At 44.5% G+C, this 57,671-nt stretch carries 41 protein-coding genes (2 of these 41 cut by a window edge); 18 read left to right on the top strand and 23 right to left on the bottom strand.

The genetic code is table 11. The features are described 5' to 3' along the window. The 9 genes from RJD38_RS00390 to RJD38_RS00350 form a co-directional block, all read right to left on the bottom strand. Positions 1–275, bottom strand: the 5' portion of a protein-coding gene (locus RJD38_RS00390; RefSeq protein WP_005594896.1) for a YajD family HNH nuclease. 70 nt of this gene lie to the left of the window's left edge; only the first 275 of its 345 coding nucleotides appear in the window; the start codon lies at positions 273–275; the stop codon falls past the left edge of the window. Positions 276–531: 256 nt separating this feature from the next. Continuing rightward, positions 532–1,473: a Dyp-type peroxidase gene (locus tag RJD38_RS00385; RefSeq protein WP_005594898.1), complete on the bottom strand. Its 942-nt coding sequence runs from the start codon at positions 1,471–1,473 to the stop codon at positions 532–534. Between the two features lie 286 nt (positions 1,474–1,759). Beyond that, on the bottom strand, positions 1,760–3,022 hold the full coding sequence (locus tag RJD38_RS00380; RefSeq protein ID WP_065545221.1) for a hypothetical protein: 1,263 nt from the start codon (positions 3,020–3,022) through the stop codon (positions 1,760–1,762). A gap of 101 nt (positions 3,023–3,123) precedes the next feature. Beyond that, entirely contained in the window at positions 3,124–4,056 is a 933-nt protein-coding gene (locus RJD38_RS00375) for an alpha/beta hydrolase (protein ID WP_005594902.1), read from the bottom strand. A gap of 9 nt (positions 4,057–4,065) precedes the next feature. Beyond that, a complete protein-coding gene (locus RJD38_RS00370) occupies positions 4,066–5,268 on the bottom strand; it encodes an MFS transporter (RefSeq protein ID WP_005594903.1) in 1,203 nt (400 codons plus the stop codon). Positions 5,269–5,467: 199 nt separating this feature from the next. Beyond that, positions 5,468–6,670: an enoyl-ACP reductase FabV gene (gene fabV, locus RJD38_RS00365; protein ID WP_005594904.1), complete on the bottom strand. Its 1,203-nt coding sequence runs from the start codon at positions 6,668–6,670 to the stop codon at positions 5,468–5,470. A 21-nt stretch (positions 6,671–6,691) separates the two neighbouring features. After that, positions 6,692–7,108: a MaoC family dehydratase gene (locus tag RJD38_RS00360; protein ID WP_005594905.1), complete on the bottom strand. Its 417-nt coding sequence runs from the start codon at positions 7,106–7,108 to the stop codon at positions 6,692–6,694. A gap of 115 nt (positions 7,109–7,223) precedes the next feature. Beyond that, the gene (locus RJD38_RS00355; protein WP_065545222.1) at positions 7,224–8,843 is read right to left on the bottom strand and encodes an acyl CoA:acetate/3-ketoacid CoA transferase; all 1,620 of its coding nucleotides are present in this window, start codon (positions 8,841–8,843) and stop codon (positions 7,224–7,226) included. Between the two features lie 185 nt (positions 8,844–9,028). Continuing rightward, positions 9,029–9,937, bottom strand: a complete 909-nt coding sequence (locus RJD38_RS00350) for a LysR family transcriptional regulator (protein WP_005594907.1) — start codon at positions 9,935–9,937, stop codon at positions 9,029–9,031. A gap of 317 nt (positions 9,938–10,254) precedes the next feature. Between RJD38_RS00350 and RJD38_RS00345 the strand changes: the two genes are divergently transcribed. Both RJD38_RS00345 and RJD38_RS00340 read left to right on the top strand, forming a co-directional pair. After that, complete coding sequence (locus tag RJD38_RS00345) at positions 10,255–10,989, top strand: beta-ketoacyl-ACP reductase (protein ID WP_005594908.1); 735 nt, start codon at positions 10,255–10,257, stop codon at positions 10,987–10,989. A 10-nt stretch (positions 10,990–10,999) separates the two neighbouring features. Then, positions 11,000–12,205, top strand: coding sequence for an acetyl-CoA C-acetyltransferase (locus RJD38_RS00340; protein ID WP_065545223.1), 1,206 nt, complete (start codon positions 11,000–11,002; stop codon positions 12,203–12,205). A 113-nt stretch (positions 12,206–12,318) separates the two neighbouring features. Here RJD38_RS00340 and RJD38_RS00335 read toward each other — a convergent pair whose 3' ends face one another. From RJD38_RS00335 to RJD38_RS00325, 3 genes are all read right to left on the bottom strand, one after another. Then, positions 12,319–13,218 carry a DnaJ C-terminal domain-containing protein gene (locus tag RJD38_RS00335; RefSeq protein WP_065430240.1) on the bottom strand — a complete coding sequence of 300 codons (900 nt, stop codon included), beginning with the start codon at positions 13,216–13,218 and terminating at the stop codon, positions 12,319–12,321. A 130-nt stretch (positions 13,219–13,348) separates the two neighbouring features. Beyond that, entirely contained in the window at positions 13,349–15,244 is a 1,896-nt protein-coding gene (gene dnaK / locus RJD38_RS00330; protein WP_065545224.1) for a molecular chaperone DnaK, read from the bottom strand. A gap of 291 nt (positions 15,245–15,535) precedes the next feature. Continuing rightward, the gene (locus RJD38_RS00325) at positions 15,536–15,955 is read right to left on the bottom strand and encodes an Hsp20 family protein (protein ID WP_005594913.1); all 420 of its coding nucleotides are present in this window, start codon (positions 15,953–15,955) and stop codon (positions 15,536–15,538) included. A gap of 601 nt (positions 15,956–16,556) precedes the next feature. On the opposite strand from RJD38_RS00325, the gene hflX reads away from it, so the two are divergent. After that, the gene (gene hflX / locus RJD38_RS00320; RefSeq protein WP_065545225.1) at positions 16,557–17,939 is read left to right on the top strand and encodes a GTPase HflX; all 1,383 of its coding nucleotides are present in this window, start codon (positions 16,557–16,559) and stop codon (positions 17,937–17,939) included. A 67-nt stretch (positions 17,940–18,006) separates the two neighbouring features. Here hflX and RJD38_RS00315 read toward each other — a convergent pair whose 3' ends face one another. Both RJD38_RS00315 and RJD38_RS00310 read right to left on the bottom strand, forming a co-directional pair. Further along, a complete protein-coding gene (locus RJD38_RS00315; RefSeq protein WP_065430242.1) occupies positions 18,007–21,069 on the bottom strand; it encodes an efflux RND transporter permease subunit in 3,063 nt (1,020 codons plus the stop codon). A 33-nt stretch (positions 21,070–21,102) separates the two neighbouring features. Beyond that, positions 21,103–22,161: an efflux RND transporter periplasmic adaptor subunit gene (locus RJD38_RS00310; RefSeq protein WP_065430243.1), complete on the bottom strand. Its 1,059-nt coding sequence runs from the start codon at positions 22,159–22,161 to the stop codon at positions 21,103–21,105. A gap of 439 nt (positions 22,162–22,600) precedes the next feature. Between RJD38_RS00310 and RJD38_RS00305 the strand changes: the two genes are divergently transcribed. Then, positions 22,601–23,848 (top strand): permease, encoded by a 1,248-nt coding sequence (locus tag RJD38_RS00305; protein WP_065430244.1) that lies wholly within the window; start codon positions 22,601–22,603, stop codon positions 23,846–23,848. Between the two features lie 60 nt (positions 23,849–23,908). Next, positions 23,909–24,754, top strand: a complete 846-nt coding sequence (locus RJD38_RS00300; protein WP_065430245.1) for an SDR family NAD(P)-dependent oxidoreductase — start codon at positions 23,909–23,911, stop codon at positions 24,752–24,754. A 52-nt stretch (positions 24,755–24,806) separates the two neighbouring features. On the opposite strand, the gene RJD38_RS00295 is transcribed toward RJD38_RS00300, so the two are convergent. Both RJD38_RS00295 and RJD38_RS00290 read right to left on the bottom strand, forming a co-directional pair. Further along, the gene (locus RJD38_RS00295; protein ID WP_065430246.1) at positions 24,807–26,138 is read right to left on the bottom strand and encodes an IS4 family transposase; all 1,332 of its coding nucleotides are present in this window, start codon (positions 26,136–26,138) and stop codon (positions 24,807–24,809) included. Positions 26,139–26,287: 149 nt separating this feature from the next. After that, positions 26,288–28,597 (bottom strand): toxin-antitoxin system YwqK family antitoxin, encoded by a 2,310-nt coding sequence (locus tag RJD38_RS00290; protein ID WP_065430247.1) that lies wholly within the window; start codon positions 28,595–28,597, stop codon positions 26,288–26,290. Between the two features lie 353 nt (positions 28,598–28,950). Between RJD38_RS00290 and RJD38_RS00285 the strand changes: the two genes are divergently transcribed. Then, complete coding sequence (locus RJD38_RS00285; RefSeq protein ID WP_065430248.1) at positions 28,951–29,703, top strand: 5'-methylthioadenosine/adenosylhomocysteine nucleosidase; 753 nt, start codon at positions 28,951–28,953, stop codon at positions 29,701–29,703. 78 nt (positions 29,704–29,781) lie between these two features. Here the strand turns inward: RJD38_RS00285 and RJD38_RS00280 are convergent, their stop codons facing one another. From RJD38_RS00280 to RJD38_RS00265, 4 genes are all read right to left on the bottom strand, one after another. Beyond that, on the bottom strand, positions 29,782–31,524 hold the full coding sequence (locus RJD38_RS00280) for a hypothetical protein (protein ID WP_065545226.1): 1,743 nt from the start codon (positions 31,522–31,524) through the stop codon (positions 29,782–29,784). Positions 31,525–31,750: 226 nt separating this feature from the next. Beyond that, positions 31,751–36,082 (bottom strand): formate dehydrogenase subunit alpha, encoded by a 4,332-nt coding sequence (gene fdhF / locus RJD38_RS00275; protein ID WP_065430250.1) that lies wholly within the window; start codon positions 36,080–36,082, stop codon positions 31,751–31,753. Positions 36,083–36,377: 295 nt separating this feature from the next. Further along, complete coding sequence (locus tag RJD38_RS00270; RefSeq protein WP_065430251.1) at positions 36,378–36,986, bottom strand: GNAT family N-acetyltransferase; 609 nt, start codon at positions 36,984–36,986, stop codon at positions 36,378–36,380. Positions 36,987–37,086: 100 nt separating this feature from the next. After that, complete coding sequence (locus RJD38_RS00265) at positions 37,087–37,932, bottom strand: helix-turn-helix domain-containing protein (RefSeq protein WP_065430252.1); 846 nt, start codon at positions 37,930–37,932, stop codon at positions 37,087–37,089. A 228-nt stretch (positions 37,933–38,160) separates the two neighbouring features. Here RJD38_RS00265 and RJD38_RS00260 point away from each other — a divergent pair, with 228 nt between their 5' ends. The 5 genes from RJD38_RS00260 (at position 38,161) to RJD38_RS00240 (ending at position 43,777) form a co-directional block, all read left to right on the top strand. Then, positions 38,161–38,505: a hypothetical protein gene (locus RJD38_RS00260; protein ID WP_065430253.1), complete on the top strand. Its 345-nt coding sequence runs from the start codon at positions 38,161–38,163 to the stop codon at positions 38,503–38,505. Between the two features lie 176 nt (positions 38,506–38,681). Beyond that, positions 38,682–39,584 (top strand): AraC family transcriptional regulator, encoded by a 903-nt coding sequence (locus RJD38_RS00255; RefSeq protein ID WP_065430254.1) that lies wholly within the window; start codon positions 38,682–38,684, stop codon positions 39,582–39,584. A gap of 221 nt (positions 39,585–39,805) precedes the next feature. Continuing rightward, entirely contained in the window at positions 39,806–41,425 is a 1,620-nt protein-coding gene (locus tag RJD38_RS00250; RefSeq protein WP_065545227.1) for an amidase, read from the top strand. Positions 41,426–41,481: 56 nt separating this feature from the next. Continuing rightward, on the top strand, positions 41,482–42,480 hold the full coding sequence (locus RJD38_RS00245; protein WP_065545228.1) for a DUF2860 domain-containing protein: 999 nt from the start codon (positions 41,482–41,484) through the stop codon (positions 42,478–42,480). A gap of 280 nt (positions 42,481–42,760) precedes the next feature. Then, positions 42,761–43,777: a helix-turn-helix transcriptional regulator gene (locus RJD38_RS00240; protein WP_065545229.1), complete on the top strand. Its 1,017-nt coding sequence runs from the start codon at positions 42,761–42,763 to the stop codon at positions 43,775–43,777. 201 nt (positions 43,778–43,978) lie between these two features. Here the strand turns inward: RJD38_RS00240 and RJD38_RS00235 are convergent, their stop codons facing one another. Beyond that, on the bottom strand, positions 43,979–47,341 hold the full coding sequence (locus tag RJD38_RS00235) for an Ig-like domain-containing protein (RefSeq protein ID WP_065545230.1): 3,363 nt from the start codon (positions 47,339–47,341) through the stop codon (positions 43,979–43,981). Between the two features lie 294 nt (positions 47,342–47,635). On the opposite strand from RJD38_RS00235, the gene RJD38_RS00230 reads away from it, so the two are divergent. The 6 genes from RJD38_RS00230 to RJD38_RS00205 all read left to right on the top strand — a co-directional run bounded on the left by RJD38_RS00230 (position 47,636) and on the right by RJD38_RS00205 (position 53,677). Next, a complete protein-coding gene (locus RJD38_RS00230; protein ID WP_014386692.1) occupies positions 47,636–48,757 on the top strand; it encodes an ISAs1 family transposase in 1,122 nt (373 codons plus the stop codon). Between the two features lie 609 nt (positions 48,758–49,366). Continuing rightward, positions 49,367–50,152, top strand: a complete 786-nt coding sequence (locus tag RJD38_RS00225) for a class I SAM-dependent DNA methyltransferase (RefSeq protein ID WP_005594940.1) — start codon at positions 49,367–49,369, stop codon at positions 50,150–50,152. Between the two features lie 255 nt (positions 50,153–50,407). Beyond that, positions 50,408–51,292 carry a lipase family protein gene (locus tag RJD38_RS00220; RefSeq protein ID WP_065545231.1) on the top strand — a complete coding sequence of 295 codons (885 nt, stop codon included), beginning with the start codon at positions 50,408–50,410 and terminating at the stop codon, positions 51,290–51,292. Positions 51,293–52,138: 846 nt separating this feature from the next. Beyond that, complete coding sequence (locus tag RJD38_RS00215) at positions 52,139–52,390, top strand: hypothetical protein (protein WP_065545232.1); 252 nt, start codon at positions 52,139–52,141, stop codon at positions 52,388–52,390. 23 nt (positions 52,391–52,413) lie between these two features. After that, positions 52,414–52,698, top strand: coding sequence for a helix-turn-helix domain-containing protein (locus tag RJD38_RS00210; protein WP_065545233.1), 285 nt, complete (start codon positions 52,414–52,416; stop codon positions 52,696–52,698). Next, entirely contained in the window at positions 52,682–53,677 is a 996-nt protein-coding gene (locus tag RJD38_RS00205) for a reverse transcriptase family protein (protein WP_065545234.1), read from the top strand. Before RJD38_RS00210 ends, RJD38_RS00205 begins: the two co-directional genes overlap by 17 nt. A gap of 251 nt (positions 53,678–53,928) precedes the next feature. Here RJD38_RS00205 and RJD38_RS00200 read toward each other — a convergent pair whose 3' ends face one another. Beyond that, positions 53,929–55,260, bottom strand: coding sequence for an MFS transporter (locus tag RJD38_RS00200; RefSeq protein WP_065545235.1), 1,332 nt, complete (start codon positions 55,258–55,260; stop codon positions 53,929–53,931). A gap of 1,139 nt (positions 55,261–56,399) precedes the next feature. Here RJD38_RS00200 and RJD38_RS00195 point away from each other — a divergent pair. Next, positions 56,400–56,606 carry a hypothetical protein gene (locus RJD38_RS00195; RefSeq protein ID WP_005594946.1) on the top strand — a complete coding sequence of 69 codons (207 nt, stop codon included), beginning with the start codon at positions 56,400–56,402 and terminating at the stop codon, positions 56,604–56,606. A 184-nt stretch (positions 56,607–56,790) separates the two neighbouring features. Here the strand turns inward: RJD38_RS00195 and RJD38_RS00190 are convergent, their stop codons facing one another. Further along, positions 56,791–57,671, bottom strand: the 3' portion of a protein-coding gene (locus tag RJD38_RS00190; protein WP_065545236.1) for a GGDEF domain-containing protein. The gene runs 37 nt beyond the window's last position; only the last 881 of its 918 coding nucleotides appear in the window; its start codon lies beyond the right edge, outside the window — the gene reads right to left on this strand; its stop codon occupies positions 56,791–56,793.

Raw genomic sequence — 57,671 nt, 5'->3', positions numbered from 1 at the left:
GCAGTTGCTTCGACGCCGTAACGGTCATGATCAAGGTATTTCGAATGCTCATGGTCATGGCAATATAGGCACAAGAGTTCCCAGTTACTGCCATCTTCAGGGTTATTGGTATGGTCATGATCAACATGGTGAACGGTTAGTTCACGTAAGTTTGAGTAGACAAATTCACGAGCACATTTACCACAAACCCAAGGGTAAAGTTTTAACGCTTTTTCACGGTAACCTTGTTCTTGGCGAGCATACGCAGCGCTCGAACCATTGTAATCAGACGACATTTCTTAACCTATATCATAGTTGTTCTAATCCAGTTAGCCGCACTTTATCACAAACGATAATCACAGCACTACACGTGTGTCACAGGCTTTATCTTCGTTTGGGAAATTATGGGATTTACCTTGAATGAGAATAAAAGAGAGAGTAGGTAGAAGAGAGTGAAGTGGGTCAATACGCAGAGGTTCAGTATGAGAAAACTCAAACATAATTGAGCCTCTAAGCGAATCAATAGAGGCTCACAAAAGCTAACTGGCAGCGCTATTCGTCGTCAAATAGCGCCATTGCGGTTTGCGATAGCACAAAATAGTTGGCGCCTGATTTCGCATCAACAAAATCTAATAAGCGATCGTAGTCACCGTTTTCATCGGCGTACATCATTTGACGTAGAGAGGTTTCAATGACATTGGAGTCAGCTGCAAAGCCGATAAACATGGTGCCATGTTCGAGGGCATTACCAAAAGGGCGATTCTGACGCAGCATTTTGATCTCTTGGTCATCAATCACCACTTTGCTTTTGTTGTTGTGAGCCCATGCAGGTTTCTCATCGTCATCGAGCTCAATATTATCGAACTTAGTACGACCAATGACTTGCTCTTGGTAGTGTTGCGGCTGCTCATGCCAAGACATTTCTCTGTCTACGTAGCGCTGTACGGTGAGGTAGCTACCGCCAAGGTGGATTTCAGCTTCATCTTGTACTAAAACAGCATTCACACGCGCTTGGTGTTTTGGATTCTCTGTCCCATCAACAAAATCAATCAAGTCACGGTTGTCTAAATATTTGAAGCCTTGGATATCTTCAACCAACTCTGCGGAATCTTTAAAGGCTGCTAAAAGATATTTAGCGGCTTGGTAGTTCAAATCAATACGCTCTGATTTGATCATTAGAAAAATGTCGCCGGCGGTACTAGGAAAATGGCGCTCGCCATCTTTCATTTCAGTAAATGTAGTGAGGTGTTTAGGCATGACAACGTCAGGCAGCGCAGTAGTCCATGCATTTTTAGCAATACCGACGGTAATACTCAAATTTGCACTGGGATCTTTTTGAGCAATGGATTTTTCAATACCAGAGATTTGCGAAAGGGCATCTTGAACCGATTCGGTGTCAGCGGTACTTTTGAGGACAAAAGTAAGGTACTCAGCAAATGTAGAAGGATCCGATAGCACACCCATTTGTGCGCGTTCTGCAATGTTATTTGTCATATAAGAAGCCTTTATAATCATCCGTTCCTAAACATCATTTCATTTCTTTCAAGTTCTTTAAAAGAATGAATCTCTTAAAGAACTATATACCAAACTTCGCAACTGCGTGTTCCTGCATGCTTAATTTGCAACATTGACTTATGCGTTACTCCGGTGTCCATTTTTAAGTGATTAAGGAGTGGGGGAGTACGTGAACAGGGGGGATTATAATGGAAGATAGAAAAAGCGAGCTGTGAGGCTCGCTTAGCGGCGTTGCTGTTTATAGATAAAGCAGATTTAATTACGCTTAGTTGTATTTGATGTTTACCATTGCCATCACCGCCAGATCATCAATATCTTTATCAGCCCAACTCATTTGCACAGTAAAATCAGTGAATTTACTCCATTGATATTGTGTGCTGAGATCTAAGAAGGTGGCTTCTAAATTGGTATCACTACCGAGGTTGTGATCAATATTCATTTGTCCGCCAGCAAATTTAATGTTCCACTGCTCAGAGGCTTGCCAATCGATGCGTGCCGCATAGAGTTGACCATCGTTATTCTCATGACCTAAACCACCAAAGAACTGACGTGAAATAGGATTAGGATCGTTACGGTCATTGTTGTTAATCAGGCCAGAATAGGTATCAAAGCCTCGTCCGACTAACCCCCCATCTACAAAACCAATGGCTTGTGCTTGTAGCTTCACGGTAGGCGTTAACTGATAGCTTGTTTCAACAAAACCAGCAAAGCCATCGGCCCCCCATGTTGTGTGATAGCCATTTTTATCGGTAGAGTCTGATAAAATAACGTTTGCAGCGGCTTTGATTGAAAAGTCATTCATTACTACGTTGACGAAAGGCGAGATGTTATGGAAGTAATCGATACCATAACCTGCTTGCGGAATACCGGTGGACGAATCACCAATATTACCGTCACCACCGTCAAAGTAGGCCCAAAGCATGCCCCAGTCGACGATGCCGTGGCTACCCACAGCGGCTAGTGCGTACATATGCACATCATCATAAACATCTAGGTCCGTTGCGTATTCACTTTCCGCAAAACGTAAATCATAGATGCCGAGTAAACTAATTTGATCATTGTTGCCATATTGGTAGGATTTCATCGCCAATAAACGATCACGGCGGTCGTTTTCAATATTAAAACCGTAGGCCCAATCGGCACGTTGGCGACCCGCGCGAAGCACTAAACCTTGGTCTGCATATTGTACAAAGCCGAGATCGATTGATAGGCCGTCTGAGTTGCTACCATCGGTATAGTTAGTGCCAGCGCCACCGCTGTGTCGACGGTCACCTGACCAATCATAATAACCTTGCCAGCGCGTGTTGATCGACCAACCGTCAGAGAGAATAAGATTGGTTTTTACGCGAAATCGACTGGTATAACCGTTGCTGCTTTCCTCACCTGAGGCATCGATAGCGTGGCCACGCACATAGGCGTCCATTCCCCAGTCTAATTTGATGTCATCATTGAGCTCAACAACAGCGGCGTGGGTAGCAAAAGACGAACAAAGCCCCGCCACCGTTAAAAATAACGTCTGCGCTTTCATATTCATTTCCGTGTAAATAGGGTGCTTACTTCAAGGAGTTACCCACTAGAGGGGCAGAAGTAAGCACCAAGTTATAAGAGGGTACTTATTTGGGTGTGTGCTTAATTTAGGAATGCACTGATTTTTTGGTAAACGGTATCGCACTCTTCTTTGACCAGATCTTCCATATTTAGGAAGGTATGGATCATGTCATTGAAGTGGTAGTGCTCAACATGTGCACCTGCACTTTGTGCCATCTCTGCGTAAGCAATGCCCTCGTCACGCAGTGGGCAGAATTCTGCAGTCATCATCAATGTCGCTGGTAATTGTGCCGACATTGGTTGATACAGTGGTGATGCTTCGCGGCGATCTTCGTTGTTATGGAAGTAATTGTCGAAGTACCAAGCTATCTTACCTTTTTGCAGTAGGTAGCCCGTCGCGTTTTCTTCCATTGACGCACTGTCCATCGTGTAATCGAGGCTAGGGTAAAGCATGACTTGCTTGGCAATGTTCACCTTGTCATCGAATTGTGCTTTAGCACTCACCGTCGCCACTAAAGCGCCACCACCTGAATCACCAGCAATCGATAGCGTTGGCAAGTAGTTCAACTCACGGCCATCTAGCGTTGCCCATAGGTTGCTAACCACTGTGTATGCGTCAATGACGCCGGCAGGGTAAGGGCACTCAGGTGCAAGGCGGTAATCTACAGCAACAACAATGTGTTTGGTTGCGAGCGCTAGCTTACGACAGATAGGGTCGTAAACCGTTACGCTGCCCGCCATATGGCCGCCGCCATGGTAATAGACTAATACTGGTAGCGCAGTTTCTGGTTCTGGGTGATAGATACGCACTGGAACGTTGTAAGCTTCACCGATGACCAAGTCATCTTGTACCCATGCGACGGCAGGGATATCAGTCACTAAACCTTTGGTTAAATTCGCTAAACCTTCACGAGCATTGGTCGCTGTTGGTTTAAATCCATTTTCAATTAATTGGCCCACAGCAATGTTAAAGTTCTCTAACCATGCTTGTAATTTTGGACTTACTTGGCGCATAACGCCTCCTTAAGCAGTTTTGGTAGTGTGATTAACAAGCTCTGGCTTTTTACCTGTTTCAGGCAAGAAGAAGCTCGCAAGGAAGAAAGTTGAAGAACAGATAACAGCGAACGTTGCAGCGTAAGCAATGTTGCCAGTCATATCTGCAAGTACACCTGCTAAGAACATCAGTACGGTTTCAATCATGTAAGAGATTGACCAGAACATACCGAAGATCACCGTGATACGAGCAGGTGTCATATTTGGCAGCTCTTGTGGTAGTGTCACCAGTGCCGTCATCGGCATGAACATGAAGAAGCCAGCCATAAACGCAGCTGCGTAAGCGATAGTGGCATTGCTGGTGGTGATCATCACAGCAGCGAACAGCGTCATTGCCAAACCACAGCCACGGATAACAGGTACACGTAGTGGGTAGCGTTTAACAATCATGATGCCGGCAATCGTGCCCACCATACCTGCGCCAATCATGATTGAAGAAAGGTATTTAGCTTCGGCTGCAAATGTTGGGACTAATGGGAAAAGCGCAAAAACAGAGATGTAGCAGAATAGAAGACCAGAATAAGCAATCGGTAGCCACCAGTTTACTGACTCTTTTACGCCATCTTTTAGCGTGTAAGTCACTTGTGGTTTGTCACCTGTCGAGCTTGTAGATAGAGAGAAGTCGTCACTAATGAACCACCACACCACAAGAACTGCGAGGCTGACCGCTGAGATAGCTAAGATAACATTCTGCCAGTTGCCCAAAGTAGAAAGTAGTGAACCGGTGAATAACAAGGCTAGCAGGTTACCCATATTGAAAGCCGCCGCGTTGATACCGTTGATCATTGGGCGCTCTTCAGCATTAAAGTAGTTAATCACGATTGGGTTGAAGTAAACAATGGCAAATGCACCACCAAAACCCATCACCAAACGAGAAACCACATACAGAGAGTAGTTTCCGGCAAATACGCCAGCAGCACCGGCAGCGATTAATAGTGAAGCAATCGCAAAGGCTTTCTTTGGTCCCATTTTAACCAGTAGCCAAGCTGCTGCGAGGTTACCAATAATTTTGGCGATGGTAATAGCATTGTTCATCCATGTAGCGGCGGCCATGCCTTCAATATTGTAGAAGGCCATGATGTTTGGCGTCATCATTGAACCAGCAACCCAAGACATAGCAAAGAGGGCGTAGGTGAGAAATATCGTTATTTCAATAAGATGTTTCTTGTTCATATTATGTACCTTGTAGGGTGATACTTGAATTATTTTTCATCCTTATAATACCCCATTAAAAGTGCGGTATTATCCTGATTTTGCAAGAATGAATTGTGTGAAGTCAGTCGGATGATGTTTTTTAAGTTCTTATAAATCAATTGAATACAAATGAAGCTCTGCCGTAAAGGTAGAGCTTCCATCAATGGCTATGACGTGTTTATGGTGTTAATAATGCCAATTCTTGCATATTGACTGGCGTGGAATAATCCACCTCAGAAAAGCCAAACCCATTCAGTTGCATAAAGTCGAGCTTATAGCCTTGATAATCGCCAATTTGTTGGAAGTTATCATTATCCATTGTCGCCATCATTGCTTTGACTTCAGATTGTGTTTGCTCTTCTAATTCCCAGTCATCGATACGAATGAGACGCGCGTCATCAACAGGTACGGCAGTAAAATTACTGTAAAGACGTTGAGCGAATAAACGTTGCATTTGCTCAATACAACCCTCGTGCGTGCCTTTTTCTTTCATCACTTTAAACAGTGAAAGAATGTAAGGTGAAAATGCAGGAATAAAGACGCTGGCTTTGGTGACAAGCGCTTTACAGACAGAGACATAAGCCTCGCCACCAATGGCGCCGAGTTGCTCATTGAGTGTGTCTGCAGTGTTATGCAGGTGTGCTTTCGCGCGGCCAAGCGTGCCTTGGTGATAAATCGGGTAGGTGACCTCTGGACCAACGTAAGAGTAAGCAACGGTTTTGCATCCTTGAGCTAATACACCCGCATCAGAAAGCATGTTGATCCAACTTTGCCAATCTTCACCGCCCATCACTTTGATGGTCGCATCCAGTTCTGCCTCTGAGGCAGTCTCGACTTGCATGGTTTCAAGCGCATCCATCTCAATGTTGATGGTTGGCCCTGAAACAGGCTCACCGACGGTTTTGATGGATGAGCGCCATAACTCGCCCGTTTCTGGATTGGGACGAACACCAGTTGCTAGGCTATAAACCACCAAGTCGACTGAGCCACCAAATTCATTTTGAATGTAGTCCAAAACATCCTGGCGAGTGTGTGCAGAGAAAGCGTCACCAACAAAGTTTTTAGCAATCAAGCCCTGTTTTTCAGCTTCTTGGCGGAAGTAAATGTTGTTATACCAACCCGCAGTACCCACGCCTTTATCACTTGGGCCACGTTCAAATGATACCCCAATAGTGTCGGCATTTGAGCCGCCAAAAGCGAGGCTAATACGTGAAGCCAAACCAAAACCAGAAGATGCCCCAAGAATCAGTACTTTTTTTGGACCACCTTGGATAGCGGGAGCATTTTTTACGTAGTCGATTTGGTTTAATACCGCTTGACGGCAGCCGATAGGGTGAGCTGAACGCGCAACCACACCTTGAACAATAGGTTCAATAATCATAACAATACCTTATTTATAGAATTAGTGTTTTGGGGGCATAACGGTGGCGACGCCTTGAATCACGATTTTGTCATGTTGATTCACGCTACGGGTCGCCAACTTTGCGATGTTTTTTTCTGCGTTGATTTCGATCACTTCCACTTCTGCGCGGATGGTATCGCCAATAAAAACTGGAGCAGTAAATTTGAGCTCTTGGCCAAGATAAATCGTTCCCGGCCCCGGTAGCTGCATGCCGAGTACTGCCGATGTCAGGCCTGACACCATGATGCCGTGGGCAACGCGATTACCAAAAATGCTATTTTGACCAGCGATTTGGCTAACATGCACTGGATTGATGTCGCCACTAATGCCGCAAAAAAGCTGAATGTCAGATTCACTGATGGTTTTTTCAAAATGTGCTCGTTGACCAACAACGAGCTGTTCTATGGAGTAACTCATGGTTTCTATCTCTAAAATAACTTTGCGATACAGCCAATGTCGAAAACACGAGTGCTGCTGTATGGCAAAGCAATTTCCCTCTCACACCATTTGCGAGGCGTGAGAGGGCATAGGATTACGCTGCGACGGTTTGCTTTGATGTCACTTCAGTCGGCATTTGTGATGGTGATGACAGAGTGAGCCCCATCGGTTCATCACGGAAAATGCGTGCATCCATGGTTTTTAAATCACGGCTTATGATCGGGTTAAAGTCCATTCTAGCGAGTATGTCGCGGTCTAAATCGACGCCCGGTGCGATTTCAATCAACTCTAATGTGGTTGCACCCAAACGGAATACCGCGCGCTCAGTGATATAAAGCACGGGTTTGTGGTTACGTCTCGCAATGTCTGCTGAGAAGGTAATTTGCTGCACTTCTTTGATTAGCTTGTTGATGTGGCCATCATTGATAATCGTCAGCTCGCCGTTACCGGTTTCGATTTCAAGTTTACCTGCGGTAAATGTGCCGCAGAAAAACACCTGCTTTGCATTTTGGGTAATGTTGATGAAACCGCCACAGCCCGCAATTTTGCTACCAAACTTAGATACATTCAGGTTGCCGTGCTGGTCACATTCCGCTAATCCAAGAAAGGCTTGGTCAATACCGCCGCCATCATAAAAATCGAACATTTGGTCTTGAGTGATCACCGCTTCAGGAAAAGCCGATGCGCCAAAGCTCAAACCGCCTGCTGGTGTACCGCCGATTGCGCCTGGCTCAACTGTTGCAATCATCTGATCGGTAATGCCTTCTTCATCCGTGACCTCTGCGATCACTTCCGGTACGCCAATGCCATAATTAAGAATGGCGCCATGTTGCAGTTCCATCGCTGCGCGACGAGCGATGATTTTTTTTGCATCGAGTGGACGAGCGCTAACCGTTTGTTGATAGGATTCTCCACATCCTTTGTCTCCTCGGCCGCAGTAGGCCGGGTTCATTGGTTCCGCGAAGGTTTGCATGTGCAATGACTCTTCAGCAATCACAATCGCGTTGACGAAAATGCCCGGGATGCGCACTTGCTGAGGATCCAACTCGCCGTTTTTTACCACGCGTTTTACTTGCACAATTACCTTGCCACCCATGTTGGTGACCAATTGTGCCGCCGCGAGGTTTTCCAAAAACAGACATTCATCTTCCATGGTGACGTTGCCGTTTTCGTCTGCAGTGGTGCCGCGTAAAAGGGCAACCGTTGGGTTAAGGCGTTTGTAAAATAAGAACTCTTCGCCTTCAATTTCTATCACTGAAACACGGTCTTCAGATGTAGAGGTATTGATTTTTCCGCCACCTAAACGAGGATCAACAAAAGTGCCTAAACCAACGTGAGATAGCGTGCCAGGTTTACCAGCCGCTGAATCACGAAGTAGCTGAGCAATCACACCTTGTGGGAAGTTATAACCTTGAATTTGGTTGTCGTTGGCCAATTTTTGTAGGCGAGGAATTAATCCCCAGTGACCGCCACATGCCATGCTGACCATGCCCGGGTGCGCTAAGTGGTTTGTCGCTTTATCAACACCATCACCTTGGCCTGCGGTAAAATAGAGTTCGAGATCATTCGGTTGACCGGTCGCAAGGAAGCGTTCGCCAATGGCACGTTCAATGGCTTCTGGCACGACTGCGCCGATGAAACCGCCTAAGATCACCTTGTCACCATTTTCTATCAAAGCTGCTGCTTGTAGGGCAGTTAACACTTTTGTTTTCATTCTGCTTTCCTTCTGGAAATTTATTGTGGCCTGGGCATCGCTATCCAGAGCTAATGAAAAAAGTGTATTCATTTCTGATTAATGAAAAAATAGACAATAAAAGGAAAGATAATTGCGAATTCGGGATAATAAAAAGAGCAGCTTCAGGCTGCTCTCAATTATATGTGGCTGGGAAAAGGTGGAGGCTATTCTTGGCCAGAGATCTCTCGTACACGGCGAATAAGGTAATCTTTAAAATTAACGCAACGCATGGGCATCTGTCGGCGAGGGCGATAGTAAAGGCTAAATTCAAATTCACTGTTGGTGTATTGCTGTAACACTTGTACTAGTTGCCCATCATCAAGCTCGTCTTGGATTAGACGCACAGGTAGGTAGCTAATGCCACCGCCATTTAATGCGACGGTTTTAATAAATTGGCTATCTTCTACCTCAACGGTCTGAGAAATATTGACCGTTGTCATTTCACCATCACGTTCAAATACCCATTTGTTTCCACCCACCAAGGTTGAGGCGTATAAGCAGTTGTGACGACGCAGATCCTCGGGGTATTCGGGTTGGCCGTATTTGTTGATGTATTCAGGGGAGCAACATGCCATCAGCGGATATTTCAATAATGAACGTTTCACTAATAAGCTGTCTTTCTCTTGAAAGCCCTGATAAACCGCACTGGCGCGGATAGCAAAGTCGATTTCATCAAGGTGATCCATATCGAAAGCCGTTTCGAGAATACGGAAGGTGACATGAGGGTATTGCTGTAAATATTCTCCGACAATTTGTCCAAGGAAATCGCGTGCAAACAGAGGCGTAGAGGCGATGCGAATAATACCTCGGTCATCATTTCCTAAGTTTTGTATTTCAGTGAAAATGTCATCAATTTCACTGTTTACTTGATTGAAGCGTTCAAATAGTCGTAAACCGGCTTGGGTTGGTACCACTTTGCGTGTCGAACGTTTTAACAGGCTGATGCCCATGCTTTCTTCAAGTTCAATGATCCAGCGACTGCCTGCAGAGGCGGAAATACCGTATTGTTTTGCTGCGAGACTAAATGATCCAGTGCGTACAACATGCAGAAAATAAACAATTTTATCTAACATGATGCATCCTTAATTATTGCAAAATTCGTGTAATCACAGTTATAGCGGAACTGAAATAGAGATTAAACCGAATTTGCTCTGTTTGTTAATGCAGGTCAAAAACTCTCCGTAACATATGAGAAATAGACACTTTTAGTGGTTGATATACAAATTACACCTTCGATAGCAACCTAATATTATCCCGAATTTGCAATAGTGTTTTGTTGTTAAATCAATCTACAACTTGCAAATTAGTCCATAGAATCATTTCACCTACTGCGAAAATTTAAACTATGCCAAGACATAGTTTCGCATCCCTCCTGATTAAGGTGAAAACTATGCTTACTGACAAAATCTGTATCGTTACTGGTGGCGCTCAAGGAATTGGCCGCTGCATCGTAGAAACATTCGCGAAGCAAAATGCGGCGATGGTGTACGCTTGCGACATGAATGCTCAAGCGGCGGAAGATCTGCAAAGCCAATATGACAATGTGCGCGTGAAACAACTAAACGTCTGTGAACGTGCAGGCATTCACGCTCTTGTTGAAGAGATCATTCAAGAACATGGCAAAGTTGACGTGTTGGTTAATAACGCTGGTATTACCCGAGATAATCTACTTGATCGTATGAGCGAAGACGATTGGGACATGGTGATTAACGTCAATCTTAAAGGCGTGTTCAATATGACTCAGGCGGTTGCGCCGAGCATGATAGAAAATGGTGTCGGCTCAATCATCACCATGTCTTCTGTTGTCGGTACTGATGGCAACGTAGGCCAAAGTAACTATGGCGCAACCAAAGGTGGTGTGATTGCTATGACCAAAGGTTGGGCGAAAGAGTTTTCGCGTAAAGGCGCACAAGTGCGTGCTAACTGTGTCGCTCCGGGCTTTATCGAAACCCCAATGACGGTCGATTTGCCAGAAAAAGTGCTTGATTACATGAAAACTAAAACGCCACTTGGTCGCATGGGCAAGCCAGAAGATATTGCCAACGGCGTGTTGTTTCTTGCCAGTGATAATGCCTGCTTCATTACTGGGCAAACACTAAAAATCGACGGCGGCTTGGTGATTTAAGGAGTAACTTATGAGCAAAGTTTATATTGTAGGTGCGAAACGCACGGCTTTAGGCGCATTTGGCGGCTCTTTATCATTAGTGCCTGCGTTTGAATTAGGCGGCCATGCCATCAAGGCGGCTTTAGAACAAGCGAGCGTCTCTCCTGATTTACTGGATGAAGTGATTGTCGGTAATGTGCTAACCGCAGGCCAAGGTATGGGGCCGGGGCGTCAGGCTGCAAAATTCGCTGATGTGCCAGATTCGGTGCCTGCTTATACGCTCAATATGATTTGCGGTAGTGGCATGAAAACCGTGATGGAAGCGGCGACGAAGATCAAAGCAGGCGATGCAGACCTTGTTGTGGCGGCTGGCATGGAAAACATGTCAAGTACGCCATATTTGGTTAGTGCGCAGAACCGATTCGGCAGCAAAATGGGCAATCAACAGTTGGTTGATACCATGATCCATGATGGTTTAACGGATGCGTTCAATAGTTATCACATGGGGATGACTGCGGAAAACGTCGCTGAAAAATACCAAATTAATCGTGACAGCCAAGATGCTTTTGCTTTGCGTAGCCAGCAACGCGCCGTTGCCGCGATTGAACAAGGGCGTTTTGTCGATGAAATCGTGCCAGTGGAAGTGCATCAGCGCCGCACCACCTCACTGTTTACGCAAGATGAATACCCACGCGCAGACGCATCACTTGAGAGCCTTGGCAAGCTCAGACCTGCCTTTAAGAAAGAGGGTTCTGTCACGGCGGGTAATGCTTCGGGTATCAATGACGGTGGGGTTGCGTTTGTCGTCGCCTCTGAAAAAGCGGTCAAAGAACATGGCTTAAAACCACTGGCTGAAATTGTCAGTTACGGTCAGGGTGGTTTAGATCCTGCCTTTATGGGGTTAGGGCCTGTACCGGCAATTGAACAAGCCTTGGCAAGAGCGAACATGACGCTAGCCGATGTACAGTTGCTTGAGCTAAATGAAGCGTTTGCCGCGCAAGCTTTAGGCGTAATGCATGGCTTGAGTGAAAAATACGAGTTACCGATGAGTTGGTTCGATGATAAGACCAATGTTAACGGCGGTGCGATTGCACTAGGTCATCCACTTGGCGCATCTGGTGGCCGTATATTGACGACACTGATTTATGAAATGGAGAAGAGAGAAGTTCAATTTGGCCTGGCTTCACTCTGTATTGGCGGTGGGATGGGAACCGCTGTCCTTATCAAAAAGATCTGATTTAAACGTTAGATAAAAGCCCCCCAACAGAAACACAACTGAAATGAGCTGTTAGAGAAAAACAAAGCCACCGTAATGGTGGCTTTGTCATATCAGAACGGTGAATCGCAAGATCAAAGCGTTGCTTGGAACTGCGTTAGAATTGCTTTTTGTTCATCGGTAAGGTTGGTTGGGGTATCAACTTGGATGACCACCAATAAATCACCCGTCACGCCTTTACGGTTGGTCACGCCTTTACCGGTGATTTTAAACTTACGGCCACTTTGTGTGCCCGCTGGGATTTTCAGTTTAAAACGGCTATCTAACACATTCACTTCAGTCTCACCACCCAATGCTGCGGTGATCATATCAACATGGTTAGTGCAGATAAGGTTATCTTCATCGCGCTTTAGAAACGCGTGTGAACGGGTGGCAATTACAAGCAGTAAATCACCGGCTGGACCGCCGTTGATACCTGGGCCACCTTTGCCGCCGAAGCGAATTTTTTCACCGTCTTTGATGCCCGCTGGGATCTTAACGTTGATTTTCTTCTGTTCGCCATTAATTGGCAGTTCAACGACCTTTTCGGCACCTTGTACCGCATCGACAAAATCAACGGTAAAGGTAAATTCACGATCTTGGCCTTTTTGGGGGCGCGCTTGTCGGCCACGACCTTGAGAGAACATATCTTCAAAACCACCAAAGCCGCCACCAAAGCCACCGCCTTGTTGTCTAAATGCACCGCCAAAGATATCTTCGAAGCCACCATGACCTTGTTGAGAATGACCACCAAAACCACCATGGCTGCCATCAAAAGCGGCATGACCAAATTGATCGTATTGGCGACGTTTATCAGTGTCGGTAAGAATTTCGTAGGCTTCTTTAATTTCTTTGAATTTGTCTTCAGCCGTTGCATCCCCAGGGTTTTTGTCTGGGTGATATTTCATTGCGAGCTTTTTGTACGCTTTCTTAATATCTTTAACGTCGTCTCCTTTAGAGACGCCTAGCACGCTGTAATAATCTCGTTTGGACATGTCAGCCTCTTGCTTTATTCCTGACTAAAACTGGAAAAGGGCGTACGAGAAATCTCTTACGCCCTTAATGCCATTGCTAATATGATATCGCTCAACCACCTAAGATGGTATAGATAGTTGAGCTAAAGCGTTATTTCACTTCTTCAAATTCAGCATCAACCACATCATCATCTTTCGATTGTGAGTCATTGCCTTGAGCTTGTTGCGCTTGAGCTTGCTGTTGAGCAATCTCCATCAGTTTTTGCGCCGCTGCTGCGAGAGCTTGAACCTTGGTATCAATCGCTTCTTTGTCATCGCCCTTACGAGCCACTTCAACCTCATTGATTGCAGTTTCAATTTTTGCTTTCTCTTCAGCTGGTAGAGCTTCACCCACTTCTTCGATTTGTTTACGAGTACCGTGAATCATCTGATCCGCTTGGTTACGTGCGGTGGCTAACTCTTCGAACTTTTTGTCCGCGTCTTTGTTTGCTTCCGCTTCTTGTACCATTTTCTCAATCTCAGCATCGCTCAAACCGCCTGACGCTTGGATAGTGATTTTCTGTTCTTTGCCGGTGGTTTTATCCTTAGCAGAGACATTCAAGATACCATCAGCATCTAGGTCGAAAGTCACTTCAATTTGCGCCATACCACGTGGTGCAGGCTGAATACCTTCAAGGTTGAACTGACCAAGAGACTTGTTGAAAGTCGCTTGTTTACGCTCACCTTGCAGAACGTGAATCGTTACTGCACTTTGGTTATCTTCTGCGGTTGAGAACGTTTGGTTCGCCTTGGTTGGAATAGTGGTGTTTTTCTCAACCAATTTGGTCATTACACCGCCCATCGTCTCGATACCGAGAGAGAGTGGGGTAACATCCAATAGCAACACATCTTTTACTTCACCCGCTAGCACACCACCTTGAACGGCTGCACCCATCGCAACTGCTTCGTCAGGGTTAACATCACGGCGTGCTTCTTTACCAAAGAACTCCGCAACTTTCGCTTGTACCATTGGCATACGTGTTTGACCACCGACCAAAATCACATCGGTGATGTCGCTTACTGATAGTTTCGCATCTGCCAGAGCCACTTTAAGTGGTTCAATAGAACGCTGGACAAGATCTTCCACTAACGATTCCAATTTCGCACGAGTCACTTTGACGTTCATGTGCTTAGGACCGGTTGCGTCAGCCGTTACGTATGGCAAGTTAACATCCGTTTGTGTAGTAGAAGAAAGCTCGATTTTTGCTTTTTCTGCTGCTTCTTTTACACGTTGCATCGCCAATGGGTCAACTTTCAGGTCGATACCTTGTTCTTTTTTGAACTCATCGACTAAGTAGTTGATTAAGCGGTTATCAAAGTCTTCACCACCAAGGTGTGTATCACCGTTAGTTGCAAGAACTTCAAAGGTTTGCTCGCCTTCAACTTGGTCGATTTCGATGATCGAGATATCAAAAGTACCACCACCTAAGTCGTAAACCGCGATAGTGCGATCGCCGCCTTTTTTATCTAGGCCGTATGCCAACGCTGCTGCTGTTGGTTCGTTGATGATACGTTTTACTTCCAGACCTGCGATACGACCAGCGTCTTTGGTTGCTTGACGTTGAGCGTCGTTAAAGTAAGCCGGAACTGTAATAACAGCGCCAGTGACTTCTTCACCAAGGAAATCTTCTGCCGTTTTCTTCATTTTTTTCAGAATTTCAGCTGAAACTTGAGGCGCTGCCATTTTTTGGCCTTTCGCTTCTACCCAAGCATCACCATTGTCAGCCTTAACGATTTTGTAAGGCATGATTTCGATGTCACGCTGAACTTCTTTGTCTTCAAAACGACGACCAATCAAACGCTTAATTGCAAATAGCGTGTTGGTTGGGTTGGTTACCGCTTGGCGTTTTGCCGGTTGGCCGACCAATGTTTCCCCATCTGTGTAGGCCACAACTGAAGCTGTGGTGCGTTCACCTTCCGCGTTTTCAATTACGCGTGGTTTGTCGCCATCTAAAACAGAAACACAAGAGTTAGTTGTACCTAAGTCGATACCAATGATTTTACCCATAATAATTACCTCTGTAATTTGCATTAGTTATATTAATGCAAATTAGCTAAATTCGAATGTTGATTTTATAAGAACATAGAATGCATTTTTGCTATCACTATGCTCATTCTCAATGGAATATACTGTTGTCAATAGTGCCGATAAACAGGTGGCTACGTCATCGTATGCGACCAATTTGACTAGGGTATGAGCCCATCTTAGCCAGGGTTAAAGCGATATCTTTTACGCTTTGTCGCATGGTGTTTAACGGCAATACTGATTTATGTTCTACAAGTGTTCACTTATAAAGAACTACTTGTTGATTGCGATCTTACGTGGTTGCATTGCTTCTGGTACTTCACGTACAAGATCAATATGTAGCAAACCATTTTCCATACTTGCTGCTGATACAGTGACGTAATCAGCCAGTTGGAATTTTCGTTCAAAGTTGCGTTCAGCAATACCTTGATAAACGTAAGTTGGCTTTGTCTCGGACGCTTTGATTTCGCCGGAAACAATCAGCATATTTTCGTTTTGAGTCAGTGTTAATGCATCTTCAGAGAAACCAGCAACAGCCATAGTAATACGGTAGTTGTGCTCATCTTTCTGTTCGATGTTGTATGGTGGGTAACCAGTTTGAGATGGTTTTTTCGCACTGTTTTCTACAAGGTTAAACAGACGATCAAAACCAATGGCATGGCGGTATAGGGGAGAAATATCTACATTACGCATAATACTATCCTTCAATAATAAGCAATAGTTCTCACCGCATTTTGCGATGAGATTGAAGCCATATTCCTAAGCCTAATTTGGCTTAATAGACATACGGTTCAACAGTGAATAATCAGAAGCTAAAGCACAAACACATCAATGATGGGTAAAGCATCACTTCCAAACTGACAACTTGTTATTCCCTCTATAAGGCGAATCAAGCTGTCTACAAACTCCATCTGGCAGTTCGTGTAATCAATATATGCTTCCGGAAATTTACTGTCAACACTTTCATTAGAAAAATTAACGAATATTTTCTTTTCTCTATTAAGGGATGCGGAGCTAACGATTATCTCGCTTTAGATGAGTTGCTGGTTTGATGAGATCAGGGGGACCTGTAGTGATTGAGCTGCTTATCGCGAAGATAGCCAAGTGTTGCTTTCAAGCGGTGTCTCAACTTGCCAATGATTAACTCTTTTTATTCAGTGGGTTACCTAGAGAACCAATTTATTCTTCAATTAGTTTTTTATTTTCCTATAAAGAGAGGCGATAACAACGTAGGATCGGCGACAATTATCGATAAAGACGCAGGTCGCACAACCGTGCGCGAACATAAAGAATTATGCAGCTAACCGCCAAACCATTACAGAATAACGCCTTACTTATTTCCATCTGCACACCGCAATTTAAAGGGGTAGAGGCGAAAGAATCTCTCGCTGAATTAGCCCGCCTTGTGACGACATTAGGCTTTAACGTAGTGGGCACTCAGTCACAAAACCTTGCCTCAACTCAAAAACAAAATGTGTTAGGTGTAGGCAAAATGGCGGAGATCGCTCGCTTGACGGGGAACCGAGGCGAGATGGAAGAAGATCTCGACACCGAAGATCTGTTCGATGATGAGTCGTTTGGTGATATGGCGTTTGATGCGCCAATTTATGATGAAATGCGCTTTGACGATTTGCCATCAGAAAATTTGCCATTGTATTGTGCGGATGTGGTGGTGTTTGACTGTGATTTGAGTCCATCTCAATTACGTAACGTTGAGAACCAGTTGGGTGTTGAAGTGTTTGACCGCACTGGCATCATTATCGAGATCTTTAGTCGCCATGCGCGTACGCGTACTGCTCGTCTACAGGTTGAAATTGCCCGCCTTAACTATTTAGCACCGCGCCTACGTGAATCGACCAGCGGTAACAAAGAGCGTCAAATGGGTAAAGGTGCTGGTGAAACCACGCTGGAACTCGATCGCCGTAAAGTCCGTGATCAAATCGCAGAACTCAGACGCGAGTTGGTCAGTGTACAACATGAGTTGAAAAACCGTCGTTCTCAACGCTCAGAGCTATTCAGTGTTGCTCTGGTTGGTTACACCAACGCGGGTAAATCTTCGATGATGCGCGCATTGACGGGCAGTGAAGTGCTGGTGGAAAATAAACTGTTTGCCACGCTCGATACCACGGTACGCGCGCTGTACCCAACAACTCAACCACGTATTCTGGTTTCAGATACGGTTGGCTTTATTAAAAAGCTACCCCATGACTTAGTGGCTTCATTCCACTCGACGCTTGCAGAGGCGCATGACGCATCATTACTGCTTTATGTGGTTGATGCCTCGGATGCCACCTTCCGCACACAACTTGATGTGGTGCATGAAGTTCTTGGTGAAGTGGGTGTTGATGATATTAAAAAGCTGTTGGTTCTGAATAAATCTGACCAACTGAGTCTCGAACAGCAGCAAGCTCTGATGGAAGAGTTCCCAGATGCGATGATGACATCCACTCGCAACCCGCTTGATGTGGCTAAGCTGCACCAATACATTGTTGATTCTTCGCAGCAAGATATGATCGAAGAAGAGTTCATTATTCAGTATGACGCTCAAGGGATTATTGGTGAAATCCGCACCAGCATGAGTGTGATTAAAGAAGAATATGAATATGATCATATTAAGCTAACTGTTCGCTCAAACGCCATTGAACTGGCTCGTTTGAAAAAGCGCATGCAGAAGTAAGGAAAATAAGAGAGCCAGCAATATTGCTGGCTCTTTTTTATCCTCGTTTAAGATTCAAATATTAGTATCAACGCTCTTGAGTTTCAGTCGCTTGAATCTTGAAAAATACAGAATAGAGCAGCGGTACAATGATGAGTGTAAGCAAGGTGGCGAACGTGAGTCCAAACACCAATACGACAGACATTGATTTGAAAAACGCATCAAAATAGAGCGGTATAACGCCCAAGACAGTGGTTAATGCTCCCATCAATACTGGTCTTACACGGCTTGCTGACGCGTCTACTACCGCATCGAACCTTGCTTTACCTTCTGATATTTCGAGATCTATTTGGTCAACTAACACAATCGCATTCTTAATCAACAAACCAGACAAAGACAACAGGCCAAGAATAGCCATAAACTCCATTGGTGTCTGGGTGAGTAATAGTCCTGCGACAACGCCAACAATGGCGAGCGGCACCACCAGCCAAATAACCACAGGTTGACGCACGGTACCAAATAAGACAAATACCACTAGCACCATAGCAAGGAATCCAAGTGGAATTGTCGATGCAAGGTTTTCGTTGGATTCTTTAGAATCGCCATATTCGCCTCCCCAATCGAGTGAGTAGCCATCAGGTAAATCGATTGATTCGATGTGCGGACGTACGCGATTAAATACATCCGATGTCAACACTCCCGGGATGGGATCAGCTTGAACGATTAACTCCCAATCTCGATTTACTCGGCGAACTAAGCCATCACGCCAAACGGTTTTGTAGCCGTCAACAACTTGGTCAATCGGAATGCTTTCACCAGTGATTGAGCTGACCACTAATACGTTGCGAATGTCGTCAATGCGGGTTCGCTCATTTTCGGTTGCACGTGTAATGATCGGGATCAATTCGTCGCCTTCACGATACGCCCCAACGCTTTGACCTGAAAAATTACGTTCGAGCGCGGTGGCTAAGTCTTCGCGAGAAACCCCAATGCGTTGCGCTGCTTTTTCAGCATAAATCGGCTCAATTACTGGCACAGGCTCGCGCCAATTATCTTTGATGGAAAGTGCTTGCCCATCATTAACCATAATTTGCTTTGCTTCTTCAGCTATTGTTCTGAGTACCTTAGGATCTGGGCCGGTGAATTTTGCTTGGATCTTAGAGCCACCGCCAGGACCAAGTACAAATTTCCAAACCTTACCTTGTGCATCGGTAAATTGTTCATCGATGTAGTGTTGAATTTGCGGTAGAAGAGCATCAATTTGTTTATCACTGCCTGTTTTTACCAGTAATTGGCCATAAGATGAGTTGGCTGACTGAGGAGCGTAAACCAGCATAAAGCGTGGAGCACCACCTCCGACTGAGGATTGTATTTCTTCAACACCCTCGAGCGTGGCAACAAATTGATTAAGCTTGGCAATATCCGCTTTTGTTTCGGTAATATCGGTGCCTTCCGGTAGCCAATAATCAACCACAAACAGTGGTGTGGTTGAGGCTGGGAAGAAGCCCGGTTTTACAAAGCTAAAACCCCATACCGAAATGGCAAACAATGCGACAATACAACCAATCACTTGAGTACGTTTTTTCAGCGAGTAGACTAGAACAGACTTATAGCCTTGGCTAAAACGCCCCTCTGGTTGAGTGTTAGCTGATGTGTTTTCTGTAGGCTCTTTGAACAGCCAGTAACAAAATAGGGGCGTTAGCGTAATGGCAAATACCCAGCTATAAAGCAGAGAAATTAAAATAACCCAAAATAAATGCCCGGTGTATTCCGCCGTTGAGCCTGGAGCGAAACCAATAGGGGCAAAGGCTATGATGCCAACTAATGTGCCGCCAAGTAGTGGCCATATCGAACGTTCAACAATTTTCTTCGCAATGGCGAGTTTCGAGAAACCATTTTTGATGCCAACGAGAATCCCTTCAGTCACGACAATGGCGTTGTCCACCATCATCCCTAACGCAATGATTAATGCACCTAAAGAGATGCGGTGCATCGGAATAGAAACATAGTTCATGGTTGCTAAGGTGGCAGATATTGTCAGTAATAGAATTGCGCCAATGACCGTTGCTGATTTCATACCCATAAAAATGAACAAGGTGATGATCACAATGGCTAACGCCGCGGCGACGTTAAGAACGAAATTTTGTACAGAAGCATCAACAATCTTTGATTGGTGATAAAACTCGTGTAGTTCCATGCCGAGCGGGCGAAGGTTTAAATTGTCATCAATTGCTTGATCTATCCCTGCACCAATCTTGACAATATTGCTGCCTAAAACTCCGGAGATACCAATCGCAAGCGCTGGTTGACCATTGTAGTTGTAGATTTTCTCATCCGGCTCTTGATAGCCGCGATAAATGTGCGCAATATCTTTAAGGTAGACCAACTTGCCATTCGGCTCTGCTGCAACCAATAAATTCTTAATGGCATCAACAGAATCGATCGCATCTGTAGGGTCAATAAACAGCCGCTTAGTGCCTACTTTTACGTTACCGGCAGAAGCCATGGCATTTTGTTGTGATAGAACGTTAAGAACGTTATTGAAAGAGAGTCCCAACCGCTTGATATCACTACGAGAAAGCTCAACGTAAATGACTTCTTTCTTCGCCCCTTCAATAGTGACACGAGCAACGCCATCAACTTTTAAAATGGTACTTTGAAGTGAATCTGCGTATTTCTTTAATTCTGCATTGTCATATCCTTCGCCGGTTAGGAAATACAATAGGCCGAATACATCACCAAAATCGTCTGCTACATAAGGTTCGCCAGCACCTGGAGGCAACGAACGCTCAGCATCGCTAACCTTGTTGCGTAACTTATTCCATACCAGCTGAAGGTCTGCTCTTGTTTTAGACGCTTCGTATTTTACTTCGACGGTAATTTCAGATTTACCATGAGTTGAAACCGAGCGAATTTTCTTAACTTCTGCGAGTTGTTGAATCGATTTTTCCAATGGCTCAGTTACTTCTAACGCCACCTCATGAGGAGAAGCTCCGGGGTATTGCGTTATAACGACCGCTTCGCGAATAGTAAATTCAGGATCTTCAAATCGCGCCATGTTTTGATAGGCGTTCCAACCGCCTAATAACGTGATAAAAATGACGATAATACTGAGTACCGTCTTTTTTATCGTGAACTCTGCAATGTTCATATTAGTTACCTGCTTGTCTAACGTGGCTGCCGTTTATTTCCATTCTCTAACTGTAATGCCTTCAGAAAGTTGGCTTACACCAGCACTCACGATGGTATCGCCTTTGCTCAGTCCTTCAAGCACGGCAATAGACTCACCAATTTGCTCTTTTAAGGTAACGTGTTGTTTGGAGACCATCATAGAATCTGTATCTACCAACCATACAAAAGTGCCTTCACTGTCACTACCGACGGCATCGATTGGGATGCTGAGGTACTGTATTGACTCATTTCCGGTGACAGTAATATCCACAGAAACATTCATGCCGGGCAGAATAAGAATGTCCGTTGTTGCCTTGAAAGCAAACGTCAGGCCGTAAGTTTGAGTGGTTGGATCTGCCACAAGCGTTGCTTCTTTAAACTCCGCAGGAAAACGTTGCGAGGGAAGGGAATCAAGAGATATCCAACTTTGTGATGGCTGCCCTTCAATCATTGAATTTTGATGCAATAGAGCTAGGAACTTTCCAGGGACGTCGATTGAGGCTTCGAGTTCGCCTTCACCAATCAGTATCGCTACCGTTTGCCCGCTGGAAATCACTTGGTCTTTTTCAATAAAGGTTTGTGCGATGATTCCGTCAATCGGGGCAAAAAGGGTGGAATCATTTAGTGCTTGCTGAGCACTATCGAGTTGTACGCGCGCTAAATCACGTTCCGTTTGTTTCGCTTGTAATGAGCTTTTTGATACCGCGCCTGTTTTTGCGAGTTTTGCAATTCTTTGGTACTCATCAGAAGCGATTTGATATTGAGACTTGGCTTTACTCAATGCATTTTTAAGTTCACGTTGGTCTAGTCTAGCAATAACATCGCCTGCTTTTACAAGCATGGCTTCTTTGATTGGGAATTCGGTTACTCTTCCGGTTGTCGTGAAGCTGATTTCTTTGAGATTTTTACTTTGAATAATTCCGGGAAAGGAAGCGGTAACATTCGCTTGTTGCTCAGTGACATTAAACAGTTTTACAGGACGAATAGAATTGACGTTACTATCGATTGGCGGCTCTTCGCTACAACCTTGAATCATACCGAGTGTCGCGAGAAGTAATAAATGCGCTCTCATTAAAATATTCCTTATTTAGTCAGCGAAATCCATCTTTGATATGAACGGCATTTTTGATCGTGAGTAGATTGCGATCACAATCGGATTGGTCCATAAAAATAATAGCTGACGTAGCATGAATGCATTAGTGTTGAATTATTGGCTAACTATATAATAATTATGACTTATATGTAGCTTCCGGTGGAGATAGTGTGAGTGAATCGTGACATTTTTGTGTGCATGTGCGTGTGCAAATGAAAAATGAAGCGATGAATACCGATGCATCGAGTATTCATAAGTCCAAGTATGACGTTTATTGCATTTTGCACAGTAAAGTTCATCCGACGTCAATGGCACTCTAAATTTGCATTTATAGATTGAGTTTTCAGTAAGGCACAAAGCTTTTTGATAGGCGTACTATGCTTAGAGAGCATTTAATCGTCCTAGCAAGGAGTCACTTATGCAAAGTGATGGCGGTAATCTTCTTTTCCATATTGTTTCTGTGTTTAGCAATATGGTGTGGCAAATCTTTTGGCCGCTGGCATTTGGCCTAATGCTATCTTCATTTATTCGTCACCTTTTGCCCGTTGAAACGGTGGCGAAACATCTTGGTAAAACGAATCTAAAAAGCCTTTCGTATTCGACAGTACTTGGCATGGTCTCCTCATCCTGCTCCTATGCTGCAGCTTCTCTATCACATACCTTATTGAGTAAAAAATCGACTTTAGCCAATGCGACGGCATTTTTGGTCGCGAGCACTAATTTGATTGTTGAAATGTTTATCGTGCTGGTGGCTTTATTAGGCTGGACATTCCTATGGGGTGAAGTGCTGGGTGGACTTATTTTGATCGTGACAGTCGCGGTTCTTTTTCAGCGCTTCTATCCGAAAGAGGTTGAGACCGAGTTACGCCAACATATCGCAGCGGAGCAACCGAAAAAATCCGCAATGGCAGACTGCGGCATGGATATGTCTTCGATGAAGCATGAAGAAAGCGACTGCGGCATGGATATGTCTTCGATGAAGCATGAAGAAAGTGACTGCGGTATGGATATGCATTCGATGCCGAAGAAAGAGATGCACATTGAACCACAAGTCCCGCTGTCTCCCATGATGGAAAAAATCACCAAATCGGCAGGCTTTTTCCAAATGGATTTGTCGATGATTGGCAAAGAGATCCTGATTGGTGTTGTGGTGTCATCCCTGTTAATTGCGATAGTACCGATAGAAGGTTGGCGCATGCTATTTATTAGTAATGACGTTAATTTACCGGTGTGGTTACATTCCTTCCTTGATGTGATTATCGGTATTTTTGTCGCGGTGATTGCCTATGTTTGTTCGGTCGGTAATTTGCTGCTAGCGGCAGCACTCTGGCATGGCGGTATCTCATTTGGGGGCGTAATTGGGTTTATTCTCGCCGATGTTTTAACCATTCCAATGATGCGAGTTTACCAAAAATACTATGGTCAACGACCAGCAAGATGGATGGTAGGCTTACTGTTTGTTGCGATTCTATTTACCGGCCTGTGTGTCGATCTCATTTTTAATGGGCTTAATATTGATGCAACGGCGCAAGGCTTACGCACCATCAATCAAGACGGATTTGGTTGGAACTTTACCACCATCATGAATTTGATTTTTATCCCGCTTTCTATTTGGTATTACCGCTTAGGTAAAAGCGCCAATGCAGGCATGGGAATGAATATGTAGCCTCGTTGCTAGCACATAATCGACCAATTATGGCTCAACGATATTGAGTGAGGAATTTGTATGTCATCAGTGATCAATAATAATCAAAACCAAAATGAATTCGACAATAAAATTGCTTTGGTATTGGCAGGAGCACAAGGCATAGGCCGTGCTTGTAGTCTGCTTTTAGCCGCGAAAGGTGCCAAGGTTTATGTTGCAGACTGGGATTTAGATTTAGCCAGTGCAACAGCGCGTGAAATCAATACGCGCAGTCGTAATGATGGTGAAAGTGGGCGTGCGGTTGGAGTATTTTTTAATGCTTTTGAGAATGATACTTACGCGAGCTTAATTGATTCTATTCTCGAACAAGAGGGGAGAATTGATGTTTTGATCAATAACTTTGGTGGTGTTGATTTGCGTCAAGATAGGGATTTAGCACATACCGAAGTGACCAGCTGGGAGAAGAACATTCTCGCCAATATCAACAGCGTGTTTATTCCTTCAAAAGCAGTGATCCCAACCATGGTGAAGCAGGGGGGCGGTGCGATTGTTAATATCTCTTCACTCTCCTCATTAAGCGCTGAAATGTCGAGTATTGCTTACGGTACTTCGAAAAACGCGATTAATCACATGACGCGCCAAATCGCGATTCAATATGCGAGTTTTGGTATTCGCTGCAATGCGGTATTGCCGGGTATGATTGCGACCGATGCGGTAAAGAAAAATCTCACCACCGAGTACATTGATCACTTCCTCGCCACACAACCGATTAAACGCATGGGTGAGCCGGATGATATCGCTAATGCCGTGAGCTTTTTAGCCAGTGATAAAGCGAGCTTTATTACTGGGGTCTGCTTGCCGGTAACCGGGGGAATGGATATCGCAACTTCACGCTATTATTTTGATGCCGATAAGGTTCAGTTCTAGCGATTACGTTTGACGAGAGAAAACAAAAAGAGCTCGATGAGAGTAATGCCAGTCAGTTAAGCTGACTGGCATTTTTTCTATTTGTCGCATATTTCTTGGGTTTCAGTTTCACCCAACGAGGATAATTTCTATCGTCTCTTCGGGGTGGTAGGATAAACATGGATATTTGCTGTAGTAGCACTTCATAGTGTTTAGGGAGTTTCCCTGGACTCGTTAAAGGTAAAGCTGCAAAGTATTGAGTCACAGCCATGGCACTACTCGTAAAGCTTAATTGGTTCGGCCAAACGCTATCTAAATTACTCGCTGCCTTTGTCATAACCTGCCTTATAAGGTTATAGGCTAACAAAATCCCCCAGAGCTCCTGTCTAACCATATCTGGGCGCTTACTTCGCAATGTATATTCACTATCAAGCAAGGTTTGCTTCATTTCTCTATAGCCTAATTCGATTTCCCAGCGATAGCGATAGAGCTCTACAATGTCTTCTCCAGGAAAGCGCAACCCATCACGCATTGAGGTAAGAACCTGATACTCCTTACCTTTGATGACTTTCGATACCAACCTTGCTTCTATTATTTCAGGCAGGTCACTGAATTTCTTCCTTGCCTGAGGTGATGTTTTTATAGCAACGATAGCATCACTCTGGCTGTATTTATGGACAACGTCATACTGAAAGTCTTTTCTCACAGGGAGCATCCAATGCCTTTCTTGACCGACTTTGTTCCAGCGATTAAGCAGTCCTAAAGAGTAATATCCTTTGTCAAAAATAGTCAGTGATTGATCTGGCGTTTGTTCAATAAGCTCTTCTGCGAGACGCATTTCGCTGGTGCGATAGTCAGAGAATGCACTATCGATTAGCTGATGACTTGTAAGCTCCATCAAGCAAACCATACGGATCTTAGGGTAAATATTCTCAGATGATTGATTGCACTGCGCTTTAAACTCTTGATGATTTTCGGGTGTATCTGTCGTTCTCCAAACGACACCATCGACGGATAGAAGGTTTAGTCCACACCAAGTTTCGAAGTTAGACGACTGATAGCTGTGCGCAGCCATCTTCTTAAAGACTTGCTTTACACCTTCTTCGCCTAATCTCTGTCTCGCTTGAACAACAGCACTTGGTGCAACAAAACGTCGTTTGTCTGGCAGGACAATATCGAGTTGGTTAGCAATATCCCAAACAGATTGTTGACGAAAGAGACTCATTCCAACAACGGACCAAAGTACGGCTTCTAAAGGTAACCGTCTTCTTCTAACGGTTGCGACACCAGCTTGCTCAAAACCTTGCTGGATAAGCTCTGGACTAAGAATGTCAGAGTATTTATCAAAGTGGTGGAAGGTATTACACGACCGAAAAGTATTGGCAAGTTGGCTTTCTAAAGACATAAAAAATCCGATATTAGTTTCCTAATATCGGATTTTGAAGCCTTTTGAGGATCGGTCAAATGATCTCACAAATTTCTTAACTGATCGGCATTACTCGATGAGAGCTCTTTTTATTCATTGATTACCGGCTCAACCACCACAAAAATCGTTTAGTGGTGCTCGGTTTTGATTAACTTGCCGAATTGATCGTAATAAACCCAATCTCCAGATTGTCGGTTACTGATGTAGCTGCCTTCACTGCGTTTTTCACCATTTGGCCAATAGCTGAGCCAAAGTCCTTCTTTGCGTTCACGTAGATAACGGCCTTTTTCTGCCAGTTTTCCGTTGGTATGAAAGTAGCTCGCTTCGCCTTCTTTTTGTCCTTTTAACCATTGCTCTTGGTATTCTTGTTTGCCCGTTTGGTAATACTGAGTAAGCAGGCCGTTGAGTTTGCCTTTCTCAAATTGAGCGTGCTGTTTGAGTTGACCATTAGCGTAATACTCACGATGTTCGCCATGTTGCTGGCCGGCTAATAATTCACTACTAAATGATTGCATGCCGTCTTCAAACCAACCTTGCCACAGGCCAGTTTGTACATTTTTAATCATTTCACCTTGGCGCTTTAATTGGCCATTGGTGACATAGTATTCCGCGTAAGGTCCGGTTTGAACGCCTTTTACGTAACTTTCACTGCGATAACGGATCTGTTTAAAGTCAAAATACTCACGTTTTCCGTGTAACTTATTGTTGGCATATTCACTGGTACGGAGAATATTGCCTTCCGCGATAGTGCCAAAGGTAGGATCGCTTTCTTGGTAGCGATAGCCTGTCCAGACGCCGGTTTTCATATTATCTTGATAGAGACCGGTCACGCGGCGGCGGCCGTTATAATACTCGGCGTATTCGCCATTTAACTTGCCGTCTAGGTAGGTTTGTTTACGAGTGACTAGCCCTTGATTGTACGCCAGCCATTCGCCATTTTTTTTGCCTTCAATGTATTCACCGGTTTCACTCGGGTCTCCGTTGCCAAACCAGCGAGCATAATGACCATGAAATTTCGCTCGATAGGTGTTCTCATCGACCGTTGAAGCATAGTGAATCACTTCACGTGGCAAGCCTGTTTCATAGAAAGATTCATATTTACCTATCCAAACACTATTGAGACGCGTACCGCGCTCTTTCAGCGTACCGTCGGCAAAGTAGCTTTCAGAGCGACCAGTCTGTTTACCGTGTTCGTAATGATCAATGCTGCGCAGTTTATCGGTCGCATAGTAGCGAGTTTGCTTACCGTGGCGTTCACCTGCGAGCCAGTTTTCCTCACTCTCCATTTCTCCTTGGCGATAGCGAGTGAATAAACCATCTTTAACACCTTGCTTGAAATTGCCTTTTTCCACCAATCGGCCTTCAGAATCATACTGCTCTTGAATGCCGTGGAGTGGATATTGACCGTTATCGGCCAGTATGGTGGTGTGGTAATTGGTCAGTTGTTTTAGCTTTCCGTCGTCAAAATAGCTCTTTTGTTCCCCGGCCAGTGTGCCCAGTTTGAAATTGCTCTCAGCAATAACCACCTGATCCGCATTATAGATAACTTGTAGACCATCAAGCTGTCCATCTTGGTAGTGCTCTTTTTCATAGAGGTGACCGTTTTCGTGATAGCGTAGTGATTCGCCATCCAGGTGGTTGTTCTTATAGGTTGCCTGCTGAGCAAGTTGTCCACTAGGAAAGTAGGAGAGTGCTTTGCCGTTGTGTATGCCAGCTTCAAAATGAATTTCACTATTCGGAGTGCCGTCATCATAGAAGCTTCGCCAAGCCCCTTGTCGTTCGCCTTGGGTATTGTATTCGCCTTCAACGATAATTTTCCCGGCGCTATTTTGCTCAAGGTAACGGCCTGAAAGATGGTTGTTGGCGTACTCTTGACGTAAGGCGACCGTACCGTTTTCATGGTAGGTTTCCCACACGCCGTGGCGAAGATTATCCAAATAGGTTTCTATTGCTTGTCGTTTACCACTGGCAAAAAAACGTTCTACTTGTACTTTTTGCCCCTCTTTATAGAGGGTTGTTTGATCGATAGTACCTTGAAGATTGTATTGCTCCCAAACGCCATCGGGCACCCCTTGACGGTAGTGCTGCTTTTCACTTAGGTTGCCACTGCTATCAAACAACTGCCATTGACCATCTTGATAACCTTGCACATATTGCCCATCCAGCAGTTTTTGGTTATTAGGTAGAAATACCTGCCAGCGACCATTGGGCACACCTTGGGAAAATTGGCCTACGGTGTAGCCTTGGTTATCTCGGACAATCGTGACGTCGCCGTTTAATGTCATTCCGTTGGCGATACTGTAGTAGAAGCTAATTCCATCTTGTTGACGGATTTCTATCATCAAAGATGAGATGTTTTGTGAGGCCTGTGCGCTAACGCTGGTTAAAGAGGCGCTGGTCAGCGCGGCAGTCGTTATGATTGCTTGATAAAAATGCATGCAGATCCTTGGATGCGATGTAGGCAATAACTGGTGGCGATCAGATCTCGCAAGTGATTGTTCATTAACGATTCGTTAATAGCCATCTGTTTTGTAGGTGTAACTTAATTGAAGGCTTATTTAGCGGATATCGACATTGCTTTCCAGCATTGCTTGTAGGGTTTGAGACTTTGATCATCTATCCATCCTCAATCCTGAATTGATGACCGTCATTAAACGTGGCAAGCGATATGTAATTGATTCTTACTCAGTGAGATTGGTTATTTGCGCAAACGATTGCTTTTGTCGTTTGCCAAGGTATACTCCGCGCCGCATCACAGTTTGGTGATGCGTATTATATGTTCAGGATCAGTATGTTTAAGAAATCATTGGCCGCAATGCTTGCTGTTTGCGCATTGCCTTCGGCAGCATCAACCATTGGTATTGTTGGCGCTATGGATGTTGAAGTAGAAGCGCTATTGCCAAAAATTGAAAATCAACAAGTAAAACAGATTGGTAGCCATACTTTTTATACCGGAGAAATCGAAGGTAAAGAGGTCATTGTGACTAAATCTGGGGTAGGCAAAGTCAACGCGGCGATGACCACCACCTTGCTCATTCAATCGTTTGGTGTTGAGCAACTGATTTTTACCGGCATTGCGGGTGCAAGCGAGCCAAAACTTGATCCTCTTGATGTTGTGATCTCAACCAGCCTTGTGCAGCACGATGTCGACTTAACCATGTTTGGCAAGCCTAAAGGTGAGTTGCCAGAGTATGAAGACCGCCTGTTCTACGCGGATAAAAACCTACAAAAATATGCGTTTGATGCAGCGGTAGACGAGTTAGGTAAAGAGAGTGTCTATCAAGGTATTATTGCTTCGGGTGACCAGTTCATTGCTAACAAAGAGATTGTGACCGGGATTTATAAAGAATTTAATGCCATGGCAGTAGAGATGGAAGGTGCTGCGTTGGGGCAGGTAGCGGATGCGTTTAACGTTCCTTACGTGGTTATTCGTACCATCTCCGATAAAGCGGATGGCTCAGCCGAAGTGGTTTACAGCGATTTGAAAAAAGCGACGGCCGATAACTCAGCCAAGATTACATTGAATATGCTCAAACGTATGTAATTGAACTTCAAATGAATGCACTGCTTGAGTGCATTCATTTATCGCGTTCGTTAGGCCTACAGATGACTTATTTATCGGTTAGATGACAGGTAAGTCTGTAGGTAAGCTTTTGATAAAATTATGATATTTGAACTTATGTCGTAGGCTATGTCCATATAACTGATCAATTAACGGTAGTGTATGTTGAGTATGGAAGCGGCCAAACTGAGCAATATCAATGATGTTTAAATATCGGTTCACTAATGGTAAATAGCGGATGTTATGCGCCGCTAAACTCAAAACCATATCAGATAGCGCGGCTTTATTTTCACTACTTATTAATGTGGATGCGTACGGATAAGCGCAGAAATTCTCGATTATTTGCCCCATCATGTTAGCCGCACCTGAGAGTTTTATCGCCATAGCGCAAAAATCAGCTTCTGAGCGCTGGCTACCATCTTGATCTTCAATCAGCCACTCAAGACGAATACCTTTGACGTGATCTTCTAAGCAAGCGGTTCGTTGTTGCATTTCTTGAAGCCCCTCTAACACGCACTCGGGCAAGGCGAGATAGTCAATTTCAATGACGTTAATGCCATCACGGGTATAGGACATTCTGAATGCATCACTCATCTCTACTTCAGCTTGTTTCGCTTTTTGATAGGTGACAGTTTGTTGTGCCAGCTCGTTATCGCTAGGTTTAACTTCAGCAATATCAACAATCTTGATATCACAGTTGATGACAGCTAATTGATGATGGTTTAACAGCTGTAAGTGATAATTATATTGGTTAAACGCCACTTGATTGAGCGGATTTGGTTGTTCAGACTCCTCACTTTCTTGCGTCGGCATGACTAGGGGAGACATGCCGATCAACTGATAATCTTGTTGGCGAGGACTAAAATAAAGCTTACGTAAAGTGCCATCAGTCCAGCACGACCAGCACGCATCCTCTTGATCACTAAAGCGAATGCCTTTCAGCGTTTCCACCCATTCTTCAAGGGCATCCTCTACGTCATCATCATCGAGCTCCTCGTCAGCATAATAATCTTGGAGAGTTTGGCGTACTTCATCATCCAGTATCTGCTCAGTGTCATTGCCAAACCAACGAACAGTTTTAATCCACAGTGTATTAAAGTTGTTTAAATCGACCAGTTGCAACTGAAAACCCAGTTGGAGATCCCCTTTATTTTCTTGGCATGGCAGTGTGTCGAAGAAAGGAAGCAGGGCAATATCGCGCTCAGGACAGAGCGCAAGCATATTGCGAGTTTGATACATTCCCGCCGCAGGGAGGGAGTCGAGGAGGTGATGGTTAGCCTCTCCAGTGACAGGGTTAATAACCCAAAATCCTTGTGTTCTTTTGTGTAGTTTGTCGCTGTATTCTTGATAGAACAAAAAGCTGCCATCACGACGGCGATGCAGTTGCTGTATATCAAGATATTCTGGCAATTGAACTTGCGCAATAAGTTGCCAATTTTTTAGGTTCCAACCATACAATCGGTCGCCCTGCTCATCATCTATTTTTGCTGCAGCGGCATACCAGAACTCTTGTTTCGTTTTATCTAGCCAACCTTTGCCGCCGTGAATACCCATTACCGGTAAAGTGGTCACTAGAGTCAAATCACCCTGAATAGAACCTTTATGAATTCGTCCAGTTGTCGTTGCGACGACAAACTCATCATCGTTATAAAATTCGGCTAGGCTGATGTTGCTTTCACGCTGTAATTCACCCAGATCACGTTGCCAATGCAATTCATTACGTCCGTTTGGCAAAGGAGAAAGCAGTTGTAGTTCAAGGCGATGTGGTTCACTTGAGATATTCAGTATATAAGGCGTTGTCATCAATCATTCCATGGAATCGGTAGCAAATAATTTTAACCACTGAAATAGACATGAGTGTTTCATTGAATGCAGTGGTGGTTGGATTTTGTTGTTATGAATGGATTATATCAACCAGAACGACTAATTGGATTGTCCAAGGCGATGTTTTATAAAGAAAAGGGCGAGAATTACTTTAACATTCTCGCCCTTTGTTGGTGACTAAAGGTATTGGATACTTTGGGGCCAGTTAAACCATCTCAGTCTGCAGCGTTTCTACGCGCACCGCGGCCACTTTGAACTCTGGAATTTTCGCATGCGGATCGGTCGCAGTAGAGGTTAAGCGGTTGACCGGCGATTCAACAAAGTGGAATGGGATAAAGACTAATCCTTTTTGGATTCGCTTGGTGACAAAGGCGTCAATTTCAATGCTGCCACGTCGTGTCGAGACCTTGAGTCGCTGGCCATTGCTAATGCCCAGTGCTTCGGCATCTTCTACGCTGATCATCGCTCTTGGCCCGGCAAGATTGTCTAACCCCTTGGTTTTGCGCGTCATGGTTCCCGTGTGGAACTGCTCCAATACGCGCCCGGTGGTGAGCACTAATGGGTACTCATCATCAGGAAGCTCTGCCGCATAGCGGAACGGAATCCCCACCATTTGCCCTTTACCACGGGTAAATTGGGTTTGGTGCATAATGCGCGTGCCATGTGGGTTGTTCTTGTTACTTGGCCATTGTACGCCGTTTGGTGGGATGTTTTCCCATTGCAAACCGACGTATTGCGGCGTCACTCGAGCGATCTCACTGGTGATGTTGGCGACATTTTGATAGTGCCAGTCGCTACCCATGGCATTGGCAATTTGTTGAATGATCCACCAATCTTCTTTTGCTTCACCCGGCGCGTTAACCGCTTTGTTAACGCGCTGAACACGACGCTCGGTATTGGTGAAGTGACCAGACTTCTCGGCAAATGAGCAAGATGGTAGCACCACATCAGCATATTGAGCGGTTTCAGTGAGGAAGATGTCTTGCACCACTAAGAAATCCAATGCCTCCAAGCCTTCAATCACGTGCGCTTGGTTAGGATCGCTCAGTACAGGGTTTTCACCCATGATGTACAAACCACGCACATCACGATGGCAAGCAGCATCGATGATTTCCGTCAGCGTTAAACCATGCTCATCAGGCAAGTTTGGTGCATTCCATTCAATGGCAAACTTCTGACGTACCATTGGGTTATACACCTTTTGATAGCCAGGGTAGCAGTTTGGTAATGCGCCCATGTCACACGCGCCTTGCACGTTCGATTGGCCGCGTAGTGGGTTAATACCACCACCTTCAATACCAATGTTGCCACACAGCAATTGCAGGTTGGCGATTGAGCGTACGTTGTCGTGCCCAGTGGTGTGCTGAGTAATGCCCATGGAGTAGTAGACCGCAGTTCGTTCTGCTGTACCAATCATACGCGCCATGGCAAAGATATCTTGGGCTTTAACACCGGTAACCAGTTCGACTTTATCCAAGCTATAGGCCGGTGACATGACTTCTTGCAGTAAGGTATCAAAGCCATCTACACGCTCTTCGATGTATTCTTGATCGTACCAGCCATTTTTGATGATTTGTTGCATCACGCCGTTAAGGAGCATCACATCCGTACCAGGGCGATGCGCTAAATAGAGCTCAGCGTGATCGGCCATATCAACTCGTTTTGGATCGGCGACCACTAAACGCGCACCGTGATGACGAATCGCCTGTTTAATGTGTGAAGCGATGATTGGGTGGGCTGATGTGGTGTCAGAGCCAATAATAAAGATCACGTCCGAGTGTTGGATACTTGGGATGTCATTGGTCATTGCACCGCTGCCGAGTGAGGCTTCTAAGCCTGTCACACTTGATGCGTGGCATAAACGTGCGCAGTGATCGACGTTGTTAGTGCCGAGCTCGCGACGGATAAACTTCTGGAATGCGTAGTTATCTTCGTTGGTGGTTTTTGCCGAAGAGAAGCCCGCGAGTGCATTGCTACCAAAGTCTTGTTTAATACCGCTTAACTTGTTGGCGACCAATTGAATCGCTTCTTCCCAGCTGGCGGGTTGGAGCCAACCATCTTTACGAATCAATGGGGTGGTTAAGCGCTCTTCGCTGCTAATAAAGTCAAAACCGAAACGACCTTTCACGCACAGCATGCCTTGGTTCACCGGGGAGTCCCCCCCTTTGACGTAGCGAATGCGGTTACTGGCTTCATCGACCATCATGGTCAGTTTGCAACCCACACCACAGTAGGTACAGATAGTATCTACTGCTTTTAGGTGCTCATCACGACCTTGTGAGCGATCGCGGCTATCAACCATTGCACCGGTTGGACATGCCTGCACACATGCGCCGCATTGCACGCAGTTTGAATCTCCCATCAGGGTTAAACTGTCGCAGCTCGTATTGGCTGCCGAGCCATGGTTAACGCCATGCGCATCTTTGTTGTTGATGGCAAAACGTGGGCGATCATCTGGCCTCAAGGCTGGACGCCCGTTTTTGTCGCACATAAAGCTTAATACGCCATGTACCGCCGTTTCACGACAAGCCTGAATACACTGGCCGCAGCTAATGCATCGGTTAGCATCAAACTCAATGAATTCAGAGCTACGGTCCACGCTGTATTTGTGGCGAGGATCTTTGGATCGTAGGTCGAGCCAATCTTGGTGATCCACGACACTCGTCGCTGAGAGTGCAATAGAAGATCCGGCAAGTGAATGGTCAAAGTTTTGCTCAGCATGGTACTCGGTAGAATAGTCTCGCAGCGCGCAATCGGTGTTTGCTTGGCAGCCACACTCTAAGCAGCGTGCGGCTTCACGCATTGCTTCTTCGTTATCAAATCCTAATTCCACTTCGGCAAAGCTTTGTTCACGCTGTGCTGGCGTCAGCTCTGGCATGATTGAGCGTGAAACCTTTAAGATATTTTCAAAATGCAGTGGATCGACTTGAGCCAGTTTCTTCTCTTTGCGCGAATTAAATGCAGGTGTTGGCATGTCAGCCATATCGCCATTGAGAAATAGGTCGATGGCTTTGGCTGCTACTCGGCCATCGCCGACAGCTTCAACGGCAGTGGCAGGGCCGCGACGGAAATCACCAATACTAAAAATGTTGCCCGTGCCAGTATGCATGGTCAGATCATCGGCGTCAGCCGTATTCCAGCGCGTCAGTGGGATGGTTAGCGAGTCATTGTCTAAAAAGCTCAAATCGGGCTTTTGCGAAACGGCGGCAATGACAGTATCAAACGCTTCAGTAAAGAATTCACCAGTGGCTTTTGGGCTGCGACGACCAGAGGCATCGGCTTCTCCCAGCGCCATGCGTTCAAGGCGAATCGCACTAACGCGACCATTGTCATCAGCAATGTTTTCGGCTGGATTAGTTAAGAAATGGAATTTTACACCTTCGTGTTCCGCTTCAACGATTTCGTAATCTTCCGCGGGCATCTCATCGCGAGTACGACGATAAATCAAGGTGGTATCTGCACCAGCACGTCGCGCAGTTCGCGCACAGTCAATCGCGGTATTGCCACCGCCAATCACTGCAACTTTTTGTCCAGTGACGTAGTGCTGATCAGTAATATAATCTTTGAGGTAGTCGACACCTAAATAGCAGCCATCTAAATCACTGCCGGTGTAATTCATTTCAACCGCTTGCGAAGCGCCGACCGCCAAACAGACGGCATCGTACTCTTGGCTCAATTGCGACAGGGTGAAATCTTGACCAAGTTTCTGATTAGTCTCAATTTTCATACCGTTGCGACACATCAACTCGATCTCTTTGTCGAGAATGTCTTTTGGTAAGCGGTATTCAGGAATGCCGTAACGTAGCCAGCCACCAGCTTTAGGCATCGATTCAAATACGGTGACCTTATAGCCTTCGTTCGAGAGGTAATAGCCGGCGGTTAAGCCACCCGGGCCACCACCCACAATCGCGATACTATGTTGTTTGTCTTCTTTCTTTGCTGGCGTGTAGGCTTCGTGTGCGGCTAAATCTGCATCGGCGGCGTGACGCTTAAGTTGACGAATCGCAATCGGCTCATCGACCAAAGCGCGACGACATTCACTTTCACAGAATGCTGGGCAAACACGACCGATGGAGAGCGGCATCGGTAAGGTGCGTTTAATCACTTCAATCGCTTTTTGATGGTCGTTTTGCGCGATATGGTAAAGGTAAGATTGGATGTCGACGCCAGCAGGGCAGGCGGTTTTACACGGCGCCTCACAATCGGCATAGTGATCGGTCATGATGCGGTTGAGCGCTTGTTTACGGTGAGCACTTAATTGCTCTGATTGGGTGACAACATTGAGGCCGTGATAAACTTCAAGTTCACACGCGCGCTTTAGCTCAGTTGGTTGTAAGCGGTTGTTTGCTTGCTCAGATGATGGTTGGTCGTTGTTGTTTGTTATTTCCACCACACACAAGTCACAGGGCACTTTTTCATTGCTTTTGTTCATGCCGCATAATGAAGGGATATCAACACCACACACTTTGGCCACTTCTAATAGGGTGCGGCCCTTTTCTACAATTCGATATTTTCCATCAATGACGATTTCTATCATGCAACCCTCGGAGTCGTACAAGCTAAGCCAAAACGGCTTATGTAATCCGTACATTCTATAAGGATAATCGGGGGTAAAACAAATCCGACCTAGCAGAAAATCATTTTAATAAGTAAATTTTGCCTGCGAAATAAGCGATATATTCTAAAGTTAGGCATTAAATGTTGATGCTAAGTTCATAATTTACCTAAATAAGTTTGCGAGTGACTACACGCAATTGGGATGAAGCCCAAAGAAAAAAGCCGCCAATACAAAAGTATAAACGGCGGAGTATTTTGCGCTACTGTGGTTCAGTTTAGTGGTTTTGCCCTACAGAGAACTGTTTTAGGGTCATGCCGTAGTACACTTTGTCGTCAAAGCCTTGCTCTGTCTTAAAGTAATCAAGCTGACGACCTTCAAGCACAAAACCGCATTTTTCCATTGTCTTGTAAGAACCAGTGTTTGATGCGTAACAATCAGCGCTGATTTTATGCGCTTCTAGCTCAGTAAAGCCAATCTCAGTCATCATTTGGCAAGCGCGAGTGGCAATGCCTTGTCCCCAAGCATGAGCCGGTAATTGGTAGCCAACCTCATAGTTACCTTGTAGGAACATCACCGGTGTTACGGCGGTCATGCCCATATATCGGCCGTGCTGATCGCGAATAATGAACGTCGGTGTTTCCGGCCAAATACCGTCTTTGATCGCTTGGGCGGTGTTTTCAATGATTGGGCCAAAGAATCCTTCGTATAAGCTGTTGTCTGCTGGGGCAAAGAACAGATATTGGTTTACTTTGTCATCGTTGAGCATCTCAATGATCTCGGCTAAGTCAGCTGCTTGGATTAGTGCAATGGTTAAGGTGTCGGTAAAAGGAATTGCGCCACCTTGTTTAAGTATTGAGTATTGATTTTGTTTTGAATTAGACATGGTTTACCTCGTTATCTGTAGCGCATCTTAGCCCACGTTAAGCGAGAGGAATTGGATATTTGCGACAAGTTTGATTTTCCGTTTCGTTGGCCTGAGAGACTTATTCAAAATCACCGTAAATGTCGATAGTGAGATCTCGCTGTTTGAGATACTTCGATGGCGTCTGTTTGAGCTGTTGTTTGAGCGTACGAATCAAATGCGATTGATCGCTAAAACCAAATTGTTGAGAAAAGCGGGTCCAATCAACATCATGTTCTTGCTGATACAACGCGAGGATCATCTGCTCTAAACGCATCATTTGCAGGTATTGCTTAACACTCAAGCCCAGCACTTGTTTAAAACTGCGTTCTAATGTTCGGCGAGAGCAAGCTGCCGCACGGGCAAGGTTTTCGATATCCATTGCGGCATCAGTAGGCGCTTGCTCAAGCTGCGATGCTTCTAACGCGGCCGTAGCTTTCTGCGCGACAATATAGGCATTATTGCGGCTTGGTTGCAGTTGGAGCTTATCAAGATGTTGGTGAATATGCTGGAACAATTGAGTTTGGCTGGTGGTGTGCTGCCACAGCCCTTGTTGGAACTGATCATCAAAGAGCAAGCTTAACCAATCAAACCACTCGCATTGGTTGATGTTGGACACTGAGTTTGTGTTGAGTACATACAAGCTCTCAGGGCGAAAGGTAATGCCGATGCGTTTGAGTGGGGCATGATCGTCGAGTAGCAGTAAGTTTTCGTTGGCGGTTAACAGGTGACTGCCTTGGCCAGATAAGCATTGTTCACCGTTATCGTAGCTATAGCTTTGTTCGGCAGGTGTAAATAACAGATGCGCGCGGGCATTAGGAATAAGGTGAGGTTTTGGGCTTATCTCTTCACCTGCTTTCACTTCTAGATACCAGATTTGATGGATGAGCCATTCATATCCCGCTAGTGACTGTTTCCACGCGATCATTGGATACCTTACATTGTCTAAATTACTTTAAGTCTTTGTTAGTGTAACTCACTTTATTATTTGTCAAACAACGTCTCTGATATCAAACACAAAGAAACGGCGATAATTGCAGCAGCTGAATTAGAACCCTTATCTAGATCAACAGTTAGTCGAGCCGAGTTAACGACAGGGTGCTAAAAAGGCGGTATGCTTTTTGGTAAATAAAATAAGTAATTGGCGAACAATACTATGAGAATTTCTGTTGATGGCGGCTCATTCAAAGTCGCAATTGAAACTGAGTTTGAAGGGCTAGTTGCAGAAGCGACAGATATCTTCCACACCACGCGTGTGCAAGCGCAAACTAATGATCGTGCGATTTTGCGTTTTCTACAAATCATCCTTGATCACAGTGAAGACGACGATGCAATTGGCTATGCCGTACTTGGTTTACTTGGTTGGTATAATGAAGTGATAAATCCCGTCACCGATAACGACATTGAACTAAATTTGCCGAAAATACTGCCGCACCTGCTTAACCCTGCGGGTGATATCACCGCCAATAGTGCCAATGATGTGAATATTTTTAAGCACTAACATATGGGTGTTATCTGCTCTTTTAAGCCTCTATTGGTCACCATTGGAGGCTTTTTTATATCATTTAATCCAGTGCGAACCTAACCTGAATCCCAACTTTTAAGTGCGATGATTGAAAATGCATTTCGATGACGTAGGCTTTGCGTCATAAAGAGTAAGCAAGGATGAGTAGGGCGATGCGAGTTGATTATCATAAGCGGTTACTGCCGGTTATTCGTTATCTTGAACAACATTTTAACGAGCCATTGAATCTGCCAGAAGTCGCTTCGCTAGCGAATCTCTCGCCGTATCACTTTCACCGTACTTTTAAAGCGGTGCAGGGGGAAACATTGGCTGATTTTATCCGCCGATTAAGGCTTGAAGCCGCCGCCGATGCGTTATTTAAATCCAAACAACCGGTGATCAATATTGCCTTGGAATTTGGTTTTTCCTCTTCACAAAGCTTAGCCAAAGCATTTAATCAGCATTTTGGTGTGACGCCGAGTGCCTTTCGAGATTGTGACGATTACACCGCCTTTTCTACCTTGGCGAAAAACAGCAAGATTGGACACACACTGCGCAAGATTGGAAACGACCCCAAAGAGTGTGATTCATATACTGGCCCTGAACTCACAACAGGGAATACCATTATGGAAACGCAAAACTTCGAAGCAACAAAATTGGCGTATGTACGAGTTAACGGTCCTTACGGCGTTGGTTATGAAGAACCATCAGGCCGCTTATATCAATGGGCAGGCATGAAGGGTTTGGCTGGCAATACTTGTATTTTCATCTACCACGATAACCCAGAAATTACGCCAAACGAAAAGTGTCGTACCGATATCTGCTTAATGGTTCCGGCCGATACACAAGTGCCAAGTGGCATTGAGCTGCAAGATTTTCCCGGTGGGCAATACGCGGTGATGCGCCAGGAAATTACTGATTTTAGCCAGTATCCCAAGCTATGGGATGATTTGATGAGAAAGGTGATTGAATCGGGCGTTGAGAACGATGATCGCCCATGCTTCGAGCTTTACCATAGCTTTGATCCGCAAACGCACCATGCTGATGTTAGCTTTTGTACCGCCATTAAGTCGTAGTTACCGCGGTGAAACCGATTGGGGAAAAAAGTGGCGGAACGAGTTTGGAATGATGGCTAAGAACCTTCGCTAATTTACTGAAAATACGCTTGAAACCTACCTCGTGTAGGTTTTTTTGTCTCTGGCTTCAGTGGATAGTTGACGTTTTTGGTCAAGTTGGCGTAATTGGCTCATAAGCTGTCGCTATATGTCGAGTCGTAATGCAAAGTTTTTCGTAATCTATGTTCGTCGGTTGGACTTACCTAGAGCGAAAAAATATGAACAATAACTTAAAGCGTCGTGATTTCTTTAAAGTAATGGGCAAGGGCGCGGCTTCGGCTGCTGCTCTAACGATTCCCGCTTCGCTCGCCGCTGCGGCGACTTCGACTGCGTCAACAAAGCAACAAGGTGTCCCTGCCGATTTTAGAAGCCCGGAAATGCCGCTGGATGCGACTGCGATGGCTGAGCTAGTTAGACATAAAAAAGCCACGCCAAAAGAGTTAGTTCAAGAAGCGATCTACAAAATTAAACAAACCAACGGTGAGGTGAATGCAGTCGTCGCGGAATGTTATGACATCGCGTTGCAACGCGCTGAGACAATAAACCCTAACTCGCCGTTTGCCGGCGTGCCATTTTTGGCGAAAGACTGTGTGGATGTTGAAGGGCTAGATAGCACCTTAGGGTCAATTTTGAATAAGGGCCGCAAACCTGAACACACCTCATGGTTTATTCAAGCTGCGCACAATGCTGGACTGAATACCATTGGCATGACCAATATTCCAGAAATGATGACATTAGGTTGTACGCAAAATCCGCTTTATGGCGTGACGCGTAACCCTTGGGATTTACGTAAAGGTGTGCACTCATCAACTGGCGGCGGTGCGGCTGCGGTAGCGGCGGGTTATACGCCAATTGTCCATTCAACCGATGGCGGTGGTTCATCAAGAATGCCAGCATCCGCAACGGGAATTTTTGGTTATAAACCAAGCCGTGAGCAGTTGATTACCGGGCTGACTAACGGCTCAACGATGGAAGATTTTACGCATCAATCGTTTATGTCACGCACCGTGCGAGACACAGCATTGGCCATCTCAGTAACTGAAAATCACACTAAAGACAGTTTTAATACTGCTTATCCAAGAACGCCGATCGGCATGGTACACACACCGTTAAATCGCCCGATCCGAGTTGGTGTGACAATGCGTGATATTTACGGACGTTTACCTGATGAGCAGACTCAAGCGGCGATCAAATCCAGTGTAAAGCTGCTCGAGCAACTGGGCCATGTTGTGATTGAAGTCGATCAGCCAGTGGCCGATGGTGAGCAATTTATGCTGAGTTACATGGGTGTGTTTGGTAATAAGATGGCACAGTTTGCCGCTCAGTTTGATGCTTTGGGCGCACCCCTAGAATCGATGCCTGACAAAGTGAGTGAGAATGTCACTTATCTAGCACGCACTATGCAATCTCGACTACAGAAAAACCCGAATCTATACCAAGAATCCAAAGGGCAGTGTGAAATATTTGCGGTAAAACATAATCGTGAATTCTTCAATAACATCGATGTGTGGCTAACTCCTTGCGCCCAGCATTCACCACAAGATATTAGCTATTTTGATCAGAAAACACTGTCGGGAGAAGAGATCTGGAAACGCTCAGAAAAGTTGATGTCTTACACGCCAGTGGAAAATGTCGCGGGTAACCCTGCGATGTCGGTTCCGCTCTATTGGACGGCCGATAACATGCCCGTTGGCAGCCATTTCTCTGCGGCTCGTGGTAATGATCGCTTGCTATTTGAATTGGCATATCAGCTTGAAGTCGCACGTCCATGGGCGAATAAAAGAGCCCCGATATTTGTTTAATAAATGACGTTCGCTACAGCAGAAGTTTTACTACCACGAATTAAGAGTTAATGATTATGAAAACCATTTATCCTGTCCTTTTTTGTTCTGTATTCGCCGCGGCGCCCGCATTGGCCGCTTTAGCGCCAGAGCCGGGTTTTAGTGGCAACGTGACTGTGCTCACCGCAGTGACATCCAACACCAGTAATTTGCATATTGATCAAGACAAAACGCAAAGCGTCGGCGACTTAAACTCAAAGGGCAGTGGTGAGGTAAGCGTGACTCCGGGCCTGCTAGGGTCACTGCAATACACTTTTGGCGATGATCTCAATAAACAACTGTTTATGGGGACGTCTCGAGACGATATCGTGACCGGCTCGCTAGCGTTTGAAATAGGTTACCGCCAGCAGTTTGCTAGTGGCATGGTGTTTGATATCTCAGCGCTGCCCACCTTGATTTCGGGTGAAGTGTGGGATGACCCGTACGCCGTTGATGAAGCGCGCAATAAAACCGATTTAACCGGTAATGTTATTCGTATGCAGCTGTCGCAAATTGCAGGTTCGAACTTTAGTGTCGATATGGCGGCAGGCGAATCAGATGTGGATGAAGAGCGTTCAGGTACTAAAGGCTTAGACCTATCACCGGAAGAGCAAGTGCACTTAACGCGAGAGCGAAACTATTTTTATCTAAAAACGGGGTACCGCTACTTCTTACCAGAACAGCAAGCAATACTGCAGCCGTCAATTCATGTCACCAGTTCACGCCCAAAAGGTGAAGCGCTTTCGTTTGTTAGCTATGGTGGTGAACTGAGCTATGCACGTAAGATCGAGAGGCACGCTTTTGTGTTAACGGCGAGCGCCGCTTTGCGAGATTACGATGCGCAAAATCCAGTTTTTAGTCAGACGCGTAAAGACAAAGATTACGGCTTATTCCTCGCATACGAATATACCGATATTCTTGGCTACCAAGATTGGGCGCTGGTCTCTTTTGTAGGCGCAAAAACCACTCAGTCGAATATTGATTACTACACTTCAGAGCAATACGTTGTTTCGGTTGGTTTAGATTACAAGTTTTAGTGCTAGGCGGTAAGCTTGTTGCTTGAAGAAATAAGGCACTCTTTAGATGAGTGCGATAAGAACGATAAGAGCGAAGAGGGTGTCGATACGCAGTTTGCATCCTCATGCTAAACAATAAGCTTATAAGTAAGCCTTACTTGATTCGCTGCTCATTTGATGTGGGGGATTATCGCAAATTACTGAAGAAGGCGATGCCTTTTCGCTGACGGTTAGATACAATTTCGGGTTCTTCATGCACTAGCAAGGAGATAACAACGGAAGTTTAATCTAGCGAGTAATTATGGTGAGCGATTTTAGTACCCAACTGCCGATTTTTTGGTTCAATTGTCTTGATGCTGCAATAAAACAACGAACAGAAGAGAGCGCTGACATTTGGGGAGGAGAGCAGCAATATCTTCAGCTGTGTAGTAGCGATTCTGTTTCTGCGTATCAGTTAGAATATGCCGTGGCTGAGCTTTATCAGCGCCATGGTGATGAGCTGATTGAATTGTTTAGCCAAACCGCTAACCATTTCGATGAACTTGAGCAGGGCGCTCCTGTGCTCGCCATGCTTACTGCACCCACTTTGCATGCTTTTTGTGATTTATTGTCTCGCTACTCATTCCATATTCACCCACTGTTAAAAATCATTTGCCGTGAGACCGAACATGGCGAGCTTGAATTGTGGACGATCACTCAAGAGTACGTGGATGAGATTACCTTAATGTCTCATTTGAGCTTAGGGCTCTATTTGAGCGTGATTTTAAAACTGATCCGTCGTTATCTCAAAGCGCCGGATCTGCGTTTACCTATTCACATCAATCGCATTACGATTGCTGGTGATGTTACGCCTTTGCTCGAGCGAGTGTTTAATATCGAAGTGAAATCAGGCTACGCGGCTCGCTATTTTTTGTTTAACCCTCAATTGGTCGATAAAGCCCACCGCCGTTACGATCCTGAATTGCATGAGCACCTAAAGGTGTTAGCAGAGCAGCAAAGCACACAAAGCCGAGAGCACAGTATCATTTGTAAAGTAAACGATGTGTTTAAGCGCAAAGAAGTGGTCGACATTACTCTTGATAGTATTGCGCAAGAATTACATATGAGCGGCCGAACGCTCAATCGCAAGCTACAACAAGAGGGGGTGAGCTTTCGTCGCTTGTATGATAAATACCGCTTAGAGCAAAGCTTAAATCTGCTCAATCAAGCTAACGTGAATATTACCCAAGTTGCTCTTGAACTGGGCTTTTCAGATTCGAGTGCGTTTACACGCGCCTTCAAACGATGGACTGGTGAGACGCCGACAAAGCGAGGTTAACGTACATTCCTTTCTCTAAAGGTTACTAGCACTCATCAGTCAGGTCTTTTCCATCATCGAATAAACAAAAAATACCCGCTGGTTTTCACCAGCGGGTGTTTTTATTTATGGCTATGAGGCACAAGCGAAATCAGAACTGTAGCTAAATCGCATGATGCATATAGCCTGACGCTAATCGCTCTGTGGCGAGTGCCTGAGAGATTATTGCGGGTTAAGACCTAGCTGTTTAAGCACTAGCTTAAAGTTCTCACGGCGCTCTTTCACATTGTGAACATCACCAGTTGAACAGGTTAGATCTGGACAACCACGGTTAACGATACCAGAAACGTCATCAATGAACTGAGAGCCTTGTAGGCCACTGTCCACGTACTTTTTCAGTTCGTTGTGGTAGTTCCAATCACCGTATTGACCGCCTTCATCGTTGTACGCTTGTACTGACGTTACCCAGTAGAACAGACCTGCAATCCACTTAATTTCACGGTTCTCTTCAGAGCTACAAATTAGGCCTGGGTTTGAACAGAAATCAAGCTCAGCGTACAGTGGGTTCGCTGGTGGCGCTTCAACAGTTACACCATCAATGGTTTGACCAATGGTTGATGGATCAACGTGTGAACGACCTAGGTAATGGTTAAGCGTACCGAAGTTTTGGCGACCCGTCGTTTGGATTACACCACGGCCCCACCAGCCACAACCTTCAACACTTTCTTGGCTGCTGCCGTCCCAAATAAAGCTACCCGCTTTTTGGCCAACGTATGTTTTACATTCGTCACGTTCCCAAACTTGCTTAGAGGTATCTACTTTTTCTGGTACATCGTTACAGTGACCGTTGTTGGTCCAACGACCCACCGCACCGTTAACCAATAGACCACGTTCTTCAAGTACGGCATCAGGTGCTGCAAAGACAGGAGCTGGCGCGCCGTACCATTTAGCATGAGTCAGTGCGCTGACTTCCATCTTGTTATCACGAGGGCAAGAGTAAGCGTAGTCTAGGCCTGAAACTGGGTTTACACCGTAATCTGCGTACTTCTGACCAAGTTGGCCACAGCTTGCGGTCATTGGGTAATCCGCAGGAGCGCCGTATTTCACTTCTGACCAGTTGTTCTCATCACACGCGTTGTAACGGATAGTCTCTTGCATACTTTGTGCTAGGAACGCGGCAATCGCGACTTTTGCATAAGTAATGTTAGTTTGATCATCAGCTTCATCGCTGAGTAGCCAGAACTTGTTACCAGCTACACCAATGTTGTGCATTGCGTTTAGGCCATCAAGGAAATCAGCCCATTTGTATACTGTTGAAGGTTCCCACTGTGATTGCGGAGTTTCGTAAAGAAACGCTTGATTGTTCATTACGTCTTCAGCATCGGCCAGCTGTTGGTTAAGTGCTTCAATACGAGTTAGTGAACCTTTTTCCAGTTCAGCACCCACGTAGTAAAGTGGCACTTTTGCATCTTGGTAACGTTCAATCTTAGCCGTTAGAGCTGCATCATTCTTATCGAATAGAACCGCGAATACGTTGCTAAATGCTGCTTTGCGAAGTTTTTGCTCACTCGTGGTGTTACCCATGAAGTAAGTTGCTGTTTGCTCTGTTGGCATGTTTGCCAGCATGACAGGGGTCTTCACGTAGTCAGAAACTTGTTTTACGTACTCTAGTGCGTTGTGCCATTGCTCGCTTGATAACGCATCAGTAGCGTTAGATTTAGTGAAGGCAATGAAGTCCGCTTTAGTCACTGAATCTGCTTTGTACAGTTCAAACTTGTCTAGCATTTCTGCAGAGTAGTTCGATGCTGCATCCCATACCGACTGACGGCCTGAATGCGTGTCAAAAGCGAAATCGCCAATGCTTAGCGTCCAACCGTAACTGGCTTCAGGTGCAAGCGTGGTGATGATTAGGTTATGCGCTTGTGCCCAACCTTTCGCATCGTTGGTTAGTGCATTGATATCATCAACATCAATACGGCTACCAGTGATATCAACCGCGTTGATTAGCGCTTCTTTCACCGAGATAGCACCAAAAGATTGGCCTTTATCTTGCGTCGCGTTATCAAGTACGTCGCTGTTGATAATGATCGAAGTTGAACCGGCTTGAGAAGCTGCTTCAATTACAGCCACAAAGCTGTTAGTTAGCGCATCGAAATCCGCCAGATCAGCGCTGTTGATTGCATCGATGGTCACGTTGGTAGGTGCTGTTATAGTTGCTGGACTTGCAACAACCAAAGTATTTGGCCAACCTGCAACTTCCAGACGAACAGGGTCCATCGGGTTTGGTAGTGATAGCAGTGGTGCAGTGCCTGGTTCTGAACCGTCACAGTTAAGGTGTAGAGACCATGAAGCATCGCTACCTGGAATTGACTGTGTCCAGTAAATTGCAGAGTAAGCGATATTGTTGTGTACCATGATGTCACCGCCAGTCGCGTGTGTACCTTGCGTCCAGTCTGGGTAAACATTGAAATCAGCACACAAACCACCTGGTGGTGTTACGGGTGGCGGCTCAACGGCTTCTTCTTCAACGGTGATTTTTACGTTCACGCTTGAAGAGAGGTTTTGTGCATCGGTAGCGATCGCTTTCAGCGTTACGTTACCCGCTTGAGTCGGTTGCCAGTTACATGCAAATGCATCCGTTGTTGCTGCATCAAAGCTACAGATTTGCTTGTTGTTTGCTTTCACAACTAGCGTAGATAGGTCATTGTCTGCATCGGTTGCGTTTACTGAAATAGCAACAGAGTCTGTTACCTTAATCGTTGTGCCATTAGAAGGGGTTACGAATGAAACGACAGGCGCGACGAAATCTTCATTAACATCTGCTTCTACAGTGACATTAACTGATTGCTGTTCTAGCGTTTGGTTTTTGCTGTCTAATACCAGAACTTTAACAGCTCTATTGCCAGCGTCTTTCGGTGTCCAAGTGTGCGAGTAAAGCGTTTGGCTTTGATCAATCGCTTTTTCAGCTAGTTTGGTGCTGTTTACCCAAAACTCAACTTTAGCTGCAAGTTCGCCGTCAACACTTGCTTTAATCGCAATAGGTTGATCCGTTTTTAACACTTGGCCTGCAACAGGAGAAAGAACGGATAGCTCCGTTGGTTCAGGTTCCCCAGTTCCCGGCTCGTCAGAACATTCGGTTAGCTGCCAAAACCAAGAACTTGCACTTGGTGTTTCCCAAACGCCAGGGTTGTTTTGAGCAATGAAGCACTGACCATCAAAAGAGACTATATCGCCATTGCTAACTTGAGTCTTACCCGGAACAAAAGGAATAACATCGCCTAAATCTGGGTCAGGAGTCGGATCAGGATCTGGTGTTGGGTCTGGATCCGGTTCAGGCTCTGGCTCACCAGAACAGACTGCAGCATCCCAAAACCATGAGCTAGCGTTCGGCGTTTCCCAAACACCTGGGTTATTTTTAGCAATGAAACACTCGCCATTATAAGTAACCATATCGCCATTTTGTACTTTGGTTTCACCAGGAACAAAATTGATGACGCCGGATGTAACACTTGCGTCAGCGGCGTATAAATAGCCACTGAACATAACACTGGCAAGCGCAGCTGTTATTTTGTTTATTTTTCTCACGGTTTAGTTCTTCTTTGATTTATTTATCCATGCAGATAAATGTATTAATGATTAGAGGTGAATGATGTCTCAATAACCGCTAATTCGGGAATTTGACGTTATTAAAGGGTGGTTAACCTATAAAATTGAGTATAAATGAACGTTTAGATTTTTATCCACACCTTCGTTTGTCAGGTCTTTCCTACGTAGCGTCGCACCCAGGGTGAGATCGTGAACGTTTTTTGAACAAAATCACGACCGATTTGACGATCACAATTAGCTGTGATCATATACTCCCTTTTTAGGGATAACATCATGCACATTGACCACTTCAAAGAACATTTTCAAACGATTATCGACCAACGCCAAGGTGCAAAGGTCACTTATTGCCTGTTTGAAGTCCTTTTTGGCTCGCTATGTGCGGTGATTGCAGGTGCGAAAGGCTGGTTTGATATTCGTGAATATATTCGCGGTCATCATGATTGGTTTAAGCGTAATAACTTGTTTTTGAATGGTATTCCTGCGGATGACACCATTGCTCGCATCATCTCTACGATTGAGCCTGAACAGTTTCATGAGTGCTTCGTTAACTGGATGTCGTCAATACACACTCTTACCGATGGGCAAGTGATTGCGATTGATGGCAAAACGCTTCGCGGCTCATATAATCGTGAAGACAGGACGAGCACTATTCATATGATTAGTGCTTATGCGTCGTCCAACAAGCTCGTACTAGGACAGCTGAAAACCGAACAAAAAAGCAATGAAATTACAGCGATCCCTGAGCTGATAAAGATGCTCGACATCAAGGGAGCTCTAGTAACCATTGATGCTATGGCCTGTCAAACTAAGATTGCTAAAGCCATTGTAGATCAAGGTGGAGACTATCTGCTTGCAGTAAAGAGCAACCAAGGAAAACTCCGACAAGCAATAGAAAAGGCATTCTCTTCTCAGCGAGCCAATGTGACAAATAACATCTCTCTTGAGCAAGGACATGGCCGTATCGAGTCTCGCCAATGCTATGTTTTTGACAGTACTAAACTTGAAGGTAACTTCTCTCGCTGGAAAGGCTTAAAGAGCGTTGTAATGGTTGAAAATTTTCGCCTTGAGAAAGGAAAATCTGTCGACCTAGAGTACCGTTATTACATCAGCTCCAAAGCGCTTAGTGCAGAACAAGCTGCTATGGCAGTCAGAGAACATTGGGGCATAGAGTCAATGCACTGGGTGCTTGATGTCACAATGAATGAAGATGCTTGCCAGATATACAAAGATCATGGTGCTGAGAATTTATCATGCTTGCGCCACATGAGCTTGAACATGCTCCGTGAAGAACCAACCAAGCTAAGCATAGTGGGGAAGCAAAAGCGATGTATGATGAATACGTCTATGCTAGAGGCAGTATTAAGTGCTGGTTTTAGTCAGATGGCGAAAAACTAGGCACTCATGCGGTCGCCCTGGCGTCGCACCTTACCAATAAGGGAAGGCTCTGATATTGTTGAATATACTTGAATATTTGGGTCAAACCCAGTTGCCATCAGTGTTCAGGCATGGCAATGGGGAAACTGACCGCTTTTGAATAAGTATAAGAAAACAACAGTTTCATCAAAAACCAGTTATATTAAAGAATAAGTAAAAATGTTTAATTAACACCGTAGTTTATACGTGAAATGAATTAAGTTATTTAACCACAAACATTCCGTCATATATTGAAATTATATGTTAACAAATAAACCTATTTTCCCTGCAAAACTTTATTAGGTTTTATGACGTTAATTCCAACTATTGTTAGGTTGGAATAAATATCACACAATGTTGAATGGGGAAGAAATCGCCATTACTGTTGTTTATTTGTGCACTAAAAGCAGTGGTATTTCATCGATAGAAATTGATAAAAAATTTCAGTAGTGGAGGAGTCGATCTTGATGGTGAGATCGCTGATGTGATTGGCATAAGCCGCTTGTTTGAGCAGATGCTCGTATCGCGTGTGATCGGCTGACATGTCAAAATGGATGATTTTTCTTCGTAAAACGGAAGATTTGATATAGGATGCGCCACCGAATTTTATTTGAGCATCTGACATTGGGTACTATTCCTTCAAACGCCCTTTATACCGACCTTTCTGGTTACTACGATTTGATGTGTGCTGACATCGATTACCAAGCGCAAAGCCGCTATGTACGTCGACTGCACCAACTGTTTGGTAACGAAGGTAAACAACATCTCGATTTGGCATGTGGCACTGGCCCACATATTCGACATTTCCTTGATTTTGGCTACCAAAGTAGCGGTTTGGATTTGAATCAACCAATGCTCGATTTGGCAAAAATTCGCTGTCCTGAAGCAGAGTTCATGTTGCACAACATGTGTAATTTTACGGTAGAACAACCGCTGGACCTGATTACCTGCTTCTTATACTCGATCCACTATAGTGATGGCATCGAAAACTTAAAGCAGTGCATTGCCCATGCGCATGCGGCATTGGCAGAAGGTGGCATGTTCTGTTTTAACTCGGTTAACCGCAACAAGATCGATAACCGTTCATTTGTGCGTCATAGTGCGATGCATGATGAAAGTGAATTCATTTTTAGCTCAGGCTGGAAATACAGCGGTGAAGGTGAACAGCAGTTCCTCACGCTAAGCATTGAAAAACACACCGATCTGGAAAAGCAATTGTGGAACGACGAACACCCAATGGTCGCCGTCAACTACGAAGAGTTAAGCGCTTTGCTTGAACCGTATTTTGAAGTGCATATTTTTGAGCACGACTACGAGAAGATCTTGCCGTGGGATGGTCAATCCGGTAACGCTTTCTTTGCTTGTGTAAAACGCTAATAAAAGCGCACCGATACCAAATTGAGAAGCCAGCCTTAAACCGCTGGCTTTTGTTTTTTTACCGGCACAAAATTGAATGCAATGTGAAATCGACTTAGCGCATGAGACAAATGCGCGTAACAAAAGCATGGCATTTAAAATAGTGCCTCTCATAACGACTCATTTAGGTCGGTAAATCCTCGCTCAACCATTCACCTCTATGACGCCTTTGCCCAAGATGAAATTAACAAGGCAAAACAGAGTAGAGGAAGCAATATGCCAACACGCGATCACACAGCCGTTGAAATTTCACCATATCAGCCACACGCTCACGACAAGCAAACTGTTAAAGCTGTCTCACCGTATAAAACGGGTTTAGATGCTGGCAATGCCTATTGGATGGCGCGGTTAGCCAAAGAAGTCTACGTCAGTGACTCTGAACACAACTCCTCGCCAGATGAAGAACGCATTCTGGCCAACTTGAAAGAAGACGACAAAGGATTTGTGAGTGTGTTTGGTGTGAGCTGCAACAGTGCACAAGCGGCGGTGATAGAGCATCAAGATTATCTGTGCATTACTTTTCGAGGCACTGATGAATTGGCCGATTGGTTAGATAACCTCAACGCGTTTGCAACCAACGATCTGTTTGGCGCATTCCATCGTGGCTTTTGGCAATCGTTAGAAGATGTATGGCCGTCGCTGAATGAGCGATTTCGTTACTTACAGCAACATAAACCACGGCCACTGTTTATGACTGGTCACAGTTTAGGGGGCGCGATGGCGACGATTGCCGCCGCTAAATTAGTACATGAAGATAAACCCTTCACCAGCGTTTATACCTTTGGTCAACCACGTGCAGTTACCCGAGAAACTGCACGTATTTTCAATTCCGAATGCAAATCGCGCTACTTTCGCTTTCATAACAACAACGACATTGTCACTCGAGCGCCCGCTCGTTTGATGGGGTATAGCCATATCGGTAGTTATCTATACATTTCGTCCGAGCAGCAGGTTCACCAAGAAGCCGGTTTGTGGTTTAAGTTTATCGATTATGTCGATGGCGCCGTGTCTGCGTTATTGGAGGAGGGTATCGATCTGGTAGAAGATCACGATATCGATAACTACTTAGCGGCAGTAGCGAAGTGGGATTTTGTCGAGTGAGCGTATAAAGAAGCGCGAGTCTAAGAAGCCCAACCTCGCTATTCTCGTTTTGTTTCCACATCAGTCCGTTCCCGCACAGGCGGGAATCTCTTTTTATATTCGTTTAAATCTAGCGTTCATTTTGAACACAATAAAAGCAAAAGCGAGATTCCCTTTTCCAAGGGAATGACCGAGTGGTGTTGTGAGATCTAATGTCTACAGAGACCATTCATCTAGAGGCAAGAAACTCTGCCCTTACGTCATTCCCGCGAAGGCGGGAATCTAATGAATAAAAACTAAGTATGTTAGTTGTTGGCTGACTCGTTTTTGCCCCAAAGTGAGCTAGAACAAAAACGGATTCACATTCTGTTTATGTGTATTTTCCCTACCTGAATTTATGCACATAACCTCCCCATAAGCGCTATTTGAACAACGGCCATACACATCAATTAATTGACTATTTGTAAACTATTGACTATTTGTCACGTTTGAGTGATAATTCAATTCACAGGATGTTTCGTCCTGATGTTCTTTAAAATAATGACCTTTTTCGAATCGTAACTGGCAGTAATGCCGATTATCTTAGTGATAATCTATGTCACCCACACCTCAAACGTACTAATCAATAGGGCTTGTAAGTAAGCGCAGATATGCACGTAACACGCATGAAGCAATTACCTAGAATCGTACTGATAAATCGTAACTATGTTTAGCAGCATGAAGCTAACAGGCTAAATATTAGTTAAAATGGAGGGGAGAACAATAAATTGTTCTAAAGATTGTGGTTTGCGCTATCTATATCATTTTATTCGGTTCGGTAAATTTTTTGGAGGGGATTTTCCCAACATCGAATAAGAAGGTTGTTTTATGAATACTCAAATTTTAAAGAACTCACGTGAAGTACTAGAATTAATTTTACGTGAGAAACATGATGATATAGATAGCAGTACGAAACTTAAGGTCGAGAATTTACTTAGCCAGATCAATGCAGAACTTGAAGGGAAAGCACCTTCTAAAACAACGAAACGTCAGATATTGGAAACGTTTGGAGTGTTACTAGGTGTGATCAACAAAGGAGCAGAGCTTGTTGAAAAAATATTCTCAATCATCAATTCGTAAAGTAGACCATTAATTTTTTTATTATGAAATTTTCAAATACCTTAGAAAAGTGCCGTAAGCACAGAAAATTATCCAAGAAAGACTTGGCTGATAAGATTGGTAAAAGCGCATCTTATATAACTCTTTTAGAACAGGGAAAGAGAGAGCCAAACTTAAGTCTTATTGAAGATTTGTGCTCAGCACTAGACATTCCCACACCTGTCTTTATGTTTCTTGCTTCTCAAGATCAAGATTTACCTATGAGTGATGAGTTAACTACAAAGATAGAAAAACTTATGTATCAATTGATTGATGACTCTGACTCCTGAATACAAATTAAAATCGATCGGCAGCGTCAATGCTCTCGCTCGTTTACTACAACTTCCGTTAAGCAGAGTTCAGTATTTGGCAAATAACGCATCTGATTTTTATCGTGTGGCCAAAGTTGAGCAAAAGAAGTCAGGTGGTCAACGCGTCACCTATGATGCTTATAGAGCCTTAAAATCCGTTCACCGAAAACTTCAGCACCAAATATTCAAAAAAGTCATATATCCTCAATATATACAAGGTTCAATCAGTGGGCGTTCCTACATAACGAACGTTAGAAATCATACAAAGAGTAAGATTGTGATTTGTGAAGATATTTCTAATTTCTTTCCTACGATTAAAGCCGATCAAGTCGAAAAAATGTTTATGCGTCTGTTCCACTTTCCTCAAGAGGTGGCAAAAATATTAACAAATCTAGTGACTTTAAACGGTAGTGTACCGCAAGGCGGGGTTTGCAGTAGCTACATCGCCAATCTGGTAATGTGGGAGAAAGAATCAGTTCTTGTTTCACGCCTTATTAAGACAAAACTTACCTACACCAGATATGTTGATGATATTACAGTATCTTCTAAATCTTATATGACCAAACAAGAAATTAGTGATGTGATTGCCTCGATTTATGGAATGCTTCGTCATTACGGTGTCGAACCAAATAAAAGTAAACATGAAGTCTTAGGTAATGGTACACACCAGACCGTGCATAGAGTCGGGGTTAATGGAAACCGTCCTAGCTTTGGTAAAGAAGAGAAGAAAAAAGTGAGATGTGCTGTTCATAATCTCAGCACCTTATTTACTGATGACCACTGCACATATGAAGATTACCTGAGAGTATTCAGTTCCGTGAGTTCACAAGTAGGAAAGCTACAACAACTTAATGAATTCCAAGGAAAGAAATACAGAGAGGCCTTAAACGCGATTAAACCGTCGATTAAACGGTTGCTCCTTGAAAGCCTAACTTGTACTGGCTCAGATTTGATCTGACAATTGAATTGCCACCGACTTGATAGTCACGCCCGAGTTGGGCTCATCTGCTTTATTATTTGCCCAAACTCAGCTTATCAGAAACGGTCGACTTTGAGCGTCAACTCTAACGCGCTTTTGTCCACTTACGATTCAGCTTCTCTTTGCTGAATCGGCCATCATTGCCTTACTGATATGTCTTTCGTGCTTGTCGAGCACTCTTAACGATGGTCAAGAGTGCGCGACAAGCACGAGCCGCAGATGCGCGGCGTCTAAAAAATCGCTTTCTTTTTATTTTGAAAATAGAACACAGCGCTGATGGCAATGAACAGCAGGGTAAAATAGTAGAAGAATGACGACAGTGAGGCTAAGAAGTCGAGATGTTGCTCTATTTGTTGCTCAGTGTAGTTCTCAGAGATCAATTTGTAGTAGTAGGCATATAAGATCCCGATAGAGCCGTAACCTAGGTTAAACATCAAACCCTTAAAGCTTAAAACGGTTGCTCTGTTGTGTGATTCGGTCTTTTTATTAAGGTGATAGCTGATGAAAATGTTCATCGTCATAATAATAAAGATCAGGATCAGCGCCGGTATTACCCCATAAATTGACCAGCCGAGACTAATCCAATAATAGGTCGCCATTGTCGCTAAACCCATCACAACAAAGAATTTTTTTGGTGCCATATTTTCAGCCAATCGACGGCTTTGTCCTGCCAGGAGAATTTTGAGCAAACTTATCCCTGCGCCGATTAAACCGAAATAGATAATCGGGATATCAATGGCGCGATAGTATTGGCTGTTCATGGTTAAAAACATGCGCGATGTGTGTTCGAACAAGCTGTAATAGAGCAATATGAACAGTACGTAAGGTGTCGAAAGCACCCATTTTCCCGTTATTCCTGTGAGTTTTAGGCTGGCGATGGTTGTGGCCATTTTAGTGTTATTAGCCGGTAGTGTTTTTTTCGCTTCTCTCATGTTTGTCGCGGCATAAATGGCGATCATCGCAACAATTAAGGTAGCATAAACAGGGATGCGCATGATGTCTTGGGTGCTTTGCGGTTCAGCTAACCCAAGAAAATGGTAAACACCGCTCATGAAGTTAACGTCATACATGGCAGCGCCCAACAGCGTGACAAAAATCCCAACACTTGAGGCAATGCGAAGCTGAATCTGTAATACGCGCGGCCACAGTTCTTCTTTGCCCTGATCTTTTAGGGTGTCGTAAGCTAAGGCTTCATCGGCACCGCTTGCTAACGCTGTTGCTAAGCCACTTAAGATTCGGTTAATCAAAAATACGTTGAATACCAAAGTCGGGTTACCAATGGGTACCACGGCAATCATGGCGATTTCAATAAACATGACAATCGATGACAACACCACAAGCTTTTTACGCCCTAAGGTATCAGCAAACGCGCCCGATGGAACTTCAGCAAGCACAATGGTGGCAGCCCAAACCACGTTGAGCATGGCAAATTGGGAAAGGGTTAGGCCGTAATCTAAATAGAGTAGTGTGAATATAGGGTAGTAAAAGCGCGCAAAGTAGCTGCTTCGAAACATTAAGAAGTAGCGTACATTACGAATTTGAAGGATTTCTTTGAGCGTCATGAAATATTCTGTAGTTTTAGCGACATAAGATTAGAGTTCGATCTTTATGAGGTAAATAGTAAAGATTCTGCCTTAGATATCATGAGATTGTTGCAAAAATCCATAAGTTTCTGAATGAGTGATGTTATTGACTCAGTAGTGGCTCTCGGTGTGGTTGCATAGTGAGCACTGGCCTCATGATCCATCATCAAATCGAACGTAATGGCTTTGTGCCTTAAGGGATGATTACGTTTTGAGTACTGCGTTTATGGTGTAAATTTCACCCGTTAGGCGATATCAGCCAAAAATGGACAATTTAAGTGTTTGTTTTAAAGGGTGTTGTAAATTTCAATCGAAATAGCTATCTATTCTGCATGTCAGGTGTATAGTGGCCTCAGCTTACGTAGCTTAGCGATTGATGAAATGTTTAGTTCGATAAACTAGCTGTTTTGTCTCTAATCACTCCGTCATCTTTGCCCTGAGATGGTTTTCTTCATTCCCGATTTAGTTGTTTCGAATATTAAATTGCCATGTTATCGAGGTATCGGTCATATCAGACGATAGGCTTAGTTAAATGGTTGACGAAACGAAATATGTAGCGCCGTAGCAATCACTAGTTGCGCTGATATTGTTATCTATTTCAATGCTATTGCTACAGACAGTGTTAAACGTTGGCTGGAAGTCAGGGCGGTAAGGCTCACAGCTGCAAATGTTACTCTCGCTTAATCGATAGTCGCGGGATGGTTTAATTTTGGTGTGACAAGGTGTTTACGTTTGTAGCCGCTGATTACTTAAAACCATCCACGATGAACCGGCAAGTATACTTATCTAATGCAATACATTCGCTTGTGAGCGATGTATTAAAGCGTCATTTCTTATCCAGAGTGAATGTCAGTATTTGAGTTGGTTATTCAATTTGAGTAACTCGCTACAGTGGTGTCGAACTCACGAGGCTTAAGGTTGAGAGCTTTTTATATTGAAACTGAAATGGATATCTAACTTTGAAAAAGAAAACTCCAACGACTAAGCCGAGCAAAGGTACGAGTGAGGCTAAAGATGACAAGTCAAATAATATCCATCAAGTAAGGCGAAGAATCGAAGATATTCTGTTGGAAAGAGAGCAGAAAGAACGTTTGGATCTTTGATGGTAAGAGGAAGTTATGAAAAAACCGGTAAGAAAAAACGTCAAAAAGATGCGTAAAAGTGATTTTGAAGAGCGATTCACCAATATGGTTGGTGAATATAATCAAGCAAAGGAAATCCTTGAATCGTTAGCGGTAGGCACTGCCGAGTACAACAAACAAAAAAAACAGTGCGACATCCTTTTTGCTAGCGCCGAACGTTTCATAAATTCCGTCAAGAATTAATATTACGTGTGCAATACAAAGCCTGCATTTATTTGCGGGCTTTGTTTTATCTGCGTTTTAGAGCAATACAACGTAGCAGTATGTATACACGTGATTTTAAGCACCAGATATTAACAATATCGGTAAATGCTTGAACGAGTGAGCAGTATGAAGTGAGCGAGTGTCGTGTCTAATGATAAAGGTTTTACTTTATCGTGTATTGGCGCTTACCATTGTTTTTTGATTCGTATAAGGCGAGATCGGCTCGGTGGTAGATAGCTTCGATATCGTTATCTTCTTTTTTGAAATGGGTGATCCCGACACTTAGACTGAGAGGGTAGTTAGGGACATCCTTATTGATATAAAGAGTGGCAACAGCTTGGTTGAGCTTGCGTGCTAAATCAACACAAGAGAGCTCATCATTACATCGATGAATAATGCCTAATTCATCCCCACCTAAACGTGCGATAATATCTCCTTCACTAAGTATCGACTGGCATTTCTTTGTGGTTTGACGAATCGCATCATCACCGGTTTGATGACCGTAAATATCGTTTATTTTCTTGAATTCATCGATATCGACCAGCAAGAAGCAGTAATGTTGTTGTGACTGGTGAAAGTGCGCTAAAGCATCGGAAAAAAACTCGTATAGTTTCCTACGGTTATAGACTCCGGTCAGGTGATCCATCTCAGCATAGTAAGTGAGCTGTTGGGCCAGTTCATGGCGAACGGTGATATTACGAGCAACCCAAACAACCGCCCTTTCACCGTGATAGAGTGATTTTAATGGGTTCACTCGGCCTTCAAACCTTAATGATCCAGCGGGGCCGGAGTTCACGTCTAAACAATCCACATCATTCCCTGCCAGCGAATATTCAAAACACATCAGAGTGTCTTTGGTTAGCGTTTCATCAATTCTTTCCAGGAACCAGTTAGCGTTGGTGGGGGATAAGACATCACGCAAATTCTTACCGACCAGCGATAAACCATCGTGATACATTTCGGTATTGTCCCCGCCAAGAATATCTGCATATAAGCCAGATTCCGTCAAAATAAAAACCAAATCAGGCAGCGCGGATATGATCG

Origin of the sequence: Vibrio scophthalmi, assembly GCF_040869025.1 — a bacterium.
GTDB classification, from domain to species: Bacteria; Pseudomonadota; Gammaproteobacteria; order Enterobacterales; family Vibrionaceae; genus Vibrio; species Vibrio scophthalmi.
Note: the sequence above shows the minus strand (reverse complement) of the source record. Positions and strands in the feature narration are given on the sequence as shown.

Excerpts from the sequence above, each read along its gene's own strand:
- RJD38_RS00385 (WP_005594898.1), bottom strand. The coding sequence starts at position 1,473 with ATGACAAATAACATTGCAGAACGCGCACAAATGGGTGTGCTATCGGAT.
- RJD38_RS00380 (WP_065545221.1), bottom strand. The coding sequence starts at position 3,022 with ATGAAAGCGCAGACGTTATTTTTAACGGTGGCGGGGCTTTGTTCGTCT.
- RJD38_RS00375 (WP_005594902.1), bottom strand. The coding sequence starts at position 4,056 with ATGCGCCAAGTAAGTCCAAAATTACAAGCATGGTTAGAGAACTTTAAC.
- RJD38_RS00370 (WP_005594903.1), bottom strand. The coding sequence starts at position 5,268 with ATGAACAAGAAACATCTTATTGAAATAACGATATTTCTCACCTACGCC.
- fabV (WP_005594904.1), bottom strand. The coding sequence starts at position 6,670 with ATGATTATTGAACCTATTGTTCAAGGTGTGGTTGCGCGTTCAGCTCAC.
- RJD38_RS00360 (WP_005594905.1), bottom strand. The coding sequence starts at position 7,108 with ATGAGTTACTCCATAGAACAGCTCGTTGTTGGTCAACGAGCACATTTT.
- RJD38_RS00355 (WP_065545222.1), bottom strand. The coding sequence starts at position 8,843 with ATGAAAACAAAAGTGTTAACTGCCCTACAAGCAGCAGCTTTGATAGAA.
- RJD38_RS00350 (WP_005594907.1), bottom strand. The coding sequence starts at position 9,937 with ATGTTAGATAAAATTGTTTATTTTCTGCATGTTGTACGCACTGGATCA.
- RJD38_RS00345 (WP_005594908.1), top strand. The coding sequence starts at position 10,255 with ATGCTTACTGACAAAATCTGTATCGTTACTGGTGGCGCTCAAGGAATT.
- RJD38_RS00340 (WP_065545223.1), top strand. The coding sequence starts at position 11,000 with ATGAGCAAAGTTTATATTGTAGGTGCGAAACGCACGGCTTTAGGCGCA.
- RJD38_RS00335 (WP_065430240.1), bottom strand. The coding sequence starts at position 13,218 with ATGTCCAAACGAGATTATTACAGCGTGCTAGGCGTCTCTAAAGGAGAC.
- dnaK (WP_065545224.1), bottom strand. The coding sequence starts at position 15,244 with ATGGGTAAAATCATTGGTATCGACTTAGGTACAACTAACTCTTGTGTT.
- RJD38_RS00325 (WP_005594913.1), bottom strand. The coding sequence starts at position 15,955 with ATGCGTAATGTAGATATTTCTCCCCTATACCGCCATGCCATTGGTTTT.
- hflX (WP_065545225.1), top strand. The coding sequence starts at position 16,557 with ATGCAGCTAACCGCCAAACCATTACAGAATAACGCCTTACTTATTTCC.
- RJD38_RS00315 (WP_065430242.1), bottom strand. The coding sequence starts at position 21,069 with ATGAACATTGCAGAGTTCACGATAAAAAAGACGGTACTCAGTATTATC.
- RJD38_RS00310 (WP_065430243.1), bottom strand. The coding sequence starts at position 22,161 with ATGAGAGCGCATTTATTACTTCTCGCGACACTCGGTATGATTCAAGGT.
- RJD38_RS00305 (WP_065430244.1), top strand. The coding sequence starts at position 22,601 with ATGCAAAGTGATGGCGGTAATCTTCTTTTCCATATTGTTTCTGTGTTT.
- RJD38_RS00300 (WP_065430245.1), top strand. The coding sequence starts at position 23,909 with ATGTCATCAGTGATCAATAATAATCAAAACCAAAATGAATTCGACAAT.
- RJD38_RS00295 (WP_065430246.1), bottom strand. The coding sequence starts at position 26,138 with ATGTCTTTAGAAAGCCAACTTGCCAATACTTTTCGGTCGTGTAATACC.
- RJD38_RS00290 (WP_065430247.1), bottom strand. The coding sequence starts at position 28,597 with ATGCATTTTTATCAAGCAATCATAACGACTGCCGCGCTGACCAGCGCC.
- RJD38_RS00285 (WP_065430248.1), top strand. The coding sequence starts at position 28,951 with ATGTTTAAGAAATCATTGGCCGCAATGCTTGCTGTTTGCGCATTGCCT.
- RJD38_RS00280 (WP_065545226.1), bottom strand. The coding sequence starts at position 31,524 with ATGACAACGCCTTATATACTGAATATCTCAAGTGAACCACATCGCCTT.
- fdhF (WP_065430250.1), bottom strand. The coding sequence starts at position 36,082 with ATGATAGAAATCGTCATTGATGGAAAATATCGAATTGTAGAAAAGGGC.
- RJD38_RS00270 (WP_065430251.1), bottom strand. The coding sequence starts at position 36,986 with ATGTCTAATTCAAAACAAAATCAATACTCAATACTTAAACAAGGTGGC.
- RJD38_RS00265 (WP_065430252.1), bottom strand. The coding sequence starts at position 37,932 with ATGATCGCGTGGAAACAGTCACTAGCGGGATATGAATGGCTCATCCAT.
- RJD38_RS00260 (WP_065430253.1), top strand. The coding sequence starts at position 38,161 with ATGAGAATTTCTGTTGATGGCGGCTCATTCAAAGTCGCAATTGAAACT.
- RJD38_RS00255 (WP_065430254.1), top strand. The coding sequence starts at position 38,682 with ATGCGAGTTGATTATCATAAGCGGTTACTGCCGGTTATTCGTTATCTT.
- RJD38_RS00250 (WP_065545227.1), top strand. The coding sequence starts at position 39,806 with ATGTTCGTCGGTTGGACTTACCTAGAGCGAAAAAATATGAACAATAAC.
- RJD38_RS00245 (WP_065545228.1), top strand. The coding sequence starts at position 41,482 with ATGAAAACCATTTATCCTGTCCTTTTTTGTTCTGTATTCGCCGCGGCG.
- RJD38_RS00240 (WP_065545229.1), top strand. The coding sequence starts at position 42,761 with ATGGTGAGCGATTTTAGTACCCAACTGCCGATTTTTTGGTTCAATTGT.
- RJD38_RS00230 (WP_014386692.1), top strand. The coding sequence starts at position 47,636 with ATGCACATTGACCACTTCAAAGAACATTTTCAAACGATTATCGACCAA.
- RJD38_RS00225 (WP_005594940.1), top strand. The coding sequence starts at position 49,367 with ATGCGCCACCGAATTTTATTTGAGCATCTGACATTGGGTACTATTCCT.
- RJD38_RS00220 (WP_065545231.1), top strand. The coding sequence starts at position 50,408 with ATGCCAACACGCGATCACACAGCCGTTGAAATTTCACCATATCAGCCA.
- RJD38_RS00215 (WP_065545232.1), top strand. The coding sequence starts at position 52,139 with ATGAATACTCAAATTTTAAAGAACTCACGTGAAGTACTAGAATTAATT.
- RJD38_RS00210 (WP_065545233.1), top strand. The coding sequence starts at position 52,414 with ATGAAATTTTCAAATACCTTAGAAAAGTGCCGTAAGCACAGAAAATTA.
- RJD38_RS00205 (WP_065545234.1), top strand. The coding sequence starts at position 52,682 with ATGACTCTGACTCCTGAATACAAATTAAAATCGATCGGCAGCGTCAAT.
- RJD38_RS00200 (WP_065545235.1), bottom strand. The coding sequence starts at position 55,260 with ATGACGCTCAAAGAAATCCTTCAAATTCGTAATGTACGCTACTTCTTA.
- RJD38_RS00195 (WP_005594946.1), top strand. The coding sequence starts at position 56,400 with ATGAAAAAACCGGTAAGAAAAAACGTCAAAAAGATGCGTAAAAGTGAT.